The 45,036-nt window shown below is 66.1% G+C and carries 31 protein-coding genes; 23 read left to right on the top strand and 8 right to left on the bottom strand.

What is annotated here, in order from left to right; genetic code table 11:
* The first annotated feature begins 42 nt into the window (after positions 1 to 42).
* Positions 43 to 453, top strand: a complete 411-nt coding sequence (locus EFAMC2_RS00605) for a hypothetical protein (protein WP_154025977.1) — start codon at positions 43 to 45, stop codon at positions 451 to 453.
* Between the two features lie 159 nt (positions 454 to 612).
* On the opposite strand, the gene serB is transcribed toward EFAMC2_RS00605, so the two are convergent.
* Complete coding sequence (gene serB / locus EFAMC2_RS00610) at positions 613 to 1,284, bottom strand: phosphoserine phosphatase SerB (RefSeq protein WP_154025979.1); 672 nt, start codon at positions 1,282 to 1,284, stop codon at positions 613 to 615.
* Between the two features lie 79 nt (positions 1,285 to 1,363).
* Positions 1,364 to 3,451, bottom strand: a complete 2,088-nt coding sequence (locus EFAMC2_RS00615; protein ID WP_154025981.1) for a glutamine synthetase III — start codon at positions 3,449 to 3,451, stop codon at positions 1,364 to 1,366.
* A gap of 305 nt (positions 3,452 to 3,756) precedes the next feature.
* Here EFAMC2_RS00615 and EFAMC2_RS00620 point away from each other — a divergent pair, with 305 nt between their 5' ends.
* Complete coding sequence (locus EFAMC2_RS00620) at positions 3,757 to 5,469, top strand: polysaccharide deacetylase family protein (protein ID WP_222838490.1); 1,713 nt, start codon at positions 3,757 to 3,759, stop codon at positions 5,467 to 5,469.
* An 82-nt stretch (positions 5,470 to 5,551) separates the two neighbouring features.
* On the opposite strand, the gene EFAMC2_RS00625 is transcribed toward EFAMC2_RS00620, so the two are convergent.
* Positions 5,552 to 6,445, bottom strand: coding sequence for a YaaA family protein (locus tag EFAMC2_RS00625; protein WP_154025983.1), 894 nt, complete (start codon positions 6,443 to 6,445; stop codon positions 5,552 to 5,554).
* A 254-nt stretch (positions 6,446 to 6,699) separates the two neighbouring features.
* On the opposite strand from EFAMC2_RS00625, the gene nth reads away from it, so the two are divergent.
* Positions 6,700 to 7,362 (top strand): endonuclease III, encoded by a 663-nt coding sequence (gene nth, locus EFAMC2_RS00630; RefSeq protein WP_154025985.1) that lies wholly within the window; start codon positions 6,700 to 6,702, stop codon positions 7,360 to 7,362.
* A 233-nt stretch (positions 7,363 to 7,595) separates the two neighbouring features.
* Positions 7,596 to 10,424 (top strand): DNA polymerase I, encoded by a 2,829-nt coding sequence (gene polA, locus EFAMC2_RS00635; protein ID WP_154025987.1) that lies wholly within the window; start codon positions 7,596 to 7,598, stop codon positions 10,422 to 10,424.
* A gap of 178 nt (positions 10,425 to 10,602) precedes the next feature.
* On the opposite strand, the gene EFAMC2_RS00640 is transcribed toward polA, so the two are convergent.
* Entirely contained in the window at positions 10,603 to 11,943 is a 1,341-nt protein-coding gene (locus EFAMC2_RS00640) for an Nramp family divalent metal transporter (protein WP_261979954.1), read from the bottom strand.
* A gap of 561 nt (positions 11,944 to 12,504) precedes the next feature.
* Between EFAMC2_RS00640 and rnhA the strand changes: the two genes are divergently transcribed.
* Positions 12,505 to 12,987 carry a ribonuclease HI gene (rnhA, locus tag EFAMC2_RS00645; RefSeq protein WP_154025991.1) on the top strand — a complete coding sequence of 161 codons (483 nt, stop codon included), beginning with the start codon at positions 12,505 to 12,507 and terminating at the stop codon, positions 12,985 to 12,987.
* A 97-nt stretch (positions 12,988 to 13,084) separates the two neighbouring features.
* On the opposite strand, the gene EFAMC2_RS00650 is transcribed toward rnhA, so the two are convergent.
* The gene (locus EFAMC2_RS00650) at positions 13,085 to 13,825 is read right to left on the bottom strand and encodes an HAD family hydrolase (RefSeq protein WP_154025994.1); all 741 of its coding nucleotides are present in this window, start codon (positions 13,823 to 13,825) and stop codon (positions 13,085 to 13,087) included.
* A gap of 433 nt (positions 13,826 to 14,258) precedes the next feature.
* Here EFAMC2_RS00650 and rpsA point away from each other — a divergent pair, with 433 nt between their 5' ends.
* From rpsA to larD, 7 genes are all read left to right on the top strand, one after another.
* A complete protein-coding gene (gene rpsA, locus EFAMC2_RS00655; RefSeq protein ID WP_154025996.1) occupies positions 14,259 to 15,431 on the top strand; it encodes a 30S ribosomal protein S1 in 1,173 nt (390 codons plus the stop codon).
* A 1,381-nt stretch (positions 15,432 to 16,812) separates the two neighbouring features.
* On the top strand, positions 16,813 to 18,087 hold the full coding sequence (locus EFAMC2_RS00660; protein ID WP_154025998.1) for a gamma-glutamyl-gamma-aminobutyrate hydrolase family protein: 1,275 nt from the start codon (positions 16,813 to 16,815) through the stop codon (positions 18,085 to 18,087).
* 112 nt (positions 18,088 to 18,199) lie between these two features.
* Complete coding sequence (locus tag EFAMC2_RS00665) at positions 18,200 to 18,631, top strand: zinc ribbon domain-containing protein (RefSeq protein ID WP_154026000.1); 432 nt, start codon at positions 18,200 to 18,202, stop codon at positions 18,629 to 18,631.
* A gap of 6 nt (positions 18,632 to 18,637) precedes the next feature.
* Complete coding sequence (gene coaE / locus EFAMC2_RS00670; RefSeq protein WP_154026002.1) at positions 18,638 to 19,237, top strand: dephospho-CoA kinase; 600 nt, start codon at positions 18,638 to 18,640, stop codon at positions 19,235 to 19,237.
* 145 nt (positions 19,238 to 19,382) lie between these two features.
* A complete protein-coding gene (uvrB, locus tag EFAMC2_RS00675) occupies positions 19,383 to 21,674 on the top strand; it encodes an excinuclease ABC subunit UvrB (protein WP_154026004.1) in 2,292 nt (763 codons plus the stop codon).
* 225 nt (positions 21,675 to 21,899) lie between these two features.
* Positions 21,900 to 23,270, top strand: a complete 1,371-nt coding sequence (gene larA, locus EFAMC2_RS00680) for a nickel-dependent lactate racemase (RefSeq protein WP_261979955.1) — start codon at positions 21,900 to 21,902, stop codon at positions 23,268 to 23,270.
* A 165-nt stretch (positions 23,271 to 23,435) separates the two neighbouring features.
* The gene (gene larD / locus EFAMC2_RS00685) at positions 23,436 to 24,167 is read left to right on the top strand and encodes a D/L-lactic acid transporter LarD (protein WP_154026006.1); all 732 of its coding nucleotides are present in this window, start codon (positions 23,436 to 23,438) and stop codon (positions 24,165 to 24,167) included.
* A gap of 168 nt (positions 24,168 to 24,335) precedes the next feature.
* Here the strand turns inward: larD and EFAMC2_RS00690 are convergent, their stop codons facing one another.
* The 3 genes from EFAMC2_RS00690 to EFAMC2_RS00700 form a co-directional block, all read right to left on the bottom strand.
* The gene (locus EFAMC2_RS00690) at positions 24,336 to 26,039 is read right to left on the bottom strand and encodes an NAD(P)/FAD-dependent oxidoreductase (RefSeq protein WP_154026008.1); all 1,704 of its coding nucleotides are present in this window, start codon (positions 26,037 to 26,039) and stop codon (positions 24,336 to 24,338) included.
* A gap of 237 nt (positions 26,040 to 26,276) precedes the next feature.
* On the bottom strand, positions 26,277 to 27,398 hold the full coding sequence (locus EFAMC2_RS00695; protein WP_154026010.1) for a 5-methyltetrahydropteroyltriglutamate--homocysteine S-methyltransferase: 1,122 nt from the start codon (positions 27,396 to 27,398) through the stop codon (positions 26,277 to 26,279).
* Between the two features lie 199 nt (positions 27,399 to 27,597).
* Positions 27,598 to 28,908, bottom strand: a complete 1,311-nt coding sequence (locus EFAMC2_RS00700; RefSeq protein WP_154026012.1) for an O-acetylhomoserine aminocarboxypropyltransferase/cysteine synthase family protein — start codon at positions 28,906 to 28,908, stop codon at positions 27,598 to 27,600.
* A gap of 932 nt (positions 28,909 to 29,840) precedes the next feature.
* Here EFAMC2_RS00700 and EFAMC2_RS00705 point away from each other — a divergent pair.
* The 11 genes from EFAMC2_RS00705 to EFAMC2_RS00755 all read left to right on the top strand — a co-directional run bounded on the left by EFAMC2_RS00705 (position 29,841) and on the right by EFAMC2_RS00755 (position 44,945).
* A complete protein-coding gene (locus tag EFAMC2_RS00705) occupies positions 29,841 to 31,256 on the top strand; it encodes a zinc ribbon domain-containing protein (RefSeq protein ID WP_154026014.1) in 1,416 nt (471 codons plus the stop codon).
* Positions 31,257 to 31,405: 149 nt separating this feature from the next.
* Positions 31,406 to 31,732, top strand: a complete 327-nt coding sequence (locus tag EFAMC2_RS00710; RefSeq protein ID WP_261979956.1) for a hypothetical protein — start codon at positions 31,406 to 31,408, stop codon at positions 31,730 to 31,732.
* Between the two features lie 367 nt (positions 31,733 to 32,099).
* A complete protein-coding gene (dnaE, locus tag EFAMC2_RS00715) occupies positions 32,100 to 35,897 on the top strand; it encodes a DNA polymerase III subunit alpha (protein ID WP_154026018.1) in 3,798 nt (1,265 codons plus the stop codon).
* Positions 35,898 to 36,174: 277 nt separating this feature from the next.
* A complete protein-coding gene (locus EFAMC2_RS00720) occupies positions 36,175 to 36,558 on the top strand; it encodes a desulfoferrodoxin family protein (RefSeq protein WP_154026020.1) in 384 nt (127 codons plus the stop codon).
* Positions 36,559 to 36,748: 190 nt separating this feature from the next.
* Positions 36,749 to 38,695 carry a nitrilase-related carbon-nitrogen hydrolase gene (locus EFAMC2_RS00725; protein ID WP_154026022.1) on the top strand — a complete coding sequence of 649 codons (1,947 nt, stop codon included), beginning with the start codon at positions 36,749 to 36,751 and terminating at the stop codon, positions 38,693 to 38,695.
* Positions 38,696 to 38,978: 283 nt separating this feature from the next.
* The gene (ruvC, locus tag EFAMC2_RS00730) at positions 38,979 to 39,599 is read left to right on the top strand and encodes a crossover junction endodeoxyribonuclease RuvC (protein WP_154026024.1); all 621 of its coding nucleotides are present in this window, start codon (positions 38,979 to 38,981) and stop codon (positions 39,597 to 39,599) included.
* On the top strand, positions 39,596 to 40,249 hold the full coding sequence (gene ruvA / locus EFAMC2_RS00735; protein WP_154026026.1) for a Holliday junction branch migration protein RuvA: 654 nt from the start codon (positions 39,596 to 39,598) through the stop codon (positions 40,247 to 40,249). Before ruvC ends, ruvA begins: the two co-directional genes overlap by 4 nt.
* Positions 40,249 to 41,343, top strand: a complete 1,095-nt coding sequence (ruvB, locus tag EFAMC2_RS00740; protein ID WP_154026028.1) for a Holliday junction branch migration DNA helicase RuvB — start codon at positions 40,249 to 40,251, stop codon at positions 41,341 to 41,343. Before ruvA ends, ruvB begins: the two co-directional genes overlap by 1 nt.
* A 234-nt stretch (positions 41,344 to 41,577) precedes the next feature.
* Entirely contained in the window at positions 41,578 to 41,988 is a 411-nt protein-coding gene (locus EFAMC2_RS00745) for a hypothetical protein (protein ID WP_154026030.1), read from the top strand.
* Positions 41,989 to 41,991: 3 nt separating this feature from the next.
* Positions 41,992 to 43,659 carry a formate--tetrahydrofolate ligase gene (locus EFAMC2_RS00750; RefSeq protein WP_154026032.1) on the top strand — a complete coding sequence of 556 codons (1,668 nt, stop codon included), beginning with the start codon at positions 41,992 to 41,994 and terminating at the stop codon, positions 43,657 to 43,659.
* A 410-nt stretch (positions 43,660 to 44,069) separates the two neighbouring features.
* Positions 44,070 to 44,945 (top strand): UTP--glucose-1-phosphate uridylyltransferase, encoded by an 876-nt coding sequence (locus EFAMC2_RS00755; protein WP_154026034.1) that lies wholly within the window; start codon positions 44,070 to 44,072, stop codon positions 44,943 to 44,945.
* The last annotated feature ends 91 nt before the right edge of the window (positions 44,946 to 45,036 follow it).

Consider the following 45,036-nt stretch of genomic DNA (forward strand, 5'->3'; position numbering starts at 1 on the left):
GTAAACAACCTGTTGGCACTAAACAGCTAGCGGGGAGGAACTATGTCACGCGAGAGCGAGATTCGGGAGGCCATCGTGGCCGCCAACGAGGCGCTCGAGCACCTGCGGGCCGCAGCGGACGAGCTGAACAGCGCCGGCAGGTGGGGGATGGTCGACATGATGGGCGGCGGGTTCTTCACATCGGCCATCAAGCATGGCCGTCTGAGCAACGCCCAAGATGAGATTCAGGAGGCCAAGCGGGCACTCAAGCGCTTCTCCCGCGAGCTGCGCGACGTGGACGAGGATGCCGGTCTCAACGTGGAGGTGGGCGGCCTGCTTGGGTTCTTTGACGTCTTCATGGACAACCCGCTGTCAGACCTGCTCGTGCAGAGCCGCATCGGCGAGGTGCAGGAGCAGCTCGAGCGCGCCATCCGCCAGGTCACCGTGGCGCGCGACCGGCTTTGCCGCATGTAGACGCAGTGGGGGGGCGCATCAGCAACCTTGCGGGATGCCGCGGCGTCCGCCATGGTCACAATGAGGGGGGCCGTTGCGCCCCGACAACAGAAGGGCGCCCCGCCAGCTCTCGCAGGCTGGTGGGGCGCCCTTGCCATATCGGCTCCTACGTCTCGGCTCCTACGCCTCGGCCGCGTCGATGATGGGGTAGGCGAGCATCAGGTTGCGCTCGTCGATGTGGTGCGGCGCAGCTGCGCGCACCTTGGGCTTCGCGCAGAAGCCGATGCCCACACCCGCGGCGAGGATCATGGGGATGTCGTTGGCGCCGTCTCCGATGGCCACGGTGCGCTCCATGGGAATGCCCAGCTCCTTGGCCCAAGCCCGCAGCGACGCGAGCTTGCGGTCCTTGGTGACGATCTCGGCTGCCAGCCTGCCCGTGAGCTTGCCGTCCGCCACCTCAAGGCGGTTCGCGAGGCAGTAGTCGATGTCCGCCGCCTCAACGATGCGGTCCGCCACCTCGTGGAATCCGCCCGAGACGACGCCAACCTTCCAGCCGCGCTCGTGCGCCTCGGCCACGAGCTCTTGCGCGCCCGGCGTGAACGTGACGCGGGCGAAGGTGCGGTCGAACACGCTCTCGTCCAGTCCCGCGAGCAGGGCCACGCGCTCCTCGAGCGCGGCCTTGAAGTCCAGCTCGCCGCGCATGGCCCGCTCGGTGACCTCCGCCACGCGCTCGCCCACGCCGGCCTCCTCGCCCAAAAGGTCGATGACCTCCTGGTTGATGAGCGTGGAGTCGATGTCCATCACGATGAGGTGGCGGCCGCTCGCCTGCGCGCTCGCCTCGGTGTCTGCCATGCCCACGATGCCTCCCGATGAAAAAGGCGGCCCCGCCGAAGCGAGGCCGCCAGACCAACCAAAACCTCTGGGATCGAGCTTACACGTAGAAGAGGATCTTGTTGTAGCTCGGCACCGGCCAGTAGTCGTGGCCGCAGACCTTCTCCATCTCGTCCACAGCGGCACGCAGGGCGTCCATGGCGGGGATGACGGAGTCACGGTACTCGTTGTCCTGCGCGGTGCAGTCCTCGAGCTGCTGGGCGGCGGTGTTCTTCTCCTCCAGCGTGCTCACGAGCTCGGTGATGACATTGATGGCGTCGGTGATCTCCCGGACGAGCGCCTTCTCGGCCTTGGCCTCGATGCCCAGCTCGGCCTTCGTGGCCACGGTGGTGGCGATGTCGCCGGAGTAGTCGAACAGGGCCGGCAGGTACATGTGCTTGGTCATGTACACCATCGTGTTGGCCTCGATGTTCAGCAGCTTGGCGTACTGCTCGGCCTTGGAGACGTAGCGGGCGTGCATCTCGTCAGGCGAGCAGACCTTGTAGTGGTTGAACAGGTCGATGTTCTTCTGGTCGAGCATGCAGGGCAGCGCGTCCGGGGTGGTGCGGTTGTTGAGCAGGCCACGGCGGGCAGCCTCCTCCGGCCACTCCTCGGAATAGCCGTTGCCGTTGAAGATGATGCGCTGGTGGTCGGTCAGCGTCTTCTTGACCCAGGCGAGGGCCTCGACGATGAAGTCGCACTCGGGCACGTCCTCCATGGTGGTGGCAAAGGCGTCGAGCTTCTCGGCCACGGCGGTGTTTAGCACCATGTTCGGGTCGGAGAGGTTCTGCTGCGATCCGCACATACGGAACTCGAACTTGTTGCCGGTGAAGGCGAACGGGGAGGTGCGGTTGCGGTCCGTGTTGTCCTTGGTGAGGTCCGCGAGCTGCGGCACGCCCAGGTCCATCTTCTCGCGCGGGTGGCTCTGATAGGGCTTGTCGTTGATGAGGGCGTCAACGACAGCGGCCAGGTCGTCGCCCAGGAAGACGGAGATGATCGCAGGAGGCGCCTCGTTGGCACCCAGACGGTGATCGTTGCCGGCGCTGGAGACGGAGCACCTCATGAGGTCCTGGTGATCGTCGACCGCGGCGATGATGCTCGTGAGGAAGACGAGGAACTGCAGGTTGTCCTCGGGGGTGTCAGACGGGTCGAGCAGGTTCTTGCCGTCAGCGGAGATGGACCAGTTGTTGTGCTTGCCGGAGCCGTTGACGTAGTCGAACGGCTTCTCGTGCTCGAGGCAGGTCAGGCCGTGGTGGGAGGCGATGATCTTCATCTTCTCCATGGTGATCAGGTTGTGATCGATGGCGGCGGAGCTGGCCTCGAAGATCGGGGCGAGCTCGTGCTGGCACGGGGCAACCTCGTTGTGCTTGGTCTTGGCCGGCACGGCGAGCTTCCAGAGCTCGTCGTCGAGCTCCTTCATGAACTCGTTGACCGTGGGACGGATGGCGCCGAAGTAGTGCTCCTCGAGCTCCTGGCCCTTCACCGGCTCGCAGCCAAAGAGGGTGCGGCCGCACATGATGAGGTCCGGGCGGGCGGCGTAGTCGTCCTCCTTGATGAGGAAGTACTCCTGCTCGGGGCCCACCGTGGTGGTGACGCTGGTGACGTCCTTGCCAAAGAGGGCGAGGACGCGCTTGGCCTGGTTGTCGAGGGCAACGCAGGAGCGCAGCAGCGGGGTCTTCTTGTCCAGCGCCTCACCGGTGTAGGAGATGAAGGCGGTGGGGACGCAGAGGACCTCGTCCTTGATGAAGGCAGGCGAGGTGGGGTCCCAGGCGGTGTAGCCGCGGGCCTCGAAGGTGGCGCGCAGGCCGCCGGAGGGGAAGCTCGAGGCGTCCGGCTCGCCCTGGACGAGGGCCTTGCCGGAGAAGGTCTCGAGGGCGCGACCGTCTCCCGTGGGCTCCATGAAGGCATCGTGCTTCTCGGAGGTGATGCCCGTCAGCGGCTGGAACCAGTGGGTGTAGTGGGTGGCACCCTTTTCGAGCGCCCACTCCTTCATGGCGTGCGCAACCTCGTTGGCGATGTCGAGGTTGAGCGCCTTGCCCTCCTTGATGACGCGGGAGAGCTCTTTGTACGTCGGCTTGGGCAGGCGCTCGCGCATAACGGAGTCGCTGAACACCAGGCTGCCGTACTCCTCGGTGACCTTAGAAGCCATGTGGTCTCGCTTTCTCTTCTCGCGGTTGACCCTGAACGCCACGGTGGGTGGCACGCCGTCTGGCGCAGGGGCTTCCTGACGCCCAAACACTCTAGCGACGATTTATTTCAACGTAATTAAAGCTTCGATACCTGCGTGCGAATTGGACGGGGTGCGTGGCGTGAGGGCCGATCGCGGGCTTCCGCCCGAGCCTTGTGTCTCGCCTGTGGCATATGCGGCCAAATCTATGGGTGGGCCGGCGTAACTAGTAGGATAGGGAGGATTCATCGATGCCGGCACGGGCCGGCGGATAGGATAGGGGAGATATGTCTGCCAAGCACTTTGCGAAGCCGGGCAACCCTGCCAACCCTGCCAACCAGGGCGCGGCGCCCGGTGGGACGGTACAGCCAAGGCGTGGCGCAACCGCCTGGGGCGAGGGCTCTGCCTCGGGAGATGCGGCGGGAGGGCGCAACGCTGCGCCCGCGGCCCAACAGTCGGCCCAACAACCCGACCCGTACGGCTGGGGCCCCAGCCCGTACGACGCGCAGTCGAACCCGTATGCGAGCGCGGGCTCCCAGGACCCCTTCCCGGGCGCCGGCGCGCAGAACCCCTACACGGATGCCGGCGCGCAAAACCCCTACGCGAGCCCCTACACCCCGCCCGTTCAGGACGAAAACGTCTACGTGGACGGCCCCTCCTCGGGCGCGGTGAACGTGATGCACGAGCATGCCGGCCACGTGGACCCGCTGAGCCGCGAGAACTACCATCCCTCCAAGAAGCGGGGGCGTCGCTCCCGCGGCTCCGGCGACGATGCCGCCGCCGACGCGCCCGTGCAGCCGGAGAGCCCCTACGCCGCGCCCAAGCGCCGCAGCCACAAGCCGGTGGCAATCGCGGTGCTGGTGGTGCTTGGCCTGCTGGCGGGCGTGGGTCTCTACCTCTGGCAGAACCCGCCGTTCTACAGCGTCACCATCAATGGCGCTACCCAGACGGTGGATGCCGGCTCCACGCTCCAGACGGCCATCGACAAGGGCTACGCCTCGCCCCAGGCCGGCGACCTCATCGCCGTGGACGGCTCGGTGGCCACTCCCGGCGGCGGCGACCCGTTCGAGGCCACGGTGAACGGCGCCTCCACGACAGACCCCACCACGCCGCTTCCGCGCAACGGCACCGTCGAGTTCCAGGACGGCAACGACGTCAACGAGACCTACACCGAGGCCACCGAGACCATCCCGTATGACACCTCGGGCGGAACGGACGTCAACTCCACCACGGCCTACTGGGCCGGCTCCATCCACGTCTGCTCCGAGGGCGAGGACGGCGAGCGGGTCACGCGCACCGGCGACGTCTCCGGCAAGACGGTGACCAAGGTCACCAAGCAGCCGGTTGCCGCGGGCTACCACGTCTACTCCGCGAACACGAACGGCGACAAGGTGATCGCCCTCACGTTCGACGACGGCCCGTGGCCCACCACCACCTCCGAGATTCTCGACATCCTCAAGGAGAACGACGCCAAGGCCACGTTCTTCGAGATCGGCAACCAGGTGGCCGAGAACGCAGATGTGGTGAAGCGCATCCATGCCGAGGGCCATCAGATCGGGTCACACACCTGGGACCACGCGAGCGGCTCGGGTCGCGGCGTCGATCTTACGCGCATGACCGCAGACGAGCAGGTCCAGGAGGTCGAGAAGGGCTTCCAGGCCATCGAGGACACGCTGGGCACGCAGGTGAACCACGTGCTGCGCGCGCCGGGCGGCAACTACCACGGCGAGATCATCGGCACGCTCAAGGACAAGATCACGGCAGAGATTGGCTGGGACGTCGACACCGAGGACTGGCGCAAGCCTGGTGCGGCCGCCATCGAGCGGGCCATCCTTTCTGCGAAGCCCGGAAACGTTGTCCTCATGCACGACGGTGGCGGCGACCGCTCCGAGACGGTCGAGGCGCTCAAGGCGGCGCTGCCGCAGCTCAAGGCTCAGGGCTACAAGTTCGTCACCATCGATGAGCTCATGAGCACCTACGGCACGCCGAGCAGCGACTAGGCTTTCGCGCAAGAAAGGGCGCGTGCCATGGGGGTGTCCGCTTCGGGCGGGCACCCTTTTTTGTGCGTGCCGTGCCGCGCCTCTATGCGCGCATGAAGACGAGGCGGTCGGGCGAGGAGAGCTCCGCGTCGTAGCGGTAGCCAACGTCGAAGCGCACGAGGTCCGCCTGGTCGTCGAGGGCGCGCTCGGCCATCCAGCGCACCATCGAGCCACGGGCGGCCTTGCTCGCCGTGGAGCGCTGGACGGGCTTCCCACCTCTCAATGACTCGCCAGAGATACAGGTCACGCAGGCCGTGCCTCCCAGGTGGGGGAGGACGGCCTTGGCATACTCCACACTGGCGAGGTTCACGACGACGGTTTCTCGCGTGACGCTAGCGATGGTCTTTTGCGAGCCGATGCCCATGGTCGCACCGCGAGCCTCCCCATCCGGCTCGCCCGTAACGTGCCGCGCGATGACGTTGCCCCAGAACTCGTATAGGTTTCTCGGTGCCGGCCCCTCGCCCTTGGCGGTGGCGTTCGTCGCGAGCCTCGCGCCCATCTCGAGCCGGTACGGCATCACGGCGTCCAGCGGCCGCATACAGCCGTGCAGCCCGGAGAGGACCCAGAGGTGGTCCTGCAGCCATTCGAGGGACTCCGTGCCCAGAACCTCGGGCGCCATGCTGCGGAATTGGATGCCGTCATAGGTGAGCACCGCGGGCGTGAGACGTGCGGCCATCCGTGGCGCACGGGCCTCGTCGAGGGACGCGGGCACCACAAGCTCGCGCGTCATGTCGACGCACTCGGCCGTGAGCTTGTCGCTTGTGCCCCAGAGCACCTGGAGCTGGGAGGGGTCCATGGCCTTGAGCCGCGCGGCAAGGCGGCGGCTCGCCTCGGGGAAGGGCGGGATGCCCAGGGGCATCACGTCGTCTGCCGGCGTGTCGGCGCCGGAGGCGCGCATCTTCTTGGCGGGCGAGATGATGACCTGGATGTCTGCCATGGAGCCTCCCGTGAGCCGGGCCGCAGGGCTGCGGCGAGCCAAACTACGCTGCTATACTCTCGCACGGTTCAAGTGCCAGGGCGACGACAATCGCCGGGCCGGGCGCGCGAGGCCGCCGGCTCGCGAGAGTGTTGTGGGCGCGAGGGTCGGATTGGGGCTGCCGCATGCTCCAAACTGTCGGGCGCGCGAGCGGGGCGGGCGCGCAAACGGCGCCGGGCGCGAAAGCGGGCCGAGCGAGACGAAGGGAGCAGACCATGCCGAGGGAGACCAACGCCGCAAAGCGTGAGCGCGCCATCGAGGTGTGCGAGCGGCTCAACCGTCGCTACGGGCCGGTCGAGTGCTTCCTGGACTACGAGAGCCCCTATCGTCTCGTCATATCGGTGCTGCTCAGCGCCCAGACCACGGATGCCCAGGTCAACAAGGTGACGCCCGAGCTCTTTCGCCGGTGGCCCACGCCGGCAGACCTCGCGGCGGCCACGCCTGGGCAGGTGGCCGAGGTCATCCGCTCCATCGGCTTCTACAAGAGCAAGGCACGCCATGCCGTCGAGGCGGCACAGATGATCATGAGCGACTTTGGCGGCGAGGTGCCGCGCACGATGGCCGAGCTCACGCGGCTGCCGGGCGTGGGGCGCAAGACCGCCAACATCGTCCTCAACGTGAGCTTTGGCATCGTGGAGGGCATCGCGGTGGACACGCACGTGAACCGCCTTGCGCACCGCATGAGGCTCTCGCCCAAGACGCACGAGGCCGAGCCGCTCAAGACCGAGCAGGACCTGCTCAAGATTCTGCCGAGGGAGTATTGGCGCGACGTCAACCACCAGTGGATCAAGTTCTGCCGAGAGATATGCAGCGCCAAGGCACCCAAGTGCGCCGCGTGCCCGTTGGCAGACATCTGCCCGAGCTTCCCGGTGGCGTAGCGCGGGCGCTCTCTTCTGTGTGCGGCGTCTTTGCCGATGCCGAGCCAATGTCTTGCCCTGTCCTTGCACGATGAGGCTCGCGCTCGCGCTCGCGCCGGGCGGTGCAGTCGCCCGCACCTCTCTGGCCCCGCTTGCGCTCCTTCCGCCCCGCGTGCCCGCCGCCCGCGCCGTTTTCACGCATGTCCGCAATGCCGTCTACAATGGTTCGAGCAACCGAGACGAAAGGCGCTTTGATGGCGGATATCGAAACGAACGGCAGCGTGAACACTGTGTCGGCTGGGGAGGCGTCTGTGGCGCCCAGCCCTGCGAGCCCCGCACAGGCCGAGACGGCTCCCGCGGCGCCTGCTTCCGAGAGCCCCGCGCCGGCGGAGGGCGCCCAAAGCGAGCCGCGCCGCGTGATTGCGGTGGTGGACGGCAACTCGCTCATGCACCGCGCCTTCCACGCCATCCCGCCCACGATGACCGCGCCGGACGGCCGGCCCACCAACGCCATCTTCGGCTTCGTGTCCATGTTCGTGAAGCTCGTGGAGAAGTTTCACCCCAATGGCGTCATCTGCGCGTTCGACAAGGGCAAGCCCCAGGTCCGCATGGACATGCTGCCGCAGTACAAGGCCCAGCGCCCGCCGATGGACCCGGTGCTGCACGAGCAATTCCCCATGGTCAAGGAGCTGCTGCGCACCATGGACGTGCCGGTGGTCGAGCTTCAGGGCTGGGAGGGCGACGACATCCTCGGCACCCTGGCGCGCCGCGGCGAGGCCTCGGGCTACGACATGCTGCTCGTCACCGGTGACCGCGACATGTATCAGCTGGTCACCGAGCACGTGAACGTGGTGTCCACGCGCAAGGGCGTGTCTGACGTCAACATCATGACGCCGGAGAGCGTCGATGACCTCTACCATGGCATCACGCCCGAGCTCGTGCCAGACTTCTACGGCCTCAAGGGTGACACCTCGGACAACATCCCTGGCGTGCCGGGCATCGGCCCCAAGAAGGCGAGCGCCCTCATCGTCAAGTACGGCTCGCTGGACAACGTGATCACCCATGCGGACGAGATCAAGGGCAAGATGGGCGAGAACCTCCGTGCCCACATCGACGACGCGCTGCTCAGCCGCAAGGTGGCCATCATTCGCACGGACGCCCCAATCGAGATTGACCTCGCGGACGCCAAGTTTCCCACCTTCGACCCGGCCGTCGTGCGCGACGCCTTCGGCGCGCTCGGCTTCACGGGTATGACGTCCAAGGTGCTCGCGCTTGCGAGCGCAGGCTCCGCCACCGAGGTCGCGCCGGCAGCCGCCCCGGCCATCGAGGTGGGAGAGCTGCTCGAGGGCGATGCCCTCGCGGCCGCGCTCGACGCCGCGGCCGAGGCGGGGGAGTGGGTTGGCCTCGCGCTTGCGGATGCCAAGCTCCAGGGCACGCTCTTCGAGCCGGAGCTCGAGATCTGGGCCTCCTGTGCGGCCGGCGTGGGCAAGGTCTCCGGCGATGCGGCGAGTGCCCTTATCGTGCGCGCGCTCGAGGGGTGGAACGTCGCCTCGGCAGACGTGAAGGCGCTCATCCACGCGGTCTACCCGGTGGATTCCTCGCTCGCCGTCGCACCTGCGGGCGACGGCCGCCCCTTCGACCCGGCAGACCTCGACGCCTCCCGCACCTTCGACATCGCCGTGGCCGCCTACCTGCTGGACTCCTCCAAGGGTGCCTACGCCGTCGCAGACGTGGCCGAGCGCTATCTCGAGGGCGAGCTGCCCGAGCCCACGGACGCCGTGCCCGCGAGCGCGCTTGCCGCGCTGTCCGCGCGCCTGCTTCGCCCGGTGCTGGCGGAGGCGCTCGACCGTGATGGCTCGGCCTGCTGCATGCACCAGATCGAGATGCCGCTCGTGGGCGTGCTCGCCCGCATGGAGCGCCAGGGCATGCACGTTGACCCGCAGGTCCTCGCCCAGCAGTCCGCCGAGCTGGGGGCAGACATCGACACCTCCAAGCGCAGGGTCTTCGAGGCTGCGGGCCGCGAGTTCAACATCGACAGCCCCATGCAGCTCTCCGGCGTGCTCTTTGACGACCTGGGCCTGCCCACCGCCGGTCTCAAGAAGACGCAGCGCGGCTACTACTCCACCAACGCCAAGGTGCTCGAGGATTTCGCCCAGGCGAGCGACGTGGTGGCCGAGGTGCTTGCCTATCGTGAGAAGGCCAAGATCAAGAGCACCTACCTGGATGCCCTGCCGGCGCTCATCGCCGGTGACGGCCGCATCCACACGAGCCTCAACCAGACCGTGGCCGCCACGGGCCGTCTCTCCAGCTCCAACCCCAACCTGCAGAACATCCCGGTGCGCAGCGGCCTCGGCCGTCGCGTGCGCCAGGCCTTCACGGTGGCCCCGGGCAGCGTCTTCCTTGCCTGCGACTACTCGCAGATCGAGCTGCGCCTGCTTGCGCATCTCTCAGGCGACAAGCATCTCATCGCGGCCTTCTGCGAGGGCGAGGATTTCCACGCCGAGACGGCCGCTCGCGTGTTTGGCGTGCCCGTCTCCGAGGTGACGCCCGAGCTCCGCAGCCGAGCCAAGGCCGTGAACTTTGGCATCGTCTATGGCCAGCAGGCCTACGGCCTTTCCACGTCGCTCCACATTCCGCGCCGCGAGGCCCAGGAGATGATTGACCGCTACTTCGAGGCCTACCCCGGCGTGCGTGCCTACCTTGACCGCACGGTGGCCGAGGCCAAGAGTAACGTGTGGGTTGAGACGATGTTTGGCCGCAAGCGCCACGTGCCCGACATTCTGGCGAGGAATGCCAATCTGCGCAGCTTTGGCGAGCGCACGGCCATGAACCACCCCATGCAGGGCTCCGCGGCCGACATCATCAAGCTTGCGATGGTTGCCGTGGACAGGCGCATGCGCAACGAGGGCCTGGCGAGCCGCCTCATCCTCCAGATTCACGACGAACTGGACTTCGAGGTTCCCGAGTCCGAGCTTGAGGAGATGAGCCGCGTGGTCAAGGAGACGATGGAGGGCGTCGTGGAGCTCTCCGTGCCGCTCGTGGCCGAGGTTAGCTACGGCAAGGACTGGGCCAGCGCCAAGTAGGGACTGATCCGTGTCCGGGAGGCCTGGGTGGTGTCAAGGAATCCGGGCAGCAGCCGGAAGACCGAGTGGCGGCATCTAGAAAACTGGGCGGCGGCGCGCCGGCGGCTTTGGGCCGCCGCGCCGCTCGATGAGTCGGGCTCGGCCAAGCCTGCCATCCAGTTTGGCTCATCGGCTGCCGCTAGACGCCCATCAGCAGGATGACGTTCAGCACCGTCACGATGACGCCGATGACCACAAGCAGCGCCTTGAGGCCCGTGCCGTTGGCGTACTTGCCCATTACCTTGGGCGAGCTCGTGAGCCAGATCTGCGTGAAGATCGTGATGGGCAGCTGGAGCGAAAGCAGCGCCTGGCTCCAGACGAGCCCCTGGAACGGGTCGCTCACGAAGAAGATGACCACCACGGCAGCCACGAAGGTGCCGATGACGCCGAGCGAGCTGTGACGGTCGTGGATGTCGTACGGCTCGTTGACGATGCCCGAGGTGATGGTGCCTGCGGCCATGCCAGCCGTCACCGAGCTCGAAAGGCCCGCAAAGAGCAGTGCCAGGGCAAAGATGAGGCGCGCCGCCGGGCCGAGCATCGGCTCGAGCGTGGCCGCCGCCAGCGAGAGGTCGTCGATGGCGATGCCCCGCGAGAAGAAGGTGCTCGCGGCAAGGATGACCATCGCGCTGTTGATGGCCCAGCCCACGATCATCGAGAACAGGGTGTCCACGAACTCGTGGTCCAGGCGCTCGCGGATGACCTCGTCGCCCTTGCCCTCGAAGTGCTGGCTCTGGATGACCTCGGAGTGCAGGAAGAGGTTGTGCGGCATGACCACGGCGCCCAGCACGCTCACGATGATGGCGCTCGAACCTGCGGGAATGCTTGGGACCACCCAGTCCACGGCCGCAGCCGGCCAGTCGACCCTCACCATCGCGATCTCCGCGAGGAAGGCGATGCCGATGAGCGAGACGAAGCCGATGATGATGCGCTCGATCTTGCCGTAGGAGTTGGTGAGCAGCAGCGCCAGCGCGCAGGCAGCGGTGATGATGCTGCCAAGCTTCTCCGGGATGCCAAAGAGCATGTTGAGCGCGATGGCGCCTCCCAGGACCTCTGCCATCATTGTGGCGATGGTCGCGAGCAGGGCGGAGCCGAGGACGAGCCTTCCCACCCAGGGCTTCAGGTGGTGCGAGCAGCTTTCGGCGAGGCATTCGCCCGTGACGATGCCCAGGTGCGCCACGTTGTGCTGAAGCACGATGAGCATGATGGTGGAGAGTGTCACCACCCACAGCAGCCCGTAGCCAAAGGTGGATCCGGCCGCCATGTTGGACGCCCAGTTGCCGGGGTCGATGAACCCAACCGTCACGAGCAGCCCGGGCCCGATCCACTTGAGGATGTCGAGGCCGCCGTGGTGGCCGGAGTGCTGGTCACCGAAGATCTTGAGCCTCGCCCAGGCGGGCTTGGCACTCGTCGTGGGGCGGTCAGGAGCCTCTTGCGCACGCACGGGCGCTGCCTGTGCGTGCTCGGTTTCTGCGTGTGGCACCTGCGCAGTCCGCGCCTGGTCGAATTCCGCGTGCGTTGCCTGCTCCGATAAAGGCTGTGCGGCCCCTGAGCGCCTCACCTGCCCAGCTTGCTCCGGTAGTGCCTGCGCCTCAGCCGTCAGTTTCAGCGAGGGCCCTGTCTGTATCGCTTGTTCCTGCTCCATGTGATTCCCCCTGAACATGCGTTCTCGGCCCCATGGTAGTTCGCTGGCGAGGGGCGTTGCCACGGTGCGCGAGAGGCTACAGTCTTCTAACAACAAGAGCGGACGGGGGCCACCGGGCAATCGACCACAATTGGCGGCGGCGTTGCCGCGGCGCCCGCTCGCGATTCTTTCGGGTCAATTCCGAAACGGGCGACCCTAAGAGGTGGATGCCGCTTCTCCTGAAGTGAGTCCAAGCCCCTCGCTCTACCCTAGAAGTTAGCTGTAGATAACTTTAACAACAACCACGTTATACCAGACCGGACTGCGCCAGTCGTGCGTCGCGCACAGCATTCCGCTTGCCGCTTGGGGTAGACTTGACCGCTCGCCATGCGTCAATGAGCCGGCTCGGAAGGGAAGCGGATGAAGGTCATCATCTATACGGACGGGTCGAGCCGGGGCAATCCGGGCCCGGGCGGCTACGGGGCCGTGCTTCGCTACACGGACTCCGCCGGCGTGACGCACGAGCGCGAGCTTTCCTGCGGATATGCGCGCACCACCAACAATCGCATGGAGATCATGGGCGTCATTGCGGCGCTCGAGGTGCTCAAGCGCCCGTGCGAGGTGGAGGTTCACAGCGACTCGCAGTATGTGGTCAACGCCTTCAACAAACGCTGGGTGCAGGGCTGGCAGCGTCGCGGCTGGGTCAATGCCAAGAAGGAGCCGGTCAAGAACCCGGATCTCTGGAAGCGCCTCATCAAGGCGATGAAGCCTCACGATGTCACCTATATCTGGGTGCGCGGCCACAACGGCGCCGCCCTCAACGAGCGCTGCGATCACCTGGCCGTTGCCGCAGCGACCAGCCCGCGCAACACGCTCCTGGACGACGAGGGCTTTACGGAGTAGGGATTCTTGGGCGCGGTAGGCTCCTTCGGCGCCATTGGGCACCCTTAGGGACGCACCTGTTTCCTTGGGGGTGGGCAAGATGGGGCCGGGGTGCGCCTTAGCGTGCGTCCTCCACGTTGCAGCGGTCCACGATGGCCGGCAGCGCCGCGGCAAGCTCGCTCATCCGCCCGCTCCAAATGGCGCGCTTGGGTCGCGCGTGGCCTACATATATGGTGCTGATGCCAATGTCCGGTCGCGGAAAGTCGCGCTTGGCGTCGTTGCCCACCATGAGGCACTCCTGCGGATGAAGTCCCAGCGCGCTCACGAACTCCTCGTAGTAGCGCGAGGCCGGCTTGAGTCTCGTGGAGTTGCACAGGTGGCTCACGCGCTCAAAGGGCGCGTCGTCGATGCGGGCCCAGCGCATGCGCGTACGGATGCAGGGGCCAGAGAAGCTCGGGTTGGTGGCGAGGGCGCAGCGAAGTCCCAGACGCTCGACCTGCTCGAGGGCCTCGAGGCCGCCCGGCATGGGATGCGCCGCCACGATGCCGTCGCCACGCTTGGGCAGCACCTCGCTCTCGTAGAAGCGAATGGCCGAGCGTATGGCGGGCTCGTCCAGCGGCACGCCGCACCGACGTTCGAACTCACGGCAGAGCAGCTCGAAGTTCGTGAGGCCGTCGGCCCTGGCCTTGCTCTCGAGGGCGAGGTAGGACTGCGCGAAGGAGAGGCCAAAGGAAAGCTCGCTCTTGCCCGAGATCTGGGACAAGATCTTGGACACCTCGGCCACGTAGGTGGTCATGAACGCGGTGAGGTTGATGTCGAGCAGCGTGTCGTCCATGTCGAACAGGACGGCCTTGATCATGGGTGCCTCCTTGCCGTTGACCCAGCTATTCTAACCCGCTCGTCGAGAGGCCGTTGCCGGACGCACCGAGGTGCATGCGCTTCCCGCGCTTGGCTCCCGCTTGCCGGCGGCGCCGCGCAGACGGCGTAGGTCCTGCTCTAAGACGTTGGGGCGAGCTCGCGTCCCACCGGCATAGGCCTCGCGGCAAGTCCTCATGTTCCAGCTGTGTGGCAACACCGAAAAATCCACATGAATGGCCTAGTTTTCCTTGAAAAGTGCCCGGGGGAACAGGTACCCTATCAAGACGTGCGAGTCCGGACGCTCGCGCGCCATATCTGTCGGCCCCCGAGCGATGTAAATCCAAGTCGGTGGCCTCGGGCGAGCAAGAGGCCCGGGCGGCACTGCAGGCGATGCGCATGAGCATCGGGGCCCCGTTTTCGAAAGGGGTCCACCTTTGAGTGAGATTCAGAACACGTCCGTTTTCTCGCTAGACGACACGTCTGACGAGGAGATGAACAACCTCATCGACGGTACCATCACCGACTTTGATGAGGGCGATCTGGTGACGGGCACCGTCGTCAAGATCGAGCGCGACGAGGTCCTGCTTGACATCGGATTCAAGTCCGAGGGCGTTATTCCTGTGCGTGAGCTGTCCATCCGCAAGGACGCCAACCCCGCCGACATTGTGAGCCTCGGCGACACCATCGAGGCCCTCGTTCTCCAGAAGGAGGACAAGGACGGTCGTCTGGTCCTCTCCAAGAAGCGTGCCGAGTACGAGCGTGCCTGGAACCGCATTGAGGAGAAGTTCCAGAACGGCGAGAACGTCGAGGGCGAGGTCATCGAGGTCGTCAAGGGCGGTCTTATCCTTGACATCGGCCTGCGCGGCTTCCTGCCGGCCTCCCTCGTCGACCTTCGTCGCGTCAAGGACCTCAACGCCTACCTCGGCACCCGCATCGAGGCCCGCGTCATCGAGATGGACCGCAACCGCAACAACGTCGTCCTCTCCCGTCGCGTCGTCCTCGAGGAGGCTCGCAAGGCCGAGCGCTCCGAGATTCTCTCGAAGCTCCAGCCGGGCATGCGCCTCAAGGGCACGGTCTCCTCGATTGTCGACTTCGGCGCCTTCGTCGACCTCGGCGGTATCGACGGCCTGATTCACATCTCCGAGCTCTCTTGGAACCACGTCAACCACCCCTCCGAGGTCGTCAAGGTCGGCCAGGAGGTCGAGGTTCAGGTGCTCGACGTCGATCTCAACCGCGAGCGCATCTCCCTCGGTCTCAAGCAGACCACCGAGGATCCTTGGCGCACGCTCGTCAAGAAGTACCCGGTCGACGCCATCGTCGAGGGCACCGTCACGAAGCTCGTGCCGTTCGGCGCCTTCGTTGACCTCGGTGACGGCATTGAGGGCCTCGTCCACATCTCCGAGATGGCCAAGCAGCACGTCGACGCTCCGGCGCAGGTCTGCAAGGTTGGCGACAAGGTCCAGGTGAAGGTCATGGAGATCGACCTCGATCGTCGTCGTATCTCCCTCTCCATGAAGGCCGCCGCCGAGACCCTCGGCTTCGAGGTTGCCGTGGAGCCGATGGACAAGCCCGAGGACGCCGCCGACGGGGCCCAGTCCGAGGAGTAAGTCCTTCGGAACGGAGAGATGTTTGGCCCGGTGTAGCTGAGAGGCTGCAATTCCGGGAGGCATCTCTTCTAGTTGAGAAGTGCAGTCAATTTCACTGACCCGCTCTCAACGTATATTGATTTGTAAGCGAGGTTGCCTTTGGGCGGCCTCGCTTTTTATGCGTCCTTACGTTTGGAGACAATCACAGGTGAGCCGAAGCTTAGGGAACGTCGTATTGGAATATGGTTCTTTAAGCTTCGATTTGCGCTCGTGCACGACAGCCATGACGCTCGTCGTGACAGCCATGACGCTCGTGCACGACAGCTATGAGGCTCGCCGTGACAGCCATGATTGGCTATTTACTACGGTTATGGTCACTATTTCGACGTCTTCGGCGTGCCTCGACTCCGGCATGCCTGGGTGTTTGACGTATTTCTTTTGGTGAGTTGGGGCCGTCCGCTGTCCCATCTAACGTCTCATTAAAGATTGCAAGCGCCTGAGGTCCGTACCGAGGGTGTTTTGTCCACGAATTCCGCCGGTTGCGATACTGCGGCAAGGAGGTTTGGCGAGTTCGCTTCTGCTCACTGCCTGGATTCTCGCTTAATGACGCAATTTAATACATAACGCGATAGACTCGAATACTCATCAATACCAATCGATTTCAAGTTGCCGACAATAAGCGTCTGTTACACCATTCTTTGGTTAATCGACTAATCCTCGTCAGCTGAAACCGATAAAGAAATTGATTGATTCGCACAATCGCTCATATTTATGGACAAACAGCTGGTTTTCGTGCCGCAGCTCCGCAATCGGCCGTATTTCTGGACACGCAAGGACGTGCAATTCGGAGCACGCGGGCGTGCTTGGCGAACATCTGGGGAGCGAATGGGGAGCGTTTTGCGAGTGTGCAGAGCGTGGGGGGCGTGCGAGGGACAGCGCAAGTTTGATGCGGGCTAGACTACAACGGGGTGATTGGCGTACAACCCTATTACAAACCGGGTTAGTAGGATATTCTTGGGAGCCATGAATATGCCTGGCATTTCCAGTGCGGCTTGTGGCGGCCTTTGGCCCTTTGTGCATAGAGTCGGGTGCGGCTGGCGTCGGCCTCTAGCTTTATGTACCTTGAGTCGGAGACTGTGTACGGTTGCCTTTGGCCGTATGTGCTTGAGGTTGGGAGCTTCTTTTGGCAGTCTCTAGCCTTGCGTACTTGAAGCCGTGCGCTTCTTGTGGTGTCAAGCGCGGCGAATTTGGGGTGGGCGCTTCTTGTGGTGGCGTCTAGCCCAGCGCGCTTGGGCCTAGACGCTTCAGCTTGGCAATTTTGCGCTCGAATCCCAGGCCCGGTGCTTCTGAGACTGGGATGAAGTCGTGTATGGTCGGGGCATCGAAGGGGAGGAGCGTGGACATGAACGACGACAAGACAAGGGTGGATGGATTCATGGGTGCCTCTTCGAGTCGGCCTGAGCAGCCGTCGGCCGCTGGAGCCAGCGAAACGGGCGCCGGGCCCCACGCTACGCTCCCCGAGGCTCCCGCACCAATCATCGGAACCCCCAGCCCCAACGCCGGCCCCAGCTTTCGCACCGAGCCCAGTTCCTGCATCGGGGGCCTCTCGAGCGATGCTACGTCTAGCTCGACCAGCACCCCCAGCTCCCGCCCTGCTCCCAACCCCTACGCCGGCGGCCTTGCCGGCGTTGCGGCAGCCATGCCGGCGAATGCCAACGAGAGCCTGGAGCGCGCGTTCGGCGTCGGATTCAGCGCGGAAGACTCGCAGGTAGACCTCATCAGCCTCTCCGTGGGCTCAATGGAGTCTGGTGTCCAGCAGATTCCGGACTCGCCCGACAAGAACTGGGCCGCGGAGGCGGATACCCTCGAACGTGCCCACGTGGCCGAGGAGCTCGGCGCCAAGGCGGCCGCCGAGCGCGGCGGCAGGCGCCCCCTCATCTGCGTGACCCCGTGCTGGCAGCCCGGCGCCGGCGAGCGCACGAGCTCAAACGAGTACGCCACGGACATGTTCCTTGAGGCTATCGTGGCTGCGGGTGGCGTACCCGTCATCATGCCCATCACGAGCGACCCCGCCCTTATCAGCCATTACGTCCAGCTCTGCGACGGCTTTGCCCTGCCGGGCGGTGCCGGCCCAGACCCGTCGCTCTGGGGCGAGGACCCCTCGGGCGACAAGACCCTCTCAGACCCGCGCGACGCCCTGGAGATCCCCCTCATCCGTGCCATCATCGAGGCGGACAAGCCGCTGCTGGCCATCTGCCGCGGCGAGCAGCTCCTCAACTTCGTGCTGGGTGGCACCGTCTCGCGCGACCTCATGCACATGCCTTGTCCGCTCATGGGCCACTGGAAGCACTGGGGCGCCCACTGGGAGCCGGTGCACGAGGTGATCGTGGAGCCGGGCACGCTGCTCTCCCGGTGCGTTGGCGGCCGCGAGCGGCTCAAGGTGAACTCCAACCATCGGCAGTGCGCGATGTCGGTGGGTGAGGGCGTCGTCGATTCCGGCCACGCCACCGATGCGGTGATCGAGGCCGTGGAACTCACCCGGGCCCGATTCTGCCTGGGCGTCCAGTGGCATCCCGAGTACACCTGGACCACCCAGGAGGCTGATGCGGCCATCTGGCGCTCGTTCGTCTCGGCTGCCGCGGGCCTCTGGAGTTGGAGCAGCGGCACCGCGGCATAGCGTCACGCGAGCGTGGCGTGTGCTCATGCCGCAACTTGCTTGCCACCCGCGCCATACGGGTAGAATAATCTTTCGTACAAACACAACGTCGCAAGACGCGAGAGGGGTCAGCATGGCGAAGGGCGATTTCGAGAAGAAGGCGGCCGAGTGGTCGCGCAAGGCTGCGGAGTGGGCTCAGGGGCGCAACGGGGCAGACAACCTCTCCAACGCGTGCGCCAACGTCGCTATCCTCATTGTCGTCATCGACCTGTTTGCCCGTACGTGGTGGCTGTCGCTGCTCGCCCTTATCCTGCTGGGCTACTCGTGGTTCCGTATCTCGCCCAAGACCATCGCCGCCCGCCGCAAGGAGAACGCCGCGTTCACCAAGCAGTGCGCCCCTGCCGTGCCGTGGCTTGTGAACCCCATCGCCGCCGCCAAGGAGGGCAAGGACTACAAGCACCTCTCCTGCCCGTCGTGCGGCCAGCGCGTTCGCATCCCGCGCGGCAAGGGTAAGGTGCGCGTGACCTGCCCCAAGTGCCACGAGAAGTTCGATGCCAGGGCGTAGGCGGGCATGAGGACGGTCTTTCTGGCGGGAGGCATCGCGTCCGGCAAGTCCACGGTGGCGCGCATGCTGCGCAGCCGCGGGGCCTGGCTCTGCGACCTAGACCAGGTGGCGCGCGAGGTGGTGGCTCCGGGCAGCGAGGCCCTCGAGCTCATCTGCCGCGAGTTTGGCGATGACCTCGTGGATCCCGAGACCGGGGAGCTCCGCCGCGCCGAGCTGGCGGCCCGCGCCTTCGACACGCCGGAGGACACGGCCAAGCTCGAGGCGAAAGAGATGCCGGCCATCAAGGCCCGCCTCACGCAGATTCTCACGAACACGTGCTGCGCGGCCACCGCTCCTATGGTGGCGGTGGTGGAGATTCCACTGCTTGACCGCGTGGAGGACCTGCTGCCGCTGGCCGACGAGGTGCTCGTGGTGGTGGCGCCGATGGTGCTGCGCCGCGAGCGCGCCATCGCGCGTGGCATGACGGCGGCAGACTTCGACCTGCGCGTCTCGCGCCAGGTGTCCGACGACTACCTGCGTGAGCATGCCACGCACGTCATCAACAACGACGGCAATGCGCAGGCGCTCGAGGCCAAGGTCGACGCCTGGTGGAGCAGTGAGCGCTAGGGCCCCGACGGGTGATGGCGGCCCTCGGCCCTGCCCGCAGGGTGCGGCCGAGCAGCGTTCGGTGAGCAAGGGAGAGGGCGGATGCAATGCTTGCCTCGTAGGTGGGGGAGCGTTCGCAGCCGCCTTCTTTTGTGATTGGAGACCCATGGCAGATTCTTCTCAGGTCGGCGCCCCACAGTCCAATACCCCACAGGTCGTGGGTCACTTTGGCGCCGAGCTCACGCGCTTTGGCGTGGAGGCGGGCGGCACGCCGCTCACGGTGGTCTCGTCCTTCCAGCCCGCCGGCGACCAGCCCCAGGCCATCGAGAAGCTCGCCGAGGGCGTGGAGGAGGGACTGCGCTACCAGACCCTCATGGGCGTCACCGGCTCGGGCAAGACCTTCACCATGGCCAAGACCATCGAGGCCGTGAACAAGCCCACGCTCATCATGGAGCCCAACAAGACGCTCGCCGCCCAGGTGGCGAGCGAGATGCGCGAGCTGTTCCCCAACAACGCGGTGGTCTACTTCGTCTCCTACTACGACTACTACCAGCCCGAGGCCTACGTTCCGCAGTCCGACACCTACATCGAGAAGGACGCCTCCATCAACGAGGAGGTCGAGAAGCTCCGCCATCAAGCCACGGCGAGCCTGCTCTCGCGGCGCGACGTCATCGTGGTTGCGTCCGTGAGTTGCATCTACGGCATCGGCTCGCCGGAGGACTACGCAGGCCTGGCCCCCAACGTATCCAAGGAGGAGCCCCTCGAGCGTGACGACCTTATCCACGCCCTCATCAACATTCAGTACGACCGCAACGACGTGGACCTGGCCCGGGGCTGCTTCCGCGTGCGAGGCGAGCGCGTGGACGTGTTCCCGCCCTATGCCGAGCATCCGCTGCGCATCGAGTTCTTTGGCGACGAGGTTGAGCTCATCGCCGAGATAGATGAGGTGACGGGTGAGATTCTGCGCGAGTTCGACGCCATCCCCATTTGGCCGGCGAGCCACTACGTCACCGAGCGTCCTAAGATCAACCATGCACTCGAGACCATCAACGACGAGCTCACCGAGCGCCTGAAGCAGCTCAAGGCCTCCGACAAGCTGCTCGAGGCCCAGCGACTGCAGCAGCGCACGGCCTATGACCTCGAGATGCTCGAGAACATGGGCTACTGCAACGGCATCGAGAACTCCTCGCGCCACCTGGACGGCCGCAAGCCCGGCGAGCCGCCGTTCACGCTCATCGACTACTTCCCCAAGGACATGCTCTGCATCATCGACGAGTCCCACGTGACGGTGCCGCAGATCCGCGGTATGCACGAGGGCGACCGCTCGCGAAAGATCACCCTCGTCGAGCATGGCTTTCGTCTGCCGAGCGCGCTCGACAACCGCCCCTTGCGCTTCGACGAGTTCGAGGCACGCGTGCCGCAGTTCATCTACGTGAGCGCCACCCCTGGTGACTACGAGGAGCATGTGAGCCAGCGCCAGGTTGAGCAGATCATCCGTCCCACGGGCCTTCTTGACCCCAAGATCGACGTGCGCCCGGTGCGCGGCCAGATCGACGACCTCACCGAGGAGATCCGCACCCGCGTGATGCGCCGGGAGCGCGTGCTGGTGACCACCCTCACCAAGCGCATGGCCGAGGACCTCACGGACCATCTGCTGGACGAGGGCTTCAAGGTCAACTACATGCACTCCGACACGGCCACGCTCGACCGCGTGGACATAATCCGAGACCTGCGCACCGGCAAGATCGACGTGCTCGTGGGCATCAACCTCCTGCGCGAGGGCCTGGACATCCCCGAGGTTTCGCTCGTGGCCATCCTCGACGCGGACAAGGAGGGGTTTCTCCGCAACCGCCGCTCGCTCATCCAGACGATGGGCCGCGCGGCGCGCAACGCCAACGGCGAGGTGGTGATGTACGCCGACCGTGTGACCGACTCGATGCGCATCGCCATCGACGAGACGCGCCGGCGCCGCGCGCTGCAGGAGGCGTACAACGAAGAGCGTGGCATCGTGCCCAAGACGGTGAGCAAGTCCATCGCCGACATCTCCGGCTTTATCGAGCAGGCCGACAAGACCGTGGGCAACAAGACGCGTGACCGTCATGGTACGGGCAGCCACGGTGCCTTCGAGAGCCTGGCGGAGGAGGGCGCCGCCGCGGGCGGCGCGTCTGCCGGCGACGCGCATGACCCCGAGACCGCGCGTGCCGTGGCCGACGAGCTTGCGAAGAGGCTGCCGCGCGAGGAGCTGACGCGCCTCATGGAGACGCTCGAGAGCGACATGGCGGCGGCGAGCGAGGCCATGGACTTCGAGCGCGCGGCCCAGCTGCGCGACCAGCTCGTGGAGCTGCGCACGCGCGTGGAGGGTACTACCGAGGACGAGGTCATGGCCCGCCTCAAGGCTGGTGCCCGCAAGGGCAGCGCCCACGCCACCCGCCGCAAGTACCGCCCCCGAAAAAAGTAACCGCTTCCCACCTGCCATTGGGGATGGACTCTTTTTCAAGTTTCCTGAAAGTGAGAGATGGGTGAAAACCGCTTTTGTGGTGTGGTGTGGCGTGGCGGAGTGGCGGCTTCGAGTCGTTCACGCCGCCTTCCTCCCACACTTTCCGAACACAAGCGCCAAGGTGTCCGCTAAATCTCAAGTCAAGGGTTGTCTTCTCTGGAGCCGGGTTCAGAATGACTCCCGGCCGTGAACGGTAGCGATCCCTCCGCGAACGGCAAACGGTTCATCGGGAGCGCGGCCACGCCCATCGTTCCGGTCGCGCGCTACAGCCAGGAGGCATCCGCCATGTTCGAGATGGAAGTCCCGTTCGACCACACCACCAAGACCGTGAGGCTCGAGGACAAAAACTTCGCCGGCACGCTCATCGGTCACCAGAACGAGTTTAAGTGCGACAAGACCCAGGAGGAGCTCATCGAGGACGCCCTCGACCACCCCTACGACGCCCCCACGCTCGAGGAGCTCTGTGCCGGCAAGAAGGACATCGTCATCATTAGCTCCGACCACACGCGCCCGGTTCCCTCGCGCGTGACGATGCCCATCGAGCTGCGCCGCATCCACGCCGCCGCGCCCGACGCCCGCGTGCGCATCCTCGTTGCCACCGGCATGCACCGTCCCTCCACGCACGAGGAGCTCGTGGCCAAGTACGGCGAGGAGATCGTGGCCAACGAGGAGATTGTGATGCACGTCTCCACCGATGACGCCATGATGGAGAAGATTGGCACCCTGCCCTCCGGCGGCGAGTGCATCATCAACAAGATTGCGGCCGACGCCGACCTGCTGCTTGCCGAAGGCTTCATCGAGCCCCACTTCTTCGCCGGCTTCTCCGGCTCCCGTAAGGCCGTTCTGCCTGGCATCGCCAGCTACAAGACCATCATGTACAACCACAACGGCCAGTTCGTGAATGACCACAACTCGCGCCCGGGCAACCTGCACCACAACATGATCCACGAGGACATGATGGCCGCCGCCGAGATGGCCGGCCTCAAGTTCATCCTCAACGTGGTGCTGAACGGCAAGCACGAGGTCATCGGCGCCTTCGCCGGTGACATCCACAAGGCCCACGAGGCCGGCTGTGACTTCGTGAAGGAGCTTGCCGGCGTGGACAAGGTCCCGTGCGACATCGCCATCACCACCAACGGCGGCTACCCGCTAGACCAGAACATTTACCAGGCCGTTAAGGGCATGACGGCTGCCGAGGCCACGCTCGAGGACGGCGGCGTCATCATCGACATCGCCGGTTGCGCCGACGGTCACGGCGGCGAGGGCCTCTACAAGTCCATCTCCGAGAATGATCCGGCGGAGTTCGAGCGCCAGTGCATCGACACGCCCAAGGACAAGACCCTGCCGGACCAGTGGACCGCGCAGATCTTCGCCCGCATCCTGGCCCACCACCCCGTCATCATGGTTACGGACCTGTGCGACCACGACATGATTCGTGCCATGCACATGATTCCGGTCAACACGGTGGAAGAGGCCCTCGCCAAGGCCTTTGAGCTCAAGGGTGCCGACGCGAAGGTCGCTGTCATCCCCGACGGCCTCGGCGTCGTCGTTCGTTAGGCGAGGACAGGGCTGAGAACGCCATTCCAGGCGCGCGCGAATTTGAATCAATTTGCGCGCGCTTGCACTTCTCCTGGTCTCGACGTTTTATACTCACGAAACGGAAATGAGTGCCAATCAACACGTGGCCCACACATTTGGGTCACCAACGAGAAAGGTAAGGCTGTGCCGTACAACCTTTTTGCTGAGTTCGCTAGTACCTGCCTCATGATTCTCTTCGGCGTGGGCGTCCACTGCGACGAGGTCCTCAAGGGTACCAAGTACCGCGGCTCGGGCCACCTGTTTGCCATCACCACCTGGTCGTTCGGCATCTCCGTCTGCCTGTTCATCTTTGGCGGCGAGATCTGCATGAACCCCGCCATGGCGCTCTGTCAGGCCTTCCTCGGCCTCATTCCCTGGTCGAGCCTCGTGCCGTACTGGATTGCCGAGATGCTCGGTGGCTTCTGCGGTGCCGCCATCATCTGGTTCATGTACGCCGATGACTTCAAGGCGTCCGAGGAGACGGTTGACCCTATCGCCGTCCGCAACATCTTCTCCACCAACCCCACGAAGGAGTCTTACGACCTCCCGCGCAACTTCTTCATCGAGGCCTTCGACACCTTCATCTTCCTCACGGGCATCCTCTGCATCGCCAGCCGTGGCGGCGACAACCTCATCATGATCGCCATCTCCGTGGGCCTGCTCGTCTGGGCCATCGGCATGGGCCTTGGCGGCGTGACGGGCTTCGCCATGAACCAGGCGCGTGACCTTGGTCCCCGCATGGCCTACCAGTTGCTCCCCATCGGCAACAAGGCCGACAACAACTGGAAGTACGGCCTGCTTGTGCCGGGTATCGCCCCGTTCGTGGGCTCCGTCTGCGCGGCCCTGTTCGTCACCAACGTGCTCGGCCTCTTCTAGGCTCGAGCTGCAACAACGGTTTGTGAGCGCGTCTCGCTTCGACGGGGCGCGCTTTTTTGTGCGAGCGTCGCGCGGCAACCTCGCCGTCTGCGCCGCGGCCGAGGCGAGCCCCGAGGTGCAGGGCATCTTCGCCGGTGCTGGCCCAGACGGTGCTGCCGGTTTTACTCCCTACGCCTGAGCCGCAGCCGCGTCGATGACCGCCTGGGCCACGCGCAGGCCGTCGGTGGCCGCACTCATGATGCCGCCGGCATAGCCCGCCCCCTCGCCGCAGGGGTAGAGCCCTGCGTGCGAGACGCTCTGCAGGTCTGCCCCGCGCGTCACGCGCACCGGCGAGCTCGAGCGGCTCTCCACGCCCGTGAGCACGGCCTCCGCGCTATCGAATCCCCGCAGGTGCCGAGCCATGTCCGGGATGGCCGCGCGCAGCGTCTTCACAATATAGGGCGGCAGGCACCCCTCCACGGAACCCCAGGCAACGCCGCGCGGGTAGGTGGGTGTCACGTGCCCCGGCCCGCTGGAAGCCGTGCCGGCCAGGAAGTCTCCCACCAGCTGCGCCGGCGCCACGAAGCCGCCCCCGCCCAGCTCAAAGGCCGAGCGCTCGCACTGGCGCTGCAGCTCTACGCCGGCGAGCACGTCGTCGCCGGGAAGGTCAGTTGCCAGCACGTTGGCGAGCAGGCCGGAATTGGCGTTGGTGCCCGCGCGCGCCGCGAGGCTCATGCCGTTCGTCACCACGCCGCCTGGCTCGCTGGCCGCTGCCACCACATAGCCACCCGGGCACATGCAGAACGAGAACGCGCTCCGGCCGCTCGGCAGGTGGCTCACCAGCTTGTACGGCGCGGCGCCCAGTGCGGGATGGCCGGCCGAGGGGCCATACTGCGCGCGGTCCACGTCTGCCTGCAGGTGCTCGATGCGCACGCCCATGGCAAACGTCTTGCGCTCCATCGTCACGCCCAGGCCGCGTAGCAGCTCAAAGACGTCGCGTGCCGAGTGCCCGCATGCGAGCACCACCTGGCTCGCGGCAATGCGCTCCTCAACGAGAAGGCCGCTTTCCTCGCGGCGCTCGAGCCGCACGGCCGACACGCGTCGCGTGCGTCCCGCAGCCACGGCGTACGTCTCGGCGCCGGCAGAGAACTCAATCCCCGCGAGCCTCGTGCGTGTCCTCACCTCGCCGCCCAGCTCGACTATGCGCCGGCAGATACCGTCCACCACGCGCGGCAGCACGTCCGAGCCGATGTGTGGCTTGGCGTCCCAGCCAATCTCAGGCTGGGCACCCGCCCCCACGAACGTGTCGAGCACCAAGCGGTGCAGCGGGCTCTTGGTGCCCGTGGTGAGCTTGCCGTCCGAGAAGGTGCCCGCGCCGCCCGCGCCAAACTGGATGTTGCTCTCGGGGTCGAGCATGCCCGTCTTGTTGAAGCGGCTCACGGCCTCGCCGCGACGCGCGGCGTCATCTCCGCGCTCTACCAGCAGCGGCTCCATGCCGGCCGAGGCTAGCGCCAGGGCGCAGAACAGGCCTGCGCAGCCGGCGCCCACCACCACGGGCCGGGCACCCGTGCCAAGCGCCACGCGAGCCGGCAGCGTGGGGGAGCTGGGCGCGATGATACGCAGGCCGCGCTCGTCCCGGCGGCGCGCCAGCTTGGCGAGCGTGGTGCGCTCGACCCGCTCGCCGCCGCGGAGCTGGGCGCGCACGGTGTAGGTGAGGTGCACGGCGCTCTTCTTGCGGGCGTCGATGGAGCGGCGGTGCAGCTCGACGCCCAGCAGGCCGTCGGGTGCCACATGCAGGCGCTTGAGCACCGCGGCGCGAATCACGGCGCGTTCGGTCTCGGGCGTGCCGTCGAGCTTGGCGAGCGGAATGTTCAGGTTGGAGATCTCAATCATGCGGGCAGTCCTCACCGCGCGGGGAGGGCAAGCCTCCGGGGATGTGTGCACCCCTTAATTGTATAGGCGCGCGACGCCCTGCAAGATTGGCATGTCCATGACCACTCGCTTCATTCAGCCCAAAATTGGCATGGCCGACAACCCGTATGACGAGGACGGCAACGAGGAGGACGCCGACAAGACCAAGACCTACGGCTACGGTCTCGACATCCTTAACCGTGATATCGCACGGCTTGGTTACGCGTCCTGCCAGACGCTCTCGGCCACCTCGCGGATGAGGTCCACCTTGGCCCACTGCTCGGCCTCCGTGAGGATGTTGCCCTCCTCCGTGGATGCAAAGCCGCACTGCGGCGAGAGGCAGAGCTGGTCCAGCGGCACGTACCTCTCGGCCTCCTTGATGCGGGCGCGCAGGGCGTCGGCGTCCTCCAGGCCCGGCTCCTTGGACGTTACGAGGCCCAGCACCACGCGCTGATTGGCGATGTGTGCGAGCGGCTCAAAGTCGCCGGCGCGGTCGGAGTCGTACTCCAGGAAGAAGCCGTCCACCTTGCAGTTCTCGAACAGCGTCTTGGCCACTGGGTCATAGCCGCCGGAGGAGAACCAGGTGGAGCGGAAGTTGCCGCGGCAGATGTGCATGGTGACCACCATGTCGGCCGGCTTGGCCTCGAGCGCCTCGTTGATCATCTCGACGTACTTGCGCTGGATCTTGGCGATGTCCAGGCCGCGGGCCTCGTAGGCGGCGCGCTTCTGGGCGTCGCAGAACTCGCCCCAGCTCGTGTCGTCCAACTGCAGGTAGCGGCAGCCGTGGTCGTCGAACTTGCGGATGGCGTCGGCGTAGGCCTCGGCGATGTCGTGGTAGAGCAGGTCCTCGTCTGCGGCATAGCGCTCGATGGGCTGGTAGTTCTCCTCGCGCACGCAGCAGATGAGGTGCAGCATGGAGGGGGAGGGAATGGTCTGCTTCACGAGGGCGTCGCCGGCGACGGACTTCATAAAGTCGAAGTGCGCCAGGAACGGGTGCTCGCCAAAGCTCGGCTTGTCGGCGATGACCACCGTGGCGGCCTTGGGCTGGTGGCCCTGGAAGTGGACGCTCCAGTGCTCGGCCGTGACCTCCTGGACGCCGCCGAGCTCGGCGAGGAAGTCCAGGTGCCAGTAGCGGCGGCGGAACTCGCCGTCGGTCACGGCGCGAAGGCCATGGGCCTTCTGCTTGGCAACGAGGTCGCGGATGGCCTCGTCGGTGACGACCTCGAGCGCGGCTTCGTCGATGAGGCCGGCCTTGTGGTCGGCACGCGCCTGCTTGAGGACGTCCGGGCGTAGGAAGCTGCCAACGACGTCGTATCGGAACGGGGCGTGGGTGGATGCCATGTGAGTCTCCTTTGTCGAGGTAACTTGACCAGTATTTCACGGGCGAGGGCAGCGGACCACAGCGCGTTGCGTATGCGAGCGCATAGGCTAAGACTATGGTGTGCGACTTAGGGCGTGGTCTGGGCGATGCGGCTACAAGAAGGGCCCGGCTGGCGAGTCACTGCCAGCCGGGCCCTTTGGGCGAGTCTGTGGGCCTGGACTACTTCACGGCTTCGAAGCCACGCTCGAGGTCGGCGATGATGTCGTCGACGTGCTCGGTGCCGATGGAGAGGCGAATCGTGTTCGGCTTGATGCCGGCGGCCAGCAGCTCGGCCTCGGTGAGCTGGGAGTGCGTGGTGGACGCCGGGTGAATCACGAGGCTCTTCACGTCGGCGACGTTGGCAAGCAGGCTGAAGAGCTGCAGGCTCTCGGTGAACTTCTTGGCGCGCTCGGCGTCGCCCTTGATCTCGAAAGTGAAGATTGAGGCGGCTCCGTTGGGATAGAACTTGTCGTAGAGCTCCTTGGCGTGGCCGGTGGCAAGGCTCGGGTGGTTGACGGCCTCGACGTCATCGCGGCCGTTCAGGAACTCGACGACCTTGAGGGCGTTCTCGACGTGGCGCTCGACGCGCAGGGACAGCGTCTCGAGGCCCTGGAGCAGGATGAACGCGTTGAACGGAGAGAGCGTGGCGCCCTGGTCGCGGAGCAGGGTGGCGCGGGCCTTGGTGACGTAGGCAGCGGCGCCCACGGCCTCGGTGAAGACAACGCCGTGGTAGCTCGGGTTGGGCTTGGCGACGCCGGGGAACTTGTCGGCCTGCGCGGCCCAGTCGAACTTGCCGCCGTCGACGATGTAGCCGCCCATGGCCGTGCCGTGGCCGCCCACGAACTTGGTGGCGGAGGCCACGACGATATCGGCGCCGTGCTCGAGCGGGCGGAACAGGTACGGGGTGGAGAACGTGTCGTCCACGATCAGAGGCACGCCGGCGGCGTGGGCGACCTCGGCCCAGGCCTCGATGTCGAGGACGTCGGAGTTGGGGTTGCCGAGGGTCTCGGCATAAAGGAGCTTGGTGTTGGGCTTAACGGCGGCCTTTACGGCTTCGATGTCCGCGGGGTCCACGAACGTGGCGGAAAGCCCCTGCTCGGCGAGGGTGTGCTCGAAGAGGTTGAGCGTGCCGCCGTAGAGGTTGGTGGACGCCACGATGTGGTCGCCGGAGGTGGCGATGTTCTGGACGGCGATCGTGATGGCGGCGGAGCCCGTGGCAACGCCGAGGCCGCCCACACCGCCCTCGAGCGCGTTGATGCGCTCCTCGAAGATGGAGACGGTGGGATTGGTGAGGCGAGAGTAGATGTTGCCCGGCTCGGTGAGGCCAAAGCGGCCGGCAGCGGTGGCGGAGTCCTTGAAGACGTAGGAGCTCGTGAGGTAGATGGGTACCGCGCGGGAGTCGGTGGCGGAGTCCGGGGCCTCCTGGCCGGCGTGGACCTGCAGGGTCTCGAAGTGGAAGGTCTTCTCGGTCTCGGGGGTGATGGCGGGCATGTGCTCCTCCTTGGGTTGGGGCCGCTGTGGCCGTGCATGCGTTCTAGTGTACGAGGGTAGGGGTGGTTCGTGGCGCGGGGGGAGCCGCAGTGGGCACAAAAACGCGCCCAGCAGCTCAGGGCTCCCGGGCGCGGGTGGGATGTCTGTGCCGACTTGGCAACGCGAGGTTGCCGGGCTAGGCCACAGAGCGGGAAGGCGCCCGGGAGCACTGCATTCGCAGACACATCATGGTGGTGGTGTTACGGGTCATCACGTTCATGGGGCACCTCCCTCGGTTGGTTGCGACAGCGTGCTGCCGGCTGTTGGCTGCGACGACACATGTGCTCGTCAGTGCCTATGTAGGCGCGTGTGCCGCGTTATGCTTGCCTTGTTTGCTGTTCCGTCCAGGCGTGGTGCGCTTTCGTTCGTCTCTGCGAAGTACCTCCGCGTCTCGCTTGGCTGAGGATGTTATACGCCGACGTTTATAGATGGTCAATACCCTACCGGGTTAATAGGTATTAACAATCTGTTACGCGGATGGCAGGGGCTCGGCGCACCGAAGCCGGCCACGCGCGCCAAGCGCCACTACGTCTGGGTCCATTGCTTCCGTCGCGGGCGGCCTGTGTCGTTCGAGCTCTCGCGGTTCCGTTGTGTCGTTCGAGCTCCGCGGTTCCGGTATCCCTTGTTTATTTTTTGCGAGTGTGAAGTGGGTTTTGGCGAGTGACCAAGTAGCTGATAGACATGGCACTTCGTCTACCTCGTATTTTGCAGGCGTCGATACTTGGCTACCCCCGAAAAGCCACTTCACAGACGGAAGAATAAAACAAGGGATACCTTGAACAGAGCGAGTCGGTACTCCTTTGCGCCTGAACTCGCGGCTTTTCTGCGGCGTTTGCGCTGGCGTTGTACGGGGCTGCTAGAGTCAGGCTTAGCAAAACGAGGTCGGGAGACATATGTATTGCAATCATTGCGGTGCCGAGCTGCCGGACGGCGCGATGTTTTGCACCCTTTGCGGTGCGCGCGTCTATTCTGACGGCGACAGGCCTAAGGCAGAGGGCGAGGCAAAGACCTTCGGTTGGTCTGACGAGGACGGCAAGATGGCCGTTCACGCGCTTGATGACGAGACGCCGGTGGATGAAGCCGCGGGCGAGGGGAGGCCGGGCGGAAGGGGCGCCGTAATTGCCGGCGACGCCGTGGGTAACGGCGACGAGTCCGGTGCCGGTGTGCCCGGCCCCACGCAGGTGGTTGACGACGCATTCCCCGCTGGCCGCGAGACCGTTGAGGTGACTATGGTCCAGCCGCCGGTTCAGACCTGGCGCCCGGGTGACGCGCCCGTCGCCGTTGCACAGACAGACGTCGTGCCTCCCAGTGCCGTCCCGGGCACGATCTCGCAGGGGGCCGTGCCCTACCAGCCACTGTCACCGCTTGCGGGCAACCCTCGCTTCAATGGGGGATACCAGCGGCAATATCAAACCGCGAGCCAACAGGCGGGCTATCGTACCCCTGGGCAGAAGGCCGCGCAGCAGCCTGTCGCCTACGAAGTCCCCGGTCAGCAGGGCGGCTATCAGGTGTCTGGCTATCAAGGAGGAACTCAGCCACGCTACAAGTCGGTGCCCCAGCAGCCTGGTTACCAGGCGGGTCATGAGGCGGGCATTCCCGCGCCCGCCGGGCACATGAAGGACTATCGCACGCCGGCAATCGTCTGCGCCTGCGTGGCCGTCATAGCCACCTGCGGCGTTGCCGTGGCCATGATGCTCAAGCCCCCGCGGCCCGTCGACGGCGCCAACGCGGCAACTGCCGCTGCGGCCACCACCGAGGCAGCCGCCATAGAAGCTGCCGCAACGGAGGCCTCCACAACGGTGCCGGCAGACACCGCCGCTGCCGCGACGACTGCCTCCACAAGCGCCGCCACAACCAACTCGAGCGGCACCACAACCACGTCTGCTGCGCCTGCCACCTCGGACTTTACGTATTCCAACGACCGCTACGGCTACTCCATCGAGATTCCTGCCGGCTTCGCCCAGACGGAGACCGCCGCGAACGGCGCTGGCGTCGTCTTCACCAACCCATCCACGGACATGCGCATCACGGTCGCCGGCAACAACAACGCCACGGGAGAGACGGTCGACAGCGTGCATGCCGCCAACTCCGCCGGCCACGACACGTCCTACGAGGCCAAGGGCAGCACGTGGAGCGTCGTTTCCTACTTCGACGGCGACCGCGACGTCTACGTGAAGACCTACGTGGGGTCGGGCAGCACCTACACGGTGACCTTCTCGTACCCCATCTCGCAGAAGGACGCCTGCGACGCGATCCTCGAGCGCGTCGTCACTACCGCGCATCCCGGGGACCTCTCCTCGAGCCACTAGCTCTGAGACTTATTGTCCGCAATGCGAGATAGGCTGCTGCCAAGTGCCGGGGAGCCTTTGGCGCGGATGCCGAGGCCAGGACGAGGGGAGCGGCCATGTTTGAGGCGGTTACGAGGCACGTCGGCGAGATCGAAAGCGCGCGCGAACGCATGGCGGCGACGGAGAACCCGTACGAGCGCGTGCCGCTCGAGGCCTACGCCTGGATTCCCGACTTCGAGCGCGCCGGCTTGGCCGACCCCCGCTGCTTTTCCACGCTCGAGAGCTTTGGCGTGGACGTGGGGTCTGGCTGGGCAAGCCTCGATGCCCGCGCCATGGACTATAGGCTCGTGCTCGCCCTGCTCACGTTCATCTGGCGTGCGGACAGGATGAACGAGACCGTGGTCGTGGATGCGGTGCGGACGGGCTTGCTCGAGGGCCTGCTCGAGAATCTTGCGGAGCTGGATGAGGGTGTCTGGGCTGCCGGGCGGGTGGCGTAGCGCTTGTTTTCGTATCCCGTTTCCGTGATGGGCCGCAAGGCTGCGCTATCCTCGATTCGCCGCAAGTGACGTGCCCGCAGGCCCGCGTGAGACGGTCTGGTAGAGAAAAACCGGCTCAGGGCCAGTGGATGCGCCCGATCGTCCGCGGGACGGCAGAAGCTACGACCCCGGAAGCTACGTCCCCGTGAGAGGGCGGGCACGCGCCTGAGCGCGCCAGCGCGAGGCACGCCCTAAGCGCCGATAAGTACTCTAGTATCAAGATTGACGCGCCTGAGCGCGCCCGCGCGAGACACGCCTTCCCAGCATTGGGGGAAACGGCCCCAGACGTACCCGCGCATCAGCCAATAACTCCCAGCAAAGGAGCCCCATGGCCTTCGTGCATCTGCATAACCACACGGACTACTCCATGCTCGACGGCGCCACGCGTGTCGCCGAGATGGTGAGGCGCGCAGTGGACCAGAAGATGCCGGCCGTGGCCATCACGGACCATGGCTACATGTACGGCGTGCCAGACCTGGACCTCGCCTGCGCCGGCTACAACCACAAGCAGGCCGACTGGCAGCAGTGGTTCCACGACAAGGACAACTACGCCAAGGGCCGCGAGATTCACGTCCCCGACAAGGACGAGGAGCCTGAGGCCTATGCCCAGTGGGAGCGCGACGTGGCCGCCTACGAGGCCGGCGACGAGGCGCTCTCCACCTGCAAGCCCACGCCGCTCATCAAGCCCATCTTCGGCTGCGAGGCCTACTTCACGCCGGACAACACCCTCGCACGTGACAGGAAGCCCGAGCTTTACCACATGATCCTGCTCGCCAAGAACGAGACGGGCTACATCAACCTCATGCAGATGATGAGCGACGCGGCGGTGCGGGGCTTCTACTACAAGCCCCGCACCACGCTGGACATGCTCAAGGAGCACGCCGAGGGCGTCATCTGCACCTCGGCCTGCGTCTCGGGCATCATCCCGCGCCACATCCTGAACGGCCAGCCCGACGAGGCGCTCAAGTGGGCCCGCACCTTCAAGGAGATCTTTTCCCCCGGCGACTTCTACATCGAGATCCAGGACCACGGCCTCACCTTCGAGAACGGCATGACGGACCGCCAGCTCGACGAGCAGCTCGTGCAGCTGGCCCGCTCGCTGGACCTCAAGGTCATCGCCACGAACGACTTCCACTACCTCACGCGCGACGACGCGCCGGTGCAGGACCTCATGATGTGCATCGGCATGAACGCCAAGGTGGACGACGACAACCGTATGCGCATGGAGGGCTCGGAGTTCTACATGAAGACCGAGGAGGAGATGCGCGAGCTCTTCTCCTGGTGCCCGGAGGCCTGCGACAACACGCTCGAGATCGCTGACAAGTGCAACGTCGAGCTGGACTGGGACTCCATGATCCTCCCGAAGTTCCCGCTGCTCGACCCGGGCGAGACCCACGAGAGCCAGTTCCGTCGCGAGTGCGAGGAGGGCCTGGCCAAGCGCTACGGCGACGACTGGGCCACCCAGACCATCGGTGGCGTCAACGTCAAGGAGCGCTTCGAGTACGAGTACAAGATCATCTGCGACAAGGGCTTCGCGGCCTACTTCCTGATCGTGCAGGAGTACGTGCGCTGGGCCAAGCAGAACGGCATCGGCGTGGGTCCCGGCCGAGGATCTGCCGCTGGCGCCCTCGTTGCCTACGCCATGGACATCACCACGTTCGACCCGCTGTCCAACGGCCTGATGTTCGAGAGGTTCCTCTCCCCGCAGCGCACCGAGATGCCCGATATCGACATGGACTTCGACGACGAGCGCCGCCTGGAGGTGGTGGACCACGTCCGCCAGCTCTATGGCCCCGAGAAGGTCACGCACGTCATCACCTACTCCACCATCAAGGCCAAGCAGGCCATCAATGACGCCGCACGCGTGCTGGACTACCCGGTCTTCATGGGTCAGAAGCTCTCCAAGATGATCAGCGCGGCTCCCAACGCCACGCTCAAGTCCACGATGGAGAAGGTGGCCGGCAAGGAGGACCAGTTCTCGCAGGACTTCGTGGACGCCTACCACTCAGACCCGGACGCGCGCCGCATCATCGACAGCGCCCTCTCGCTCGAGGGACTCATCCGCGGCGAGGGCGTGCATGCCTGCGCCGTCCTCATCTGCCGAGACCCCGTCAATGAGCACGTGCCCACCAAGCTCGACACCAAGGGCGGCGTGGAGATCACCCAGTACGAGGGCCACACCGTGGCCGACATGGGCCTGCTCAAGATGGACTTCCTGGGCCTGCGCACGCTCACGGTGCTCAGCCGCGCCAAGGCCAACATCAAGGCCAACTACGGCCTGGACATCAACCTGGACGAGATTCCCTTCGATGACCCGGCCATCTACAAGCTTCTGGGCTCGGGTAACACGGCGGGCGTCTTCCAGGTCGAGTCCGGCGGCATGACGGCCACGATCAAGGGCATGCAGCCCACCGAGTACAAGCACATCGTCGCTCTCATCGCCCTCTACCGCCCGGGCCCGCTCGGCGCCGGCATGGTGGACTCCTACATCAAGCGCATGAATGGCAAGGAGCCCGCGGTCTCCTATGACCCGCGCCTGGACGACATCCTGGGCGAGACCTACGGCACCATGGTCTACCAGGAGCAGGTCATGCTCATCTCCGTCGAGATGTGCGGCTTCTCCAAGGGCGAGAGTGACTCGCGCATCCGCAAGCCGGTGGCCAAGAAGAAGATCAAGCTCCTCACGAGCACCGTCTTCCACTGGGAGGACGGAAGCGACGAGACCACCTATGACCACTGGATGAACGGCGCGGTCAAGAACGGCTACAAGCGCGAGGTTGCGCAGAAGATCTGGGACGACGTCTTGGAGTTCGCGTCCTACGCGTTCAACAAGTCGCACTCCGCCGGCTACGCCATCCTCGTCATGCAGACGGCCTGGCTCAAGGCCCACTATCCCAACGAGTTCATGGCGGCCGTCCTTACCTCCTACACGGGCAAGACGGAGAAGATCGTGCACTACGTCTCCGCCTGCCGCCACGAGGGCATCGACATCCTGCCGCCAGACATCAACGAGTCCGGCACCATGTTCACGGCCGTCAAGGAGGGCGTGCGCTTCGGCCTCGCCGGCATCCGCGGCGTGGGCGAGGGCGTGGCCGAGACCATCATCGCCGAGCGCGAGAAGGGCGGCCCGTTCAAGAACCTGCACGAAATGGTGGAGCGCGTGGACCCGAGCCAGTGCAACCGCCGCGTGGTGGAGGCCCTCATCAAGGCAGGCGCCTTCGACTCCACGGGTTACACGCGAATGCAGCTCATGGGCTTCGTGGACAAGAACAATCCCGAGAACATCATGGACGCGGCGGCCAAGCGCCAGAAGGACCGCGCGGCCGGCCAGGTCTCGATGTTCGATATGTTCGCCGACGTGGAGGACTCCGGCTTTGAGAACGACGTGCCCGAGCCCGACGGCATCGAGTGGGACCGCTCGCTCAAGCTGGCCCAGGAGCGCGAGGTGCTGGGCATCTACGTCTCCGACCACCCGTTGCGCCCGTACGAGTACGCCCTCTCCAAGGCGCGCGACTACACCATCACGCAGGTGCTCACCGGCTTTGAGAAGACCACGGTCACCGGCGAGGTGAAGCATGTGGACGTGAGCGGCGAGAAGACCATCTGGCTCGCCGGCATGGTCTCGGGCGTGCAGAAGCGCACCACCAAGAACGGTGACCCCATGGCCATCGTGTCGCTCGAGGACATGGAGAACGAGATCGATGTGGTCGTGTTCCCCAAGACATACAAGAAGTGCGCCGCGGTGTTGGCGGGCCAGGTGGACGAGACGGGCGAGCAGGCCGGCGACATCTTCGTGCGCGTGATGGGCCGCGTGGACAGGAGCGACCGCGGCGACCAGTTCCTCGCGAGTGCCATCGAGCCGCTCGAGCTCTCGGACAAGACGAACCAGCCCAAGGTCCTCGAGGTGATGCTGGAGTCCTGCGCCCTTTCGCGCATGCTGCTGGAGCGGCTTCAGGGTGTGTTCGAGCTGCACCCGGGCATGGATCGCGTGGAGCTGTTCGTTGACAGCGCCGACGGCAACCGCCTGCGCATGGAGGTACCGGCCAAGGTGGACGCCAAGAACGTGATGCTCATGGCCCGCGTGCAGGACCTCGTGGGCAAGGACGGCGTGGCCATCGTCGCGTAGCGGGATAGTTGTTGGACAGCGGACGTGCCTGTCGTTTTCGAATCAGTCTCGGGCGTGGACGCGTCCCATCGTGCTGACGCCTGCCGCGCTTGATGCCGGCCGCGTTCGACCCCTGGCGTGTTCTCCCGTCCTTCGGGAGCAAATGCTACAATCTGACTAGCATTTGCTCCCGCGGGCTTAGCAACCGCGTCCCGTGGGCATACAATGACATAAGGCCATCCGGGGAAAGGTGGCCGGCGGCGGGCCGCGGGCTCGCCGCATCGAGAGAGGAGCCATTATGGGTCTCAAGTTCTACAAGTGTGCCAAGTGTGGCGAGGTCGTCTACAAGGTCGTCGAGGGCTCCTGCACCCCGCAGTGCTGTGGCGTGCCGATGGTCGAGCTCAAGGCCAACACCACCGACGCCGCCACCGAGAAGCACGTGCCGGCACTGTCCGTCGACGGCAACAAGCTGGTCGTGAAGGTGGGCGAGGTCGCTCACCCCATGCTCGACGAGCACTACATCAACTTCGTCGCCCTTGAGCGTGCCGACGGCTCCGTGACCTTCAAGTACCTCAAGCCGGGCGAGGCCCCCGAGGCCACGTTCTGCAAGCCGTCTGCAGACACCACGGTCTACGAGTATTGCAACCTGCACGGTCTGTGGAAGGCCGAGTACAAGGCCTAGCCTTTGCGAGGCGCGCGCCAGGCGGGGCCGGAAGGCCTGCCCCCGCGCTCTCGACGGAACGTCACGCAGGTGAGCTCTCACGGCGGGCGGTCCAAGGGGTCGAGTACGAGCATGAGCCCGGGCGGGCGTCGGGGAAGGACCCGGCGCCCGCCCTTTCGTCATATGTGGGCGAGGAGCCTGAGGAGCATCCATGAAGATTGCCGTCGCGCAGATGAATACCAGGGCCGGGGACTTCGACGCCACGGTCGAGCGCATGCTCGCCTATGGCAGGCGCGCCAAAAGCCTGGGGGCAGACCTGCTCGTGTTCCCCGTGCCCGCCCTCATGGGGCTCGAGCCGGGCGCCCTGACCCAGGCGGAGGCGTATGTCGCCGACGCCGCCGAGGCCATGACCAAGCTGGCGCACGGCCTCGAGGTGCCGAGCCTCGTGCCGTTCATGTTCGACGCGGACGGCATGACCGCCTCGGACGTGGCGCTCGTGCGGGATGGGGAGACGATTCCCCTCGCGTTTGCCACGTGGCTCTCCGGTGCCGGCGACCAGGGCGTCTCCGCGCTCGCGCAGAATATCCGCGAGGCCTCCGGCACCCAGAACCTAGCGGACGAGATGATTGACCTCGCTGAGGAGGTTGGCCCGGCGTCCTCCGCGTTGGGGCCTGCGGTGGTCCAGATCTCGGGCGTGGACGTGGGCATCGCGCTCACCTACGACGACCTTGACTCCTTTGCGCTCGGCGACGCTGCGGCGGACGTGGTCTGTTACCTGCCCATGGACGGCTTCAACACGGACGACGAGGCCAGTTGCCTGGCCCCCGCGGTGGCGGACGGGTGCTTTCTCAGCGAGGCCTCCGAGGCAAACTCCTGGCTCGTGGCGGCCAATGCCGTGGGCGCCTACGAGGACGCCGTCTACTGCGGCGGGAGCTTTGTGCTGTCGCCCTGGGGCGAGCTTGCGGCCGCAGCACCGTCATTTGTGGAGGACCTGCTGGTCTGCGGCGTGGACGTGCTGTCCGAGGGTCCTCTGGCGGAGGCCGCCAGGCCTGCGGGCTACGATCGCTCGCGCTTCCTGTGGGACGCCTGCGCCCTCGCCACGCGCGACCAGGTAGAGAAGCGCGGGCTTGCCGGGGCTGCCGTGGTGCTCGACGGCACGCTGTCATCGGCCGCCGTGGCGGCGCTCGCCGTGGACGCGCTGGGTCCGATGCGCGTGAGCGCGCTCGTGTGCACCCAGGACGGGCCCTCGCTCGCGGATGCGCGCGCCACGGCCCGTAGCCTGCGGATTCGCGACGTGGACGAGCTTTCTGCCCGTGAGCTCGAGCGTGTGGTAACCATGCTTGGCGGTGAGGCGGATGCAAGCGAGCTGGCCGCGGGCCTCGTGCAGGCGCGCCTGGGCTCCATGGCACGGGCGGGGTCTCTGCTGGCGCTCTCCGCCGATGACAAGACCTCGCTCGCCGTTGGGTTGGGAGAGGGCAGCCCGGCGCCGGTGTGCCGGGCGGACGCCTTTGCGCCCTTTGGCGACGTGTACCGCTCGGACGTGCAGCGGCTCGCGCGCTACCGAAACGCCATCTCGCCGGTGATTGCGCTCGGCTCGGTGGCCCGCGTGATAGTGCCTTCCGGCCTGGGCGTGGAGGAGGGCACGACGCGCCCCGAGCTTGCCGTGAGCCGTCTCGACGCCGTGTTGCTCACGCATGTCGACCGAGGCGGAACGGGTGGCTACGCCATCTCGGGCCTCGATGAGGACGTGGTGCTGCGCATCTTTGCGCGCGTGCGCGCCTGCGAGGCGGCGCGCCGCTCGGGCCCGCGCTACCCGGTGGTCTCCGCGCGCTCCCTCGGCGAGATGGAGACGCCCGTCGCCGATGCCTGGCGAGACCGTGGCCACTCCGGCGCTCCCGAGGCGCCCGGCCCCGAGGACCTTGCCGAGGCGCTGGACGAGATTGCCCAGTCACTCTCCTCACTGGGGCTTGGTGGGTCCGATGGGGACGGGCCGGAGCAGCCGGTCGCCTCGGGCGAGGTACCCCAGGGACTCTCTGAGGTGATGGGATTCCTGCAGGACCTCTCTGCCGGAAACCGCCTGCGCAGACAGGGAGGCAAGGGGTCCGGTGGCGCCCCCGGCTCCGAGGGACCCTGGTTCGGGTTGTTCTCGGACAACTAGCCGCGTCGTCGTAGCTGCGCAGACACCATCCCGTGCGTCTGACGGCCCCTCGCAGCCCTCGGCTGCGAGGGGCCGACCGCATGAGACGCCCGACGGCGAGGGTGGACGTCATCACCCTTGCTCACGAAGGCAGCCTCCTCATCGACTTCGTGTCTGGCGGCAAGACCGCACAACCCTCGCTCTCGAGGGACGATCCCTCGCCCGGTCCGTGCTATAGTGGAACGCATGTTCGTTATTGGCTCCGCTGACGACAGGCGGGGCCCAGGTAGGCGGGAGGGGGCGCATGGTCGTCATCGGCATAGACCCAGGATTGGCTAACACGGGTTGGGGCGTGATCGAGACACGGGGCTCGCTCATGCGGGCCCGCGCATATGGCTGCATCCACACGGAGGCAGACGTGGCGCTCAACCTGCGCCTCGGCACTATCTGCGCGCAGCTCTCCGAGGTCATCGGGCGCTACAGGCCAGAGAGCGTGGCCATCGAGGACATCTACTTTGGCCAGAACACGCGCTCGGCCATCCTCACCGCCCAGGCCCGTGGCGCCGCCCTCGTGGCATGCGCCCAATGCGGCGTGGACGTGGGCAGCTACACCCCGATGCAGATCAAGCAGGCCGTGGTGGGGACGGGCGCGGCGGACAAGCGCCAGGTCACCTACATGGTGCGCAGCGTCCTTGAGCTCGACCACGACCCCAAGCCAGACCATTGCGCGGATGCCCTCGCGGCTGCCGTGTGCCATGCCAACCTGAGCCGCACCTTCGCGGCCAGCGCCGCCGTGGACGGCGAGGCGGCTCGTACGCTCGTGGCGGCGCGCGCCGGCGCGGTGGCGTCCACCGAGCACGACCGGGGCCGGATGGGCCAGGCCCCCCTTGCCGCGGCAAGCCAGACCAGAAAGGCCAGCATATGATTGTCCAGCTCACAGGCACCCTCGTGGAGGTGACGGCCACCCACGTGGTGCTCGATGTCCAGGGCGTTGGCTACGAGCTTGGCGTGTCGGGCGCCACGTCGTCGTCGCTGCCGCAGGTGGGGACGCCTGGCGTCACCCTGCTCACTCGCATGCTCGTCCGCGAGGACTCGCTCGCGCTCTTTGGCTTTGCCTCCCGCGAGGAGCGCGCGCTGTTCGACCGCCTCTGCGCCATTTCCGGCGTGGGCCCCAAGCTCGCGCTCTCGGTGCTCTCCACCTTCACGCCCAACCAGCTTGCGGGCGTGGTGGCGGCAGAGGACGCCGGCATGATGGCCACGGTGCCGGGCGTGGGCAAGAAGCTCGCAGGTCGCCTGCTGCTGGAGCTCGAGGGTGTCTTCGCGAAGGACCCCACGCTGCTGGGCCTTGCCACTGCGGCGGCACTGCCCATGCGCGGCGGTGCCGGGACGGTTGCCGTCGCCTCCGCCGCCAGCGGCCCGAGCGGCCTGGAGGCAGATGTCGCCGGCGCGCTGCTTGCCATGGGCTTCACGAGCGAGGAGGCGTCACTTGCGCTTGAGGGCTACGAGGAGGCCGGCTGCACCACCACCAAGGCAGCGCTCGAGTACGCGCTCAAACGCCTCGGGAGGAGGTCGTGATGTGGGAGGCAGACCCCAGCCAGGACCTCTTTGGTGACGCTGGCGGGGCGCGCCCGCCCGTGGGCCAGCCGCCCGCGCGTGACCCGGGCGCCCCGCGTCCCGTCACGGCCGACCTCACTGCTGAGGACTTGGACGTTGACCGTACGCTCCGTCCGCAGACGCTCGAGGAGTACTGCGGCCAGCAGCGCGTGCGCCAGAACCTGCGGGTGCTTATCGAGGCGGCCAAGAGCCGTCACGAGCCACTGGACCACGTGATCTTCTCGGGGCCCCCGGGCCTGGGCAAGACGACGCTCGCCGCCGTCGTCGCCAACGAGATGGGGTCTAAGCTTCACACCACGAGCGGTCCCGCCATCGAGCGCACGGGAGACCTCGCGGCCATCCTCACTAACCTCGAGGCGGGCGACGTGCTCTTCATCGACGAGATTCACCGCCTCAACCACAACGTGGAGGAGGTCCTGTACCCGGCGATGGAGGACTTCTTCCTGGACATCGTCATTGGCAAGGGCCCAGCGGCACGCTCCATCCGCCTCGACATCCCGCGCTTCACGCTCATCGGAGCCACAACGCGTACGGGCTTGCTCACGGGCCCGCTCCGCGACCGCTTTGGCATCTCGTTTCGCCTGGACTACTACACGGTGGAGGAGCTCGCCCAGATCGTGGAGCGCTCGGCCGGCATCCTGGGCGTGCGGATAGACCACGACGCGGCGCTGGAGGTGGCAAGCAGGAGTCGCGGCACGCCGCGCCTTGCGAATCGCCTGCTCAAGCGCGTGCGCGACTATGCGCAGGTTCGTGCCGGCGGGGCCGTTACGGCAGAGGTTGCGGCGGAGGCCATGAGCTTCTTCGAGATCGACGAGCTTGGCCTGGATTGGATGGACACCAAGATTCTCACGGCGCTCGCGGCGACCTTCCGCGGCCGCCCCGTGGGCCTGTCCACCATAGCGAGCTCGGTAGGGGAGGACCCCTCCACGCTCGAGGACGTCTACGAGCCCTTCCTGTTGCAGTGCGGCCTCATCATCCGTACGCCGCAGGGGCGCCAGGCAACGGCCGCTGCCTTCGAGCACCTTGGCCTCACCCCTCCGCCGAATGCGGGGTAAGGTTGGTGGCGTGCAATGACGCACCCAGATGTGACGCGGGCGCACTCGTTTGACGCAAATTGGGCGCGCGCCACGCTGGGTTTGGCTGGCATGCGCCCACTTGGGCTCTGGTTGGCGCGCTTCGTGTGGTGGGGGTGGAGCGTCTGCTTGTTTAGCCGGAACTGGGCTGGCGCAATTCGGTGCTGATCGGGACGAGTGCCCTCCTAGCCCCAAGAGACAGTTAGGATGTAGACCATGCTGCAACGCGACTACATAAACGAGATCATCCGCCAATTTGGTGACGTGCTTGCTCGTTGGCTCCGGCCGGCCGTTCTCGAGGCCAACGGGGAGGCCATCGAGGAGGTCGAGGCAGCCATCGGCAAGCTCATGGACCTGGACGGTGCCACGGCGTTGTCGCTTGCCCCGGAGTCCCTCGTCACCATGATGGAGCTCACGGGCATCGCGGACTCGGTGGCAGGCTACGTGAGCTACACCCTGCTTCGCCTGGGCGATGCCTATGATGCTGCCGGCAGCCCCTCGCTCGCCAACCTGCGCCGTGAGCAGGCCCAGGCGGTGTCGGTTGCGTTTCAGTCCGAGTTTGGCAAGGTCCCAGAGGAGTACGAGGAGCTCGAGCGCACGCTTGCCGCCGAGCGAGGAGAGGAGTAGCCCATGCCTTCTGACATCGAGATTGCCCAGGCCGCCAAGCCCCTGCCCATCACCGAGGTTGCCGCCAATCTCGGCATTCAGCCTGACCGGCTCATACCGTACGGCTTCGACAAGGCCAAGGTGGACTGCAGCGTTCTGCGCGAGGAACCCGAGCACCCCTGCAAGCTCGTGCTGGTGACGGCCATCAACCCCACGCCCGTGGGCGAGGGCAAGACCACCACCACCATCGGCCTTGCAGACGCCCTGCGCCGCATGGGGACCAATGCCGTGGTGGCCCTGCGCGAGCCCAGCCTCGGCCCCGTCTTTGGCATCAAGGGCGGCGCAGCCGGCGGCGGCTACGCCCAGGTCATCCCCATGGAGGACATCAACCTCCACTTTACGGGCGACTTCCACGCCATCGGCGCCGCCAACAACCTGCTCGCGGCAATGATCGACAACCACATCAAGCAGGGCAACAAGCTCGGCATCGACCCCAAGCGCATCACGTGGAAGCGCTGCGTCGACATGAATGATCGCCAGCTGCGCCACGTGGTTGACGGCCTCGGCGGCGTGGCGGATGGCGTCACGCGCGAGGACGGCTTCGACATCACGGTTGCCTCCGAGGTCATGGCGGTTCTGTGCCTGGCAACCTCCATTCGCGACCTCAAGGAGCGTCTGGCCCGCATGGTCGTTGCACACACCTATGATAAGCGGCCGGTCACGGCCGGTGACCTCAAGGCCTCCGGCGCCATGGCAGCCCTGCTCAAGGACGCGTTGAAGCCCAACCTCGTCCAGACGCTCGAAGGCACGCCGGCCTTTGTCCACGGTGGCCCGTTTGCCAACATCGCCCACGGTTGCAACTCCGTGATGGCAACGCGCATGGCCATGCGCTACGGCGACGTTGCCATCACCGAGGCAGGCTTTGGCGCAGACCTCGGCGCCGAGAAGTTCTGCGACATCACGAGCCGCATGGCCGGTTTCAAGCCCGATGCGTGCGTGGTGGTGGCCACGGTGCGAGCCCTCAAGTACAACGGCGGCGTTGCCAAGGCAGAGCTGGGTGCCGAGAACCTCGAGGCTCTCGAGAACGGCCTGCCCAACCTTCTGCGTCACGTCAACAACATTCAGGAGGTCTTTGGCCTCCCCGTGGTTGTGGCGCTCAACCGCTTCCCCACGGACACCGATGCGGAGCTGGCGCTCGTCGAGGAGCGCTGCGCCGAGCTCGGCGTGAACGTGCGCCTCTCGGAGGTTTGGGCCAAGGGCGGCGAGGGCGGCGAGGCCCTCGCGAGTGAGGTGCTGCACCTGCTCGAGCAGCCGGCCGAGTTCCGCTTTGCCTACGAGGGCGGCGTGTCCGTGCGAGAGGCGCTCGACGCCATCGCGCAGAAGGTCTACCACGCCAACGGAGTGGACCTGGCCCCGGCGGCGACGCGCCAGCTCAAGCAGCTCGAGGCGGATGGCTTTGGGAACCTGCCGGTGTGCGTGGCCAAGACCCAGTACTCCTTCACGGACGACGCGAAGCGCCTGGGCGCCCCCGAGGACTTCCGCATCACCGTGCGCGAGCTTGGCGTGTCCGCGGGCGCGGGCTTCGTGGTTGCCAAGACCGGCGCCATCATGACGATGCCGGGCCTTCCGCGCGTTCCGGCAGCCGAGAACATCGACGTGGACGACGAGGGCAACATCATCGGCCTGTTCTAGGGCGATGCGCGGGCGCGCCGACCGTTCCAGGCCGTGCGCGCCCGCTCCCTTTGCCTGGCTGGGGGAGAGGCGCTCCATTTCCCATTGTTTTGAAAACGGGGCCGAGCGCGCTGATCGTCCTTGCGTGCGGGCCATCCTCCCCATTCGTGTTCAAGGATGGGTAAGCCTCGTATCCGACTCTTTTGGCGGGCGGAGCCGAGTGTGCATACCGCCCGTTTAGGCTTAAGGCAATTCCCTGGGCCATCGTGCACCCCCGATTCTGGGTTCGGATGGCCCGCGTCTGGGTTCGGATGGCCCGCGTCTATGCTCATCGTGGTTTTCGGTGCCCTCTCTTGATTGTCCCTTGCCCGGCTGAGCCCCTCCCAATAACCTTTTGGGGCCTACATAGCTTTGTGAGAAGGGCCTATTACATGAAGTCCATCATCCCTGCCGCAGGCCTCGGCACCCGCTTCCTGCCGGCCACGAAGGTGACGCCCAAGGAGATGCTGCCGGTGCTGGACCGACCGGTCATCCAGTACGTCGTGGAGGAGGCGCTCGAGCCGGAGGGCGTCGACGGCTGCGTCATCGTCTCCAGCCCCTCCAAGCCCCAGATCGCGTCCTACTTCACGCGCGACCCGGGCCTGGAGGACCTGCTGCGCTCCCGCGGCAAGGCGGCCTACGCCGACGCGGTGGCCGAGGCGGGCTCCATGCCGGTCTCCTTCTGCTACCAGTCCGAGCCCCGCGGCCTCGGCCACGCCGTGCGCTGCGCGGCCCACGCCACGGGCGACGAGCCCTTCTTCGTGCTCCTGGGCGACTACGTGGTGCCCTCCCGTGCCATCCTGCCCGAGATGCTGCGCGTGAGCCGCGCCCACGGCGGCGCGTCGGTCGTCGCCGTGGCGCCGTGCTCGGCCGAGGAGGTCTCGCGCTACGGCGTGATCGCCGGCGAGCTCGTGGGCGGGGCCGCCCCCGACGCCCCGGGCGCCACGTGGCGCGTGACGGGCCTCGTGGAGAAGCCCGCGCCGGCAGACGCCCCCTCCAACCTGTTCATGGTGGGCCGCTACCTGCTGAGCCCGCGCGTGATGGGGCTGCTCGCCGATCAGGGAGCCGGCGCCGGCGGCGAGGTGCAGCTCACCGACGCGATGGTGCGCCTGCTCGCCGAGGAGGAGCTCTACGCCCTCGTCATCGACCCCTCCGCCGGCTTCGACACCGGCACCCCCGCCGGCTGGATCGCCACCAACGCCCGCATGGCCGCCGCCGACCCCCGCTTCGCCGTCGCCTTCGGCGAGGCCATGGGAGAGCGGAGCTAGAAGGCCAGAATAGAGAAGATCAACGACCGTCTTTTTGTGGCGGATCCAGAGAGGAGACCCATGGCAGACACCTTCGAGCCCAAGAACATCA

The organism is Olsenella uli, from assembly GCF_901212655.1.
Classification (GTDB): domain Bacteria; phylum Actinomycetota; class Coriobacteriia; order Coriobacteriales; family Atopobiaceae; genus Parolsenella; species Parolsenella uli_A.

Coding starts and splice junctions, on each gene's coding strand:
- rnhA (WP_154025991.1), top strand. CDS start 12,505: ATGAAGGTCATCATCTATACGGACGGGTCGAGCCGGGGCAATCCGGGC.
- EFAMC2_RS00620 (WP_222838490.1), top strand. CDS start 3,757: ATGTCTGCCAAGCACTTTGCGAAGCCGGGCAACCCTGCCAACCCTGCC.
- coaE (WP_154026002.1), top strand. CDS start 18,638: ATGAGGACGGTCTTTCTGGCGGGAGGCATCGCGTCCGGCAAGTCCACG.
- EFAMC2_RS00615 (WP_154025981.1), bottom strand. CDS start 3,451: ATGGCTTCTAAGGTCACCGAGGAGTACGGCAGCCTGGTGTTCAGCGAC.
- EFAMC2_RS00755 (WP_154026034.1), top strand. CDS start 44,070: ATGAAGTCCATCATCCCTGCCGCAGGCCTCGGCACCCGCTTCCTGCCG.
- uvrB (WP_154026004.1), top strand. CDS start 19,383: ATGGCAGATTCTTCTCAGGTCGGCGCCCCACAGTCCAATACCCCACAG.
- EFAMC2_RS00710 (WP_261979956.1), top strand. CDS start 31,406: ATGGCGGCGACGGAGAACCCGTACGAGCGCGTGCCGCTCGAGGCCTAC.
- EFAMC2_RS00745 (WP_154026030.1), top strand. CDS start 41,578: ATGCTGCAACGCGACTACATAAACGAGATCATCCGCCAATTTGGTGAC.
- polA (WP_154025987.1), top strand. CDS start 7,596: ATGGCGGATATCGAAACGAACGGCAGCGTGAACACTGTGTCGGCTGGG.
- EFAMC2_RS00700 (WP_154026012.1), bottom strand. CDS start 28,908: ATGCCCGCCATCACCCCCGAGACCGAGAAGACCTTCCACTTCGAGACC.
- EFAMC2_RS00750 (WP_154026032.1), top strand. CDS start 41,992: ATGCCTTCTGACATCGAGATTGCCCAGGCCGCCAAGCCCCTGCCCATC.
- ruvB (WP_154026028.1), top strand. CDS start 40,249: ATGTGGGAGGCAGACCCCAGCCAGGACCTCTTTGGTGACGCTGGCGGG.
- ruvA (WP_154026026.1), top strand. CDS start 39,596: ATGATTGTCCAGCTCACAGGCACCCTCGTGGAGGTGACGGCCACCCAC.
- nth (WP_154025985.1), top strand. CDS start 6,700: ATGCCGAGGGAGACCAACGCCGCAAAGCGTGAGCGCGCCATCGAGGTG.
- EFAMC2_RS00720 (WP_154026020.1), top strand. CDS start 36,175: ATGGGTCTCAAGTTCTACAAGTGTGCCAAGTGTGGCGAGGTCGTCTAC.
- EFAMC2_RS00725 (WP_154026022.1), top strand. CDS start 36,749: ATGAAGATTGCCGTCGCGCAGATGAATACCAGGGCCGGGGACTTCGAC.
- EFAMC2_RS00695 (WP_154026010.1), bottom strand. CDS start 27,398: ATGGCATCCACCCACGCCCCGTTCCGATACGACGTCGTTGGCAGCTTC.
- EFAMC2_RS00625 (WP_154025983.1), bottom strand. CDS start 6,445: ATGGCAGACATCCAGGTCATCATCTCGCCCGCCAAGAAGATGCGCGCC.
- serB (WP_154025979.1), bottom strand. CDS start 1,284: ATGGCAGACACCGAGGCGAGCGCGCAGGCGAGCGGCCGCCACCTCATC.
- EFAMC2_RS00660 (WP_154025998.1), top strand. CDS start 16,813: ATGAACGACGACAAGACAAGGGTGGATGGATTCATGGGTGCCTCTTCG.
- dnaE (WP_154026018.1), top strand. CDS start 32,100: ATGGCCTTCGTGCATCTGCATAACCACACGGACTACTCCATGCTCGAC.
- EFAMC2_RS00605 (WP_154025977.1), top strand. CDS start 43: ATGTCACGCGAGAGCGAGATTCGGGAGGCCATCGTGGCCGCCAACGAG.
- EFAMC2_RS00705 (WP_154026014.1), top strand. CDS start 29,841: ATGTATTGCAATCATTGCGGTGCCGAGCTGCCGGACGGCGCGATGTTT.
- EFAMC2_RS00690 (WP_154026008.1), bottom strand. CDS start 26,039: ATGATTGAGATCTCCAACCTGAACATTCCGCTCGCCAAGCTCGACGGC.
- EFAMC2_RS00665 (WP_154026000.1), top strand. CDS start 18,200: ATGGCGAAGGGCGATTTCGAGAAGAAGGCGGCCGAGTGGTCGCGCAAG.
- ruvC (WP_154026024.1), top strand. CDS start 38,979: ATGGTCGTCATCGGCATAGACCCAGGATTGGCTAACACGGGTTGGGGC.
- EFAMC2_RS00650 (WP_154025994.1), bottom strand. CDS start 13,825: ATGATCAAGGCCGTCCTGTTCGACATGGACGACACGCTGCTCGACATC.